Source organism: Sphingomonas flavalba, from assembly GCF_047553045.1.
GTDB lineage: Bacteria > Pseudomonadota > Alphaproteobacteria > Sphingomonadales > Sphingomonadaceae > Sphingomonas_L > Sphingomonas_L flavalba_A.
In genome coordinates, this window is record NZ_CP180208.1 from 2,031,013 (window position 1) to 2,087,092 (window position 56,080).

Below are 56,080 nucleotides of genomic sequence, written 5' to 3' on the forward strand. Positions count from 1 at the left end.
TCCGCATATTTTGCTATTTTCAATAATTACAATGTCTTGAAGTCTATTTTTCTTCTTGTGTTTTAAGATATTCGGCCACTGCGTCGATCTGTTCGGCAGTCATCCCGGCGGCCAGCGGCTGCATCGTTCCGGTGGTCATCGCCGTGATCAGATAGGGCTTGGGCAGGCTGGCGATCGCGGCCTTGGGCGGCGCTTCCGATGCATTGGATTCGTGGCATGCCGCGCAGCGCCCGGCGAACAGCGCCTTGCCCTGCGGTACCTTGCCGACCGGCAGCACCGGCGCCGCCGTGGCGGTCGCCGTCGGCCGTGGCCGCGGCTTGGCCGATTTCGGCAACAGGCCGAACGCCTGGACACGATCGGTGCCGACCAGAACCAGGCCGTTGACCACCGCCGGTTCGTTATACTTCCCGCTCGGGTACAATTCGCCCGGCGCTGTCTTCCACAGCAGCTTCAGTGTCGCCGCGTCGAAAGCGTAGAGCGTCGGGCGCGGCGCATCGGCGGTGTCCAGCTTGGTCAGCCGCGGCGCGTTCGGGTCCATTACCCAGACGATCGCGTCCCGGCCGCCATTGCTGCTCACCGTCGGCGAACCGGGGTTGAAGAAGGTCTGGGTCATCTCCCGCGCGGCGATACGGGGAAAGGCCGGCTTGCCCGGCGCGGTCATGATCCGCACCTTCACCAGCCCCGGCGGCACCGGCGTCGAATAGTCCTGCCCCGCCTTGCTGCTGCCGGTGGCAAAGATGAAATGCTGCTTGCCGTCGGAAAAATAAGCGGCGGTCGACCGGCTCTTTGCCGAATTCATCATGCCGATATCGTCGGAATAGGGGCCGAACAGGTTGATCGGTCCGCGCGTGCCGAACTGCGGCTGCGGTTCCGGGTCGACCAGCGACTTGTCGGTTTCCGGGTCCGTGCTGCACGGATGGCGCTTGACCAGATCGCCGGGCATATGGTCCCGGTCCAGCATGTAGAAATTGCCCTGCTTGCCGCCGCCAAGCGCCATCAACCGCGGCGTCGCGGTTTCCGATTCTGGCAGGTCGACAACGATGGTGCCGCTGCTGCCGAGGTCGATGTCGTTGGCTGCTACCTGGCAATAGTTGAACGGGGTGTAGGTGCCGGTCAGGGTAAAACCCTTGTCCGGGTCGTCGCTGAGCTGGATGATCGACTGGCCCCAGCTGTGCGGGCTGTCGGGATAGACGCCGGGAATGCCAGCCTTCAGCCGTACCGCCATCAGATAGCTGGCACCGGTCGCGATATGTACCCGCCCCTGCTTGTCGATCGACGGGCCGCCGGACGCCCACATGCCGCCCTGCAACTGGTCGCTGACCGGCGTCGTCGAAAAGGCGGAGGCCACCCTCGCATTGCGGGTGTCGATGCTCACCACCCAGCCGCTCTGCCCGTCCTTGCCAAATGCCATGTACACGCGGCTTTTGTCGGGGCTCAGGTTCAATGCGCCGCGCTGCCAGTGCTTCAGCGTCGACGGAAACTGGTTGGTGCCATTGCGGGTCACGCCCGGCCGGTTGACGGTAACGGCGTCGACGGTCAGCGGCCAGCCGCGCACGTCCTCGCCGGTCCTGACGTCAAGCGCATGCATCTGCCACTGGCGATCCAGGTCGCAGGAACTGACGTAGATGCGGTTCTGGTCGCGGTCGATGACCGGGGTGCTGAGCACCCCGATCAGCTCCAGCGTCCCCTCGCACGGCTTCAGCGCCAGCCGCTTGCGCCACAGGATCGTGCCGGGCGCGACATCCTTATGCGCTGCGGTGCTGATCGCGTAGGCGTATCCATTGGTCGTCGCGACATAGGCGACGGAGAAACGGCCGCGATACTGCCCCGCGTTAATTTTCACTGAATCCAGGTAGAGCGGCGATGCCTGCAAGCGGGGCGGCCGCCCTTCGAAACTATCCAGTTCGGGCGATTCCCACAGCAGACCGAAACGGTCGCCAGCCACCGCCGCCGGGGTCAGCACCGTCTCGCGGGGGTTCCAGCCGCTTCGCTGCGCGTCATAATGATAGGTCAGCTTGTCGACACGGCCGGGCGCGTCCCCGTCACCGAGCATCGAACATGCCGGCAACAGGGCGATCGCGGCGAAAAGCGGCAGTTTCTTCATCATCCCCTCCAGGGTCTGCCGGGCAGCCCATGACCCGACACCTGCAACAGCGGGCCAGGCGTTGATCGTCTTGTTGAAGCGAGGAAGCAGCACCCGCATATCCCGATGACAGACACCATGCCCGCACTGTCGGCCGCGCAGCCCGGCACCTGAGAGCACAGCCGCACCCTCAGGAATCCGCGGGTCCGCTTCTTCCTCGCCCTGTTCCAATCCAACACAGCAAATTATGTGCCAAATCCGAAATCGCGCATTTCGGCGGCGGCGGCGTGCCGCGCGGCTTGCACCGGCGCACTATTGTTACCCAATGGTGACATCCGCCGCCAAACTATACACAGGCACTTATTCGGGCAGCGGCGTGTCCGGCGTCTTGACCCGCGTCGACTCCTTGTAGGTCCGGCGAGGCTCTGGCGCCGGCACCGGGTTGGAGATGAAGCGGCCGGTAATGTCCGGGAAGCTGTCGATCGGCTTGATGACAACGTCCTTGAACTGCACGTAGCTCGGCTTGGATATATGAAGCTGGAGGCCGATCAGCCCGTCTCTGGGGCTGAGCGGGTCGTTGATCGTCGCGTCGATCGCCAGATACCCGTTGACCGCCTGAACGACGCGGTTGCCGTGAACGATCACCACGCCTTCGTTCCATGCCTCACCCGTCGGCTTCACCGCCTTCAGGATCACCTCGCGCGGATTGACCATCTCGATCACGTTGCGGACGATCCGGCCGGTGCCGCCGCCGCCCGACTGGATGCGGGTGACCTCCGCCCGCTGACCGAGCAGCACCATCTCCTGCCGGTCGCCCAGCTCGTCATACAGCATCGCGAACCGGTCGATGTCCTTGGTGATCGGCGTCACATTGGCCTGCATCCCGGCCATCGCGAAATTGCCGGGAACCTGGCCGCTGCGGAACTGAATGCCCGAATTGCCGAAATCATTGGCGAAACGGTATTTGAACCGCAGTTCGAAGTTGGGAAACTCCCGCTCCAGGATCAGATAGGTGTTCTTGTCGATCAGCTGTTCGGAACCGCCGGTGATCGCGCCGTCGCGCACCGACCACAACGTCATGTCGCCGCGCCACCCGTTCAGCGTCTTACCGTCGAACAGCGAGATGAAACCTTCCGGCACCGGTGCCGGCGCTTTCGCCACCGCGGGCGCCGCGAAGGCGATAAGAGCCGCGCCGATCGCGGTGGCTGCACCCATTCGTTTCATGATACGCTCCCTTTCAGACTGGCATGTACTTCTGGTGTTTGCGGTTGCGCTGGTGCGCGGCGTCATTCGCCGATCGCGACGCGGTCGGCGGAATTGAATGACACCATCAACACCGCGTCCTCGGTGCCGATGTTGCGGGCGTTGTGAACGGTTCCCTCCGGGATCATCACCGTGTCGCCGGCGCGCATCTCATACTCCTTGTCACCAACCCGGTGCATGATCCGCCCCTGCGCGACATAGAGCACTTCGTCGCAGTTCGGGTGCCAGTGCGGCGGGTTGGCGTCGCCGGGGCGGATGGTCGCCCGGCCGGTCGTCAGGTGAGACGCATTGCCCAGCGAGCGATGGGCAAACCATTCCAGCTGGCCCCACGGCGTCTTCTCGACGGTAACCTCGCTGCCGGCGCGGACGATCAGCTGCGGCTCCGGCGGCGGCGCGACGCCGGGGGCCGGCGCCTCCGGCAGGGTGGCGGAGACCCCGCCCTCCGGCACCGGATGGCCGCTGCTCCACAGGATGGCGTTCAGCACCATCCGCCGCACCTGCGGCTGGTCGAGGAAGGAAAGAAAATGCCCCCCCGCATAGCCGAACGAACGGCCGCCGCCCGGCCGCTCATAGGCCCATGCGGCGACGCCGGGTCGCGCATCCTCGTATACCGGTGCGCCGCTCCGGTACTGGACATGGGCGCGGGCGCTCAGGATCGGGGTCACCCCGGCGGAGCGGAAATCGATCGCCGCGTAATACTCATCGAGATGGTTGAAATCGCCGATCCCTTTCGCGACCGGGTGCGCCTTGCCGACGACGGCGACCGGGGCGATCTCGATCGACCAGCCGCTACCGGCTGCGCGCGATGCGCCCAGCCAGTTCTGCGTGGCGGTCGCCTGCCCGGCATCGGCGACGGTCATCGCCTGGTGCAGGGCGACCAGTCCGACACCGCGCGCAGCCAGTCGATCCATCTGCCCGCGCGCGGCGGGGCTGAACAGCGAACCGCCATCGCGGTTCTCACCCTGCGGCGCCTGATAGAGGACGACGACGCTGGCATCATCGATCTCGGCCGGGTCGCGCGGAAAGCCGCCGGGATAAGTGCGGATCACCGGGTTCAGCCTCGCGAAATCGGGCGACGCCCTGATCAGCCGCTCCAGCTTGATCACCCCGTTGGGAAAGTCATGCTGCCCCTGGTCGGCCCCTTGCCGCTCGCCACCGATCAGCACGATCGTCGGCGCCGTCGCCGGCCGGGCCACCGCCGGCACTGCCAGCAGAACGACCGCCGCCGGCACCAGGATGTTGCGAAGTCTGGCCATGACGTTTCTCTCCTTCCCGATCACCGCGCTCACCGTGCTACGGCTGTCCGGGCGGCACCCGCGCCCGCGCGGTTGAGCGCCAGGCTGGTGAACCGCCCGACCTGCTCGGTGATCGCGATCTCTGCTGGCAGCCGCTCCATCGACGTCGCGCCGAAGAAGCCGTCGACCTCGGGACAAGCGTCGAGGACGAAGGCAACATCCTCCGGCGACGAAATCGGTCCGCCATGACACAAGGCGATGATGTCGGGCCGCTCGCTGCGCGCCGCGTCGACAATGGTCCGCACTGTCCGCGCCGCCACGTCCAGCGTCATCGCGGTCTTGGCCCCGATCCGCCCGCCGGTGGTCAGCCCCATATGGGCGACGACGATATCGGCGCCTGCCCGCGCCATCTGCCGCGCCTGCTCGGCGTCGAACACATAAGGGGTGGTCAGCAGCCCGGCTTCATGGGCACGGGCGATCAGTGCCACTTCCTTGTCGAAGCTCATCCCCGTCTCTTCCAGGTTCAGCCGGAACGATCCGTCGATCAGCCCCACGGTCGGGAAGTTCTGGACACCAGCGAAGCCCATGCCGATGATCTCGCGCAGGAACTGGTCGGTCAGCAGGAACGGGTCGGTGCCGTTGACCCCGGCGAGAACCGGCGTCCGCTCGACGATGGTCAGCACCTCGCGCCCCATATCAAGCACGATCTCGTTGGCGTTGCCGTAGGCAAGCAGCCCGCTCAGCGAACCGCGCCCGGCCATGCGAAACCGGCCGGAATTATAGATGATCAGCAGGTCGGCACCGCCGTCCTCGGCGCATTTCGCGGAAATGCCGGTGCCGGCGCCGCTGCCGATGATCGGCTTGCCGGCGGCGATCTTTTCGCGGAATCCGGTGACAATATCTTCGCGCTTCCAGTTCATGTGACCTCCGGGTGGAAATGGTGTGATGTCAGCGCGCCAGCCGCCGATAGGCATCGACGACGGCCTGCGCGAAAGCGGCGTCGTTGATGTGCAGCGGGTGGCGGGTGATCGTGCGGTTCGGCCCCTGCGCAACGCTCGCCTCCAATGTGGCGAACAGCGCAGCATCGGCCTCGGGATCGTGGAACGGGTTGCCGGGCCGGTCCAGCTCGGACACCCCGCCTTCGGGGATCAGCAGCGCGAAACCGGCGTCCGGGTACGCATTCAGCTTGGCGGCAATCCACCGCGCGCAGGCGACATTCTCTTCGACGCTGGTGCGCATCAGCGTAATGCTGGCGTTATGGACATGCAGCCGGCGCGCGCGCAACCGTTCGGGAACGGTGTCGAGCGGCCCGAAATTGACCATATCGAGCGCGCCGACGGACAGCACATAGGGCACCCCCCGCGCCAGTATGCTGTCGAACCGGTCCGGCCCGCAGGGAAAGATGCCGCCGACAATCTCGTCCGCGACTTCGGTCGTCGTGATGTCGAGCACCCCATCGAGCAGGCGGCTCGCGACCAGGTCCTCCATCGCCCGCCCACCAGCGCCGGTGGCATGGAACGTCAGGACATCCTGCCCGTCCTCCTCCAGCATCGCGCGCACCGCCGTCACACATGGCGTGGTCACACCGAACATGGTGACACCGACCGCGGCCGCACCACCGTCGTCGACCCTTTCCGGCAGCGCCCGCGCCGCACCCGCAATCGCCGCGGCGGCGTTACGGAACACCTGCCGCGACACCCGGTTCAGCCCGGCGACGTCAACCACCGAATTCACCATGATGATGTCGCTGGTGCCGATGTAACTGCTGGTGTCGCCACTCGCGACGGTCGAAACCATCAGCTTGGGAAAACCTACCGGCAACGCCTGCATCGCCCGCGCGATCATCGATGTGCCTCCAGTGCCGCCCAGCCCGATCACCCCGGCGCAGCGCCCGGCCGCCACCGCGTCGACCAGGAAGCCGCGCAGCGCCAGGCTCATCGCGGTAACCGCACTGCCGCGGTCGGTGTGCGTCAGCACGGTCGGCGCACCGTCCGGGTGGTGGCCGGCAACGGCGGCGCGATCAATGTCGGCCTCCCCGCCCGGCGGCGCCAGCGTACCGACGTCAACCAGCAGCGCCGGGACACCGCACGCCTCGATCGCGTCGGCCACAAAGCGCGCCTCGCCGAACTTCGTGTCCAGCGTCGCTACCACATAGACCGGCCGCGGCCTCGCCATCATGCCTCCTCCCTTTCGCCTTTGCTCAGGGAACCAGCAATAAGCGTGCCACCCTCCGGAACGCCGCAGCTCAAGGCGTTACGGCACCCGTCACCGCCGGCGCGCGCGTTACCTTGTTACCGATGTCGGAGACAGGGTTACAGCCACGCACCCGGCGCGCCGGGCGAGGATCATGCTCCGTCACCGCGCGTCAGCTTGGCGTACAGGGTCTTGCGGCTGATCCCCAGCGCTGCCGCCGCGACGCTCTTGTTGCCGTTGGCCCGCTCCAGCGCCACCTCGATGTCACGCACACTGACCCGCCGGGCATTGGCAATCGGCGACAGCTCGGCGCCGCCGCTGTCCGGGTGGAAATGAACGCCGCGCAGCACCGGCCCATCCTCAAGGATCGCGGCACGGGCGATCACCTGCATCAATTCACGGATATTGCCGGGCCAGCTGTGCCGCGCCAGCTTGCGCTCGAACCGCTCGTCGATCGACAGCGCCGGAATACCCAACTCAGCCGCCGTCTTGCGCAGGAATGCGCTGACCAGATCGGGAATATCATCGGTCCGCTCACGCAGCGGCGGAACCGCGAGGGTGACGGTGCTCAGCCGGTAATACAGGTCGGACCGGAACTTGCCCTCCTGCACCAGCCGGGCAAGCGACTGGTTCGTCGCGGCGATCACCCGCACGTTCAGCGGGATCGGGTTGTCGCCACCGACACGCACCACCTCGCGCTGCTGGAGCACGCGGAGCAGCGCCACCTGCGCCGCCGGGCTGAGGTCGGCAATCTCATCAAGCAGCAGGGTGCCGCGATTGGCCAGCTCGAACTTGCCGATGCGCCGCCGGTCGGCGCCGGTGAACGACCCGCGTTCATGGCCGAACAATTCACTCTCCAGCAACCCGGCCGGGATCGCGCCGCAATTCAGGGTGATGAACGCCTGCTTGGAACGCGGGCTGATCTGGTGGATCAGCGCCGCCGCCATTTCCTTGCCGACGCCGGTTTCCCCTTCGATGACGACGTTGACGTCGAACGGCGCGACCCGCTCGATTGTCGCCATCATCTCGCGGCACGCGTCGGAGCGACCGACGATCTCGTGGCGCTTGGGGTGTTCCAGGTCTGGCCCGGTCGCCCGCAACGCCTTGCAGCGCCGGACGAAGTTGGACGTGATCGCCTGCACCGGCAACCGTTCAAACACCGACCCGCCGGCAATGCCGTCGATCCGCGCCTGCTGGAAAAGCGCACTGAAATCATCGACGTCGGTGAACGGCCCGCCATAGACCAGGCAAAGCGGCCGGGACGGCAGCGCCCGCAGCACCTCGATCATTTCGTTGATATAGCCGATCGCGCTCTGCAGCGCGTCGCGCCGGTCGCCAAGCGCGAAGCGCACCGGGGTCAGGCCGGCATTGACGATATAGGCGTCGACCTCGACCTCGGCGAACCGCTGCAAGTCCGTTTCGCTCAGCACGAAGGCAAATGTCGCCAGCCCCTTTTCCCCGGCGCGGCGCAGCAGTTCTACCTCGCTGGCGATGCCCAGCCCTTCCTCCTCCAGCGCCAGCCGGATCTGCCCGTCGATGAAGCCGGCGGTTGGCCAGTTGGTCACCCCCTGCACGCCGATCGCACGCAGGTGGTCGAGCTGGCGGTCGAGGTCGATCGCCGGATCGCTCGCCATCACCCCGGCGACAACCGGCAGGCCGCAGGCATTTGGCAGGATGTGGCGCCGCAGCAGATCCTCGGTCTGTTCGTTCGCGTTGCCATAGGCGAGCATCGACGCCAGTGATCCGCAGCCGACACTGCGATACAACCCGGCGTTCAGCGCCAGCAGCAGGTCGGCGCCCGCGTCGACCGCATATTGCGAAATCTGGCCGGTCCCGGCGGAAACCGCGACGATCGGTGACGCATTGCCGTCCCGCTGCCGCGCCAGGCGCTTGACCATCTCATGCATGGAACGAACCGGGCATTGCGTATGACACTGATACTCTTTCGCTTGCCGATCGCCGCCGCTGGCAGGCCCGGCGGCGCGCGGGCGGCCAGTCTGCGCCGCGCGGGTCATGTTCGATCGATGCGGTTTTCCCCGCACCTTGAATGCCCGGCCACTACGGGCGCACCGAACCTAGGCTGGCCCGTGCCGCGAAATCAACCCGCCGCCGTCTCGACCATTCGCATGGCCGGTGTCGCTCCCCCCTAGCCCGGCCGGCCGTCGCTGCGCGGGGTGGCATAGATGTGCGCGGCCCACAGCACCCACGGCAGAAACGCGATCAGCCAGCCGAAGGCTGCCGCGCTTTGCCAGGCCAGCCAGTCTTCGGCCAGTTCCCCGCCCACCCGCAGCAGACAGACAATCTGCACCGCCACGAACGCGTAAAGCGCGACAGGCGGCAGCACCAGCGGCCGTCCGGCATGGCCCTGCGTCACCCGGGTGACCATTCCGATCAGGATGCTGCCGAAAAAGCCGATAAACAGCGCATGCGCCGGCGCGCGGCCAAGGATCATCTCGCCATTGAGCGCCAGCGCAAGGTCCTGCGCGGCGTACAGCGCAAAGGCGATCGGCAGCCAGGCAAGGCCCGCGAACAGCACCAGCAGCAGCGGCGGCATCCGCCGGCGCGGAACCCAGCGCCACAGCAGATACAGGCTGAGCAGGAAAAGCGGCAGATCGGCTATCCACAGCCGCCCGGCTGGCAGCGCGATGTGCAGGGCCATCAACGCCCAGCCCGCACCCAGCACCCAGGTCGGCCGCCATGGCTGGTAACCGGGTACGACATTGCCGGCAAAAAACGGAAACATGCGGTGGGCAACGGTGAAATAGACCGGGGTCAGCAAACCGAACGTGCCGATACTGATGGCCAGATCGCCCATCTCCGCGTCCTGGCCGATCAGGTAGATCAGCCATAGCACCAGCCCGGCGGCGCCGGCGCACAGCGCGCCGTAACAGCCGACCAGATGCCATGTCCGCCCCCGATCGCGCCAGGCCAGCCGGCCCAGCGGCACCAACGCCACCAGCCACCCGGCCAGTGTCACCGCCGCCCCCAGAACCGCGCCCGCCTGCCAGCCAAGCGCCCCGGCCAGCGTCAGCAACTGGCCGCCAAACAGCCCGGCCGCCACCGGCACCGCATAGCCGCGGCCGATCTCCGGCTGGCCAATCCAGCGCGGGAACACGGTCAATAGAAACCCGAAGAAAAAGCTGGGCAGCACCTGATACTGCATCAAAAAGGCATGCAGTCGCCCGGCATAGGGGTCCGGCTGCGGCATCGGCAGCAACGGCCACCGCGCTGCAGCCAGCCATAGCCCCCACCACGCCATGGCCAGCAGCAGGTTCACCCCGCCGACGAAAAACATCATCCGATGCGGCGCCCGGCCAAGATTGGCGATCGACGGCGACGAAGACATGGCGCGACACCTCCTTGCTGCGCGATTTCCCCCTGACGACGCAACACACCGGCCCGGCCCGCTCTCTGTAGCGCGAAATTTACACTTGTGCCGCTTTTTCCGTGCCTTACACCAATAATCGGTGGCGCAAGAAAGGGCAATCACCCCAGCCTGCCGCGCCACCGACCGCTCACCGTCTTTCCCCGCACCCTCGTTTGCTCAGGCGACGACCGGGTAGGTCACCGTGCCGTCCGCCGCCACCCGCGCGCCCGTCGTCAGCGTCGCCGCCACCGCCCGGCCGGGGTCCATCAGGTGAAACACCGCCTCGCCCCCCGCCAGTAAATAGTCGGCGACAATCCGCCGATGGCATCGCCACCACACCGCTTCCGAACACATGATCGCGCAACGTCGCGCCCGGCCCAGCGCAATCAGGTCCGCCAGCCCGGCGCGAAACGGCGGGGTCTGCGCATAGTCGGCATAGTTGTGAAAGCTGCGATTGTCCCAGAACCCGTTGATATCCGGCTCCGCCCCCTTCACCCGGCCACGCAATCCGCCCAGTTCCGCGATATGGGCATAGCCGATCTGGAATGGTGCCAGCGCATCGCCCAGCACATCGCTGTTATATTGCGGATTGGTCCGCGATCGCGGCACCGAACGGATGTCGACGACCAGATCGACTGCACCGACCCGCAGCAAGGTGCAAAACGCCTCGATCGTCCGGGTCGAATGGCCGACGGTATGGAATGGCGCCGCCGTCATCGCCCGCCGCGCGAAAAACACGTCACCGCCATCGCCTCATCCGGCACTCGACACCCGCGCCCCCTTCCGCCACAGGCCCAGGATCACCACCTGCCAGGCAACAGCGATTGCCCCGGCGATGAACACCACGTCGCCAAAGGTGCGGATCCAGCGCAGCGTCTCCAGGAAATCCTGCTGCAGGAAGGTGTCGCTGCGTGCGTACCACATGCCGGTGGTCACGCTCGCCTCGAACTGAAACAGGCCGACCGGCAGCAGGCTGGTGAAGATCATCAGCACCAGCCCGGCGTTCAGCCCCCAGAACCCGGTCGCCATCAAGCGTTCGTTGAACGCTATCTCCGGCCGGATATAGCGCAGCACCAGCAGGGTGAAGCCCAGCGCGAGGAAGCCATAGACGCCGAACAGAGCGGCATGGGCGTGGACGGCGGTGGTGTTCAGCCCCTGCAGGTAGAACAGCGCGACCGGCGTATTGATCATGAAGCCGAAAACCCCGGCGCCCAGCATGTTCCAGAACGCCACCGACACGAAGCACATCAGCGGCCAGCGGACGGCCCGCATCCACGGCGCCCGCTCGCGCAGGCTCCAATGCTCCCACGCTTCATAACCAAGGACGATCAGCGGCACGACTTCCAGCGCGCTGAACGCCGCGCCCACCGCCATGATCGGCGTCGTCGTGCCGGAAAAATACATGTGGTGGAATGTCCCCGGCACACCGCCAACCATGAACAGCGATGCCGACGCCAGGCTTGCGGCGGTGGCGATCCGCCGCGACACCAACCCCATCGTCGCGAAGATGAACGCCAGCGCGGCGGTCGCGAATACCTCGAATATCCCCTCCACCCACAGGTGGACGACCCACCAGCGCCAGTATTCCATGATGCTGATGTTGGTCCGCTCGCCGTAAAACAGGCCGGAACCGTAAAACAGGCCGATCGCGATGGTGAACACGGTGAGCAGCCACAGCAGGCTGTTGTCGCCGTCCTTGCGGCGCAACGCCGGCATCATCGCCCGCAGCATCAGCGCCAGCCACAGCAGCAGGCCGACGAACAGCGCGATCTGCCAGAACCGGCCAAGGTCGAGATACTCGTACCCCTGATGCCCCAGCCAGAAATTCAGCTTCGGCGGCATGATATGGGCCAGCGCAAAGTAATTGCCGGCAAAGGACCCGACGACGACGACGATCAGCGCCCAGAACAATATGTCGACGCCCAGCTTCTGGTATTTCGGGTCGCCGCCATGGATGATCGGCGCCAGGAACAGCCCCGCCGCCAGAAAGGCGGTGGCAATCCACAATACCGCGCTCTGCACATGCCAGGTCCGGGTCAGCGCGTAGGGGAACCATTGCGACACGTCGACGCCGTAAAAGCTCTGCCCCTCGATCGTGTAGTGGGCGGTGAAGCCGCCGATGAACACCTGGAACACGAACAGGGTGAGGACGACGAACAGGTATTTGCCGACCGCCTTCTGCGACGGAGTCAACGGCGCCAACGTCAGCGGGTCGCTTGCCGCCGCGACCGGCGGGTCCTCGTGCTTCCGCAGGAACGCCCAACCCCAGATCAGCGCGCCGATGCCGGCGATCAGGATGATCACGCAGGCCAGCGACCACAGGATATTCTCCGGCGTCGGATGGTTGCCGATCAGCGGCTCCGGCGGCCAGTTGTTGGTGTAGGTGGCAACCGTCCCCGGCCGCTCGGTCGAGGCCGCCCACGCCGTCCAGAAGAAGAAATCGGCCAGCTTCGCCCGTCGCTCGGCATCGGGCAGCGTGCCTTCCTTCATCGCGTAATTGTCGCGCGTCTGGCGCAGCGCCGGGTCGGCGCCGTACAGCCGGTCGTAATAGGCGGCGGTCTCCACCATCGCCGCGGCGCGGCGGTCGGACACCGTGACCGTGCCGGTCGCCGCATCATAGCTGTTGGGGCGGTAATCCTGCTGCAGGCGATAGGTCAGCGCCGCCTTCTTCTCCGGGTCGAGCGCGTCGAACGGCTTGCCCTCGCTGTCGCGCGCGGCATTGTCGAGCCAGGCGACCAGTTCGCGGTGCAGCCAGTCCGCGGTCCAGTCCGGCGCCTGATAAGCGCCGTGGCCCCAGATCGAACCGAGCTGCATGCCGCCGGTGCTTTGCCATGCGGTCTGCCCGTCGAGGATGTCCTCGCGGGTCATCAAAACCTCGCCGGACGCGGAAACCACCTGGGTCGGGATCGGCGGCGCCTTGCGATAAACCTCGACGCCGGACAGGCCCAATATACCAAACGTCACCGCCAGAACGGCGATCAACGTCCACCACAGATACCGGTAGTTCCCCATAGCGCCCCCCAGGTGCCGGAAGATGGGCGCACTATGTCATATGAAAGGATGATCTCCAAGGTCGATTCGACAGGGAATCGATCCGGCTCACCGGCCGCTTCGGCTCAGTGCAGCAGCTTCAACCCGGCAATGCAGCCAACCAGACCGGCGATCAGCAGCAGCCGGGCGGCGTTGATCGGTTCGCCGAACCAGATCATGCCGACAATAACGGTGCCGAGTGCGCCGATCCCGCCCCAAACCGCGTAAGCGGTGCCCATCGGGATCGACCTCGACGCGACTTCCAGCAGCCCCATCGACAGGCTGACAGAGCCGAGAAAAGCAAGCGTCCACGATAGGTTGCGAAATCCGTCGACGAACCGCAGGCAGGTGGTGAAGCCAACTTCGAAGAAGCCGCCGAGGAGGAGCAGGACCCACGCCATTACGCGGTCTCGATCCCCGGCGCCGGGCGCCGCGCGACAACAAGGCATCCCGCCACGATCAATCCCGCACCCACCATCGTCAATACTCCCAGCGTTTCGCCGAACACCCAATAGCCAAGCAGGCTGCCCCAGATGAAGGCGGTATATTCCACCGCCGACAGATAACTCGCTTCCGCCCGGGCATAGGCCCAGGACAGCAGCATAAGCGATATGAACGACAGCAGCGCCGCAACCCCGATCAGCGGCAACGAACCGGTCGGCGGCAGCCGCTCGAAGAACAGCGGCGCGGCCAGCAGCAGACCGGCGCCCAGCGTCAGGTTGAGGAAGAACGCCACCTCCACCGGCGGCGCCAGCTGCGCCTGCCGCCGCATCAGGATCAGGTTATAGGCGTAAAGCGCCGCCGCGCCGAGGATGGCGATCGCCGCCCATAACACCTCCGGCCCGACCGCGACCCGCAACTCACCGGCGACGATGGTCAGTACCCCGCCAAACGCGATCAGAGACCCGACCACCGCGCCGGCACCCACCGCCTCGCCCAGCAGCAGTGCTGCCAGAAACAGGGTCATCAGCGGCGCGATGAAGGTCAGCGCGATGCCCGGCGCCAGCGGCATCCGCACGATGCCCCAGAAGAACAGCAGCACCGACAGACCCGAAACCAGCCCGCGCAGGCCGTGCAGGCGCAGCAGCTTTGGCGCCGGCCAGCCGCGCTTTGATGCCAGGAACGGTCCGATGCCGATGGCGACCCCCGCCAGGCTGCGCCACAGCACGGCGCTATAGACGCCGATGTCGATCGAAAGCTGCTTCATCGCCGCGTCCATCGCCGCGAAACAGGCGACGCCGGTCGCGGCGACGGCGAAGGCGATGACCGGCGGAGTTGGGCGCGGCGGCGACATGGCCGGCCGCATAGCCGAGCCGCTACGGCTTGTCCTGCTCTTAAGCGCCCCCGTCCGCTAGCGCAGCGTCATCCGGTCGCCGTCGATCGCCACCGAGCCGAGCCGGGACAGGAAGGACTGGCCGAGCAACGACACGTCAAGCCCGTCGCCGACGATCGCCGCCCGCACCTGTCGCGCTTCGCCACCGGCCACCACCATCCGGTCGATTACCACCGGCTTCCCCCGCACCGCGCCGGACGCGCCGCGCCCGATCACGGCGAATTCCGCCGGAGAGAAATTGAGACCGATCCGCCGCGCATCGTCCACGGTCAGCGCGACCAGCGACGCGCCGGTATCGACCAGAAATCGTACCGGCTGGCCGTCGACACGGGCGTCCACGTAGAAATGGCCGTCGGGCGCGCGGGTGATCGCCGCATCCAGCGGCGAAAGTGTCGGCGCCGCCATGCCCGCGGCAACCGACACGGGCGGCGGCGCGGCCAACGGGCTGGCCGGCTGGCTGTCGGGCAGGATCAGCCCCAGCGACAGCCCAAGCGCGATCGCAAGCAGCAGCAGTCTGATGGCCATCATCCCCCGCTAACGGCAAAACGCTGCCGAACGATGGGGCATAGTGGTGAACGCCGCTTTAGGCAGCCGCAGTCCAGTCCGTTCCGGACGCGATATGACGCACTCAGGCCGCCCGCTTCGCCTCGGCCGCCTCGATCTCCGCCGCCTTCGCCTCGACGAGCTTGACGATATGGTCGACCATGTCGGCATCGTTGACATGGTGGTCGGTCACGCCGGACAGGTAGACCATATGCTTGCCGGCGCCGCCGCCGGTGATGCCGATGTCGGTCTCGCGCGCCTCACCGGGGCCGTTGACCACGCAGCCGAGCACCGACAGCGACAGCGGGGTGCGGATGTGCTGCAGCCGCTCCTCCAATATCTGCACGGTGCGTATCACGTCGAATCCTTGCCGCGCGCAGGACGGGCAGGACACGACGCGTACGCCCCGGTTGCGGATGCCCAGCGCCTTCAAAATCTCGAATCCGACGCGCACTTCCTCTTCGGGCGCGGCAGACAGCGACACGCGGATCGTGTCGCCGATGCCGAACCACAGCAGTGATCCAATGCCGACCGCCGACTTGACCGTGCCGCCGATCAGCCCGCCCGCTTCGGTAATACCCAGGTGCAACGGACAATCGACCGCTTCGGCCAGTTGCTGATACGCCGCCACCGCCAGGAACACGTCGGATGCCTTGACCGCCACCTTATAGTCGCGAAAGCCGTGGTCCTCCAGAATACGGATATGGTCGAGCGCACTTTCGACCAGCGCCTCCGGGCACGGCTCGCCATATTTTTCCAGCAGGTCCTTTTCCAGCGACCCGGCGTTGACGCCGATGCGGATCGCGCAGCCATTGGCGCGCGCGGCGGCGATCACCTCGCGCACCCGGTCGGCGGAGCCGATATTGCCGGGGTTGATCCGCAGGCAGGCGGCCCCGGCATCGGCCGCCTCCAGCGCCCGCTTGTAGTGGAAATGGATGTCGGCGACGATCGGCACCCGCACCGCGCGGACGATCTGCTTCAGCGCCGCCGTGCTCTCCGCATCCGGGCAGGATACACGGATAATATCGACACCCGCCTCCTCGCAGCGGCGGATCTGGTCGATCGTCGCGCGCGCATCGGATGTCGGCGTATTGGTCATCGTCTGGACGGTAACCGGGGCATCGCCGCCGACGGGGACGGTGCCAACCATGATCTGGCGGGACTGACGGCGCGTAATGTCGCGCCACGGACGGATGGACATGGACCTTGCTCGAACCTTTCGATGCCGCGGCTATAGCGCGGTCCGCCCGGGGAAGCGAGGACAGTCGGGCGGGCGCGCGCCACGCACGGACAGCCGCTTGTCCTTCCCCCATCATTTGCCGCCGCGCGTCCGGCGCCCCTATCCTGCTCGCGACACAACAAAAAGGGGACGACATGGGTCAGCGGTGGGGTCAGCGGTGGGGACAATGGACGAGCGTGGCCGCCATGCTGGCGCTGCTTGCCGGCTGCGCCGGGCACAAAGGCCGGCCAGCCGCGCCAACGCCAACGCCCGCACCGGCGCCAGCCCCCTCACCCACACCAACGCCCGCCCCTGCCCCGGCGGCGATCAACCGCGGCATCAGCGGGGCGGAGGCAGCCTGGCACCTGCGCGCCGCGCTCAACGTCGCCGCGCTCAGTTGCAACGACCGCGCGCTCGCCGATCGCTACAACCGGCTTCTGCAGGATCGGCGGGCACCGCTCGCCGCCGCCTATGCGGCCGAAACCGCCCGCTTCGCCAGCGCCGGCGGGCAGGCCGCGCTCGATAGCCACATGACGCAGGTTTACAATCATTTCGCCCTGCCCGCCGATCGCGCCGCCTTCTGCGCGGCGGCGGCCGAGGCGCTGGCCGGCGCCGCCGGGGCGGACCTGCCCGGCTACGCCCCGGCCGCGCTCGCCCGGCTCGATGCCCCGCCGCCAGTCCGTGCCACGGCCGCGATCGCCACCGCCAGAGCCGCCCCGGTCGGCGCCTGGCAGATTCAGCTCGGCGCCTATGGCAAGCGCGCCAATGCGGAGGCGGCGTGGCGTCAGGTCAGCAGCCGCCTTGCCGGCGCCGCCCTGGCGCCGCGCTACGAACCGGTGCCCGGCAAGCCGCTGACCCGCCTGCGCGTCGGCCCGGTCGCCGATCGCGCCGACGCCGTCCGCCTGTGCGCCGCGGCCGCCGGCGCCGGGCTGGACTGCATGCCGCTCGCCTACTGAATCAGAGCATTTCCTTCAGCGGCACCGCCACGTCGGCCAGCCTCTCCGGGGCAATGGTCGCACCTTCCAGCACCAGCTTGCGGCCCTGGACATAGTCCTTGGTCGCATTGACGCAGTCGAGGGCGACCACACGGCCGCCCTTCAGGTAAACGACCGAAAAACTGCGCGTCGCCGGATCGCCACGCATCACCGCCTGATCATGGCCGGTCGACAGGCCCACCGTCTGCAAACGCAGGTCGTACTGGTTGGACCAGAACCACGGCACCGCGTCGTAAGGCGCTGCTTCGCCGACGATCGCCTTGGCGGCGGCGGTCGCCTGATCCGTGGCGTTCTGCACCGATTCAAGCCGGATCGTCGCGCCGTCGGCGAAACGGTTGGCATGGGCGGCGCAATCGCCGACCGCATAGACGTCGGCCAGGCTGGTCCGCCCCTGTGCGTCGACGGCCACACCGTTCCCGCCTTCGGCGCCGGCCGCGATCAGCGGCTCGACCGCCGGGATCACGCCGATGCCGACAATCACCATCTCCGCCGGCAACACCGTGCCGTCGGCCAGCCTGACGCCGGTCGCGCGGCCGTCCGCTCCCTCGATGCAGTCGACGCCGACACCGGTGCGCAGATCGACACCGTGCGCGCGGTGCTCCGCCTCGTAGAAGCGCGACAGCGACTCCCCGGCGACGCGGGCAAGCACGCGGTCCTGCGCCTCCAGTACGGTCACCTGCTTGCCCAGCTTGGTCAGCACCGCCGCCGCTTCCAGTCCGATATAGCCGCCACCAATCACCACCACCCGGGTGACGCCGGGCATTTCGGCCATCATCCGATCGACATCGGCGCGATTGCGCACGGCATGGACGCCGCTCAGGTCCTTGCCGGCGCAGCCCAGCCGGCGCGGGTTGCCGCCGGTCGCCCAGACCAGCGCGCCATAGCCCAGCGTGGTCCCGTCCGCGAAGGTCACCGCCTTCGCCGCCGGGTCGACGGCAACGACGCGCGCGCCGAGCCGCATCGTCACCCGCCGCTCCTCCCAGAACGCGGCGGGGCGAATCAGGATACGTTCAAACGGCTTGTCGCCGGACAGATAGTCCTTGGACAGCGGCGGCCGTTCATAGGGCAGCTCCGGCTCGTCGCCGACAATGACGATGCTGCCTTCGAACTTCGCCTGCCGCAGCGCGATCGCCGCCTGCGCGCCGCCATGCCCGGCGCCAACGATCACCACATCCGCCCGCTCGCTCATCCGTTCAATCTCCCCGCATGCCAGCGGAGGTGATCCGCCATGAATGTCGAAATGAAATAATAGCTGTGGTCGTAGCCCTGCCGGATGCCGAGGCTGAGCGCGATGCCAGCGTCGGCGCAGGCGCGCTCCAGCAATTCGGGGCGCAATTGCTCCGCCAGAAAGGCATCGCCGCTGCCCTGGTCGACCTTCAGTGCGTCGACCCGCGCGCCATCCTCGATCAGCGCCACCGCGTCATGGCGCCGCCACGCCGCCCGGTCGGGGCCAAGATAGCCGCTCAACGCCTTCTCTCCCCACGGCACCTGCGACGGGGCAACGATCGGCGCGAAGGCGGAAATCGCCCGGAACCGTTCAGGATGGCACAGGCCGATGGTCAGCGCCCCGTGCCCGCCCATCGAATGGCCCATGATCCCCTGCCGCGCCATATCGGCCGGGAAATGCGCGGCGACCAGTTCCGGCAATTCCTCCGTCACATAGCTCCACATCCGGAAATGCCGGTCGAACGGCGCAACCGTTGCGTCGACGTAGAATCCCGCGCCCTGCCCGAAATCATAGGCATCGTCGTCGGGCACTTCTGTGCCGCGCGGGCTGGTGTCCGGCGCGACGAATATCAGGCCCAGCTCAGCGCAGGCGCGGCGATACTCGCCCTTCTCGGTAACGTTCGCATGGGTGCAGGTCAGGCCCGACAGATACCAGACGACCGGCAGCCGCGCGCCCGGCGCATGCGGCGGGACATAAACGGAAAGGGTCATGTCGGTGCCGGTCGAACGCGCGGCATGCCGGCAGACATGCTGCACCCCGCCGAACGCCATGTTGGTCGAAACCGTCTCGATCATCGCCTCCTCTTGCGCCCGTCAGCGAAACACCACAGTCCGTAGCCCGTTCAGCAACACCCGCCGCTCCGCCACCCAGCCGACCGCGCGGGCCAGCACCTGCGCCTCGACATCGCGGCCGATACGGATCAGTTCGTCGACCCCACGCCGATGATCGACGCGCTCGACCGCCTGCTCGATGATCGGCCCTTCGTCGAGGTCGGCGGTGACGAAATGCGCTGTCGCGCCAATCAGCTTCACGCCGCGCTCATGGGCACGGTGATACGGTCGCGCGCCCTTGAAACCGGGCAGGAAGCTGTGGTGGATGTTGATGCAGCGCCCGGCCAGCCGCTCCGCCAGCCCGGCGGACAGGATGCGCATGTAGCGGGCGAGCACCAGATATTCCGCCCCGGTCTCGCCGACCAGCGCCTCCAGCGCCGCCTCCTGCGCCGCCAGCCCGTCCGGCTCGACCGGCAGATGGTGGTAGGGAATGCCATGCCATTCGGTCAGGGCGCGCATCGTGTCATGGTTGGACACGACGCCAACGATGGCGATCGGCAAAGCCCCGGTCCGCCAGCGATGGAGCAGGTCATTCAGGCAATGCGACGCCTTCGACACCGCGATCAACATGCGCGGCCGCTCGCCGCTGTCGGTCAGCGTCCAGGCGAAGCCGTATCGTTCCGCCACCGGCGCCAGCGCCGCGCGCAGCTCCGCCCCGTCCCCCGGAAAGCGCGGTCCACCGGCGCGGAAGGCCACACGCATGAAGAACCGGCCGGTCTCCAGATCGGCATATTGCTGGCTGTCGAGGATGAATCCGTCTCGCTCCGCAAGCGCGCCCGCCACCGCGGCGACAATGCCCACGCGGTCGGCGCAGGTGAAGGTCAAGATCCAGGACAGGGCCGCCACCGCGTCAGTAGAGGACGACGCTGCGGATGCTTTCTCCCGCGTGCATCAGCTCGAACCCCTTGTTGATCTCGTCCAGGCTCAGCACATGGGTGATCATCGGGTCGATCTCGATCCGGCCGTTCATGTACCAGTCGACGATCTTCGGCACGTCGGTGCGCCCCTTGGCGCCGCCGAACGCGGTGCCACGCCAGTTGCGGCCGGTAACCAGCTGGAACGGGCGGGTGGCAATCTCCCTGCCCGCCTCGGCGACGCCGATGATGATGCTGGTGCCCCAGCCGCGGTGGCACGCCTCCAGCGCGGTCCGCATCACCTCGGTGTTGCCGGTCGCGTCGAAGGTGAAGTCGGCACCGCCATCGGTCAGCGCCAGCACCTCGGCGATCACCTCCTCGCGCGTTTTGCCCTTGCCGTTGATGAAATCGGTCATGCCGAAGCGGCGGCCCCATTCCTCGCGATCGGCGTTGATGTCGACGCCGATGATCTTGCCGGCCCCGGCCAGCCGCGCTCCCTGCAACACGTTCAGACCGATGCCGCCCAGGCCGAACACGACGACATTGTCGCCGACCTGCACCTTCGCGGTGTTCACCACCGCACCGACACCGGTGGTCACGCCGCAGCCGATATAGCAACTGGTCTTGAACGGCGCGTCCTCACGGATTTTCGCAACCGCGATCTCCGGCAGCACGGTGAAATTGGCGAAGGTGGAACAACCCATATAGTGATAAATCGGTTGCCCCTTGTAGCTGAACCGCGTCGTCCCGTCAGGCATCAGCCCCTTGCCCTGGGTGGCGCGGATCGCGGTGCACAGGTTGGTCTTGCCGGACAGGCACGACTTACACTGGCGGCATTCCGGCGTGTAGAGCGGGATGACATGGTCGCCCGGCACCACGCTGGTCACCCCGGCGCCAACCTCGCGGACGATACCGGCGCCTTCATGGCCAAGAACGCTGGGAAAGATGCCTTCCGAATCCAGCCCGTCCAGCGTGTAGGCGTCGGTATGGCAAATCCCGGTCGCCATGATCTCGACCAGAACCTCGCCCGCTTTCGGGCCTTCCAGGTCAAGCTCGACGATCTCAAGCGGCTTCTTCGCCTCGAATGCCACCGCCGCGCGCGTTTTCATGCCAGTCTCCCTGCCTCGGTCGCGCCCCTCTAACCGGTCCCGCCATGGCGATAAACCGTTAACGTGCGTCGGCGACGGACGGGTGCTATTCGTCCATCACGGCGCGGACGGCGGTCGCCGCGCCGTCCAGCGCGGCGATCAGCGCCTCGGCGTCGGCGGGCGTCGAATCCGACCGCATCACCCGTCGCGCCGCCGCCTCCAGCCGCCGGGCGCAGGCGGCGCTCGCTCCCCCGGCCAGCGCATGCGCCTCGCGGCGAATCGTCTCCCGGTCGCCCGCCGCGATCGCCGCCTTCAGCACCCCGGCCCGCCCGGCGCCGTCCGCCAGGAAAAGCTGGAGCAGCCGCCGCATCCCGTCGCCGCCGACCAGCGTCGCCGCGTCAGCCAGCGCCACCCGGTCGATATCGGGCGGCTCGGTATCGAAACTGGCGATCTTCGCCAGCGTCTCGGCAAGCTGCATCCGGTCAATCGGTTTGCCGATCACCGCGTGGAACCCAGCTTCGGCAAAACCGTCCAGCGCCTCGACCTGCGGGTCGGCGGTGATCGCGATGATCGGCACCGTGCCATGGGCGCCCGGCATCTGGCGGATGGCCAGCGCCGCCTCGATCCCGTCCATCAGCGGCATCTGCAGGTCCATCAGCACCGCGTCATAGCCGCCCTGCCGCGCCGCGGTCAGCGCGGCATGGCCGTCGTCGACGGTCACCGCCCGGTGCCCCATCCGCTTCAGCAGGGTCGCGATCAGCAGCCGGTTGACCGGGTTGTCCTCGGCGACCAGCAACGACAGCGGCCGCTCGTGCAGCGGCTCGGGCAGAGGCGGCGGCACCGTCGCCGGCAGTCTATCCGCCGCCGGCAACGGGATGGCGAAACGGAAACAGGAACCGACGCCGACACCGCTCTCCGCGCTCAGCCTGCCGCCCATCGCCTCGACCAGCCGCCGCGCGATAGTCAGACCCAGGCCGGTGCCGCCAAACCGCCCCGAAATCGCGGTGTTGGCTTGGGCGAACGGCTCGAAGATCATCTCCATCGCCGCCTTCGATATGCCGATGCCCTGATCCTGCACGGCAAAATGCCAGCGGCCGCACCCATCCGGGTGGACCCGGACCTCGATCTGCCCTTCCGGGGTGAATTTCACCGCATTGCCAACCAGATTGCCAAGCACCTGTCGGATGCGTGTCGAATCGCCGATCACCCCGGCCGGCTCCGGGCCGTCGATCCGGGTTATGATCGACACGCCGCGCAGCGCCGCGCTGCTCTGGAACAGAGCGACCACCTCCTGCACCATCGCGCGCAGGTCGAACGCTGCCGCCTCGATCCGCACCGCGCCCGCTTCCAGCTTGGCAACGTCCAGCACATCGTCCAGCATTCGCATCAGCGTGCGCGAAGACCCTTCCAGCGCTTCGATGAACCGGCCGCGCTCGGCCGCGGAACGGGTGTCGCGCAGCAACCCGATCATGCCGAGAATGCCGGTCATCGGCGTGCGGATCTCATGGCTGATCATCGCGAGGAAATCACTGCGCGTCCGCGCCGTCGCCTCGGCTGCGTCGCGCGCGGCGACCAGCGCCTGCTCCAGCCGCAGATGCCGCTCGACGTCGCGCAGAACCGACAGCACGCGCGGCCCGCCCGGCTCTATGTCGATCAGCCGGGATTTCGCCTCCATCCACAGCCAGCTGCCGTCGCTGCGGCGGACCCGCATCCGGTGCGTCGCGTCATGGCCGGGGTTGCGCAGGATCGTCTCGCGGATCAGGCGGCGCGCCTCGGTGTCATCGGGGTGGATCAGCCCGGCAAGCGGCCGGCCGACAATATCCTCGGGCCGATAGCCGAGCGCCTCGCGGATCGACGGCGACGCATAATAGCACACCGTGTCGGCGTCGGTCTTCAGGATCACGTCGGTGACATATTCAGCGATGGTACGAAACCGCTGCTCGCTGTCGGCCAGCGCCATTTCGCTGACCTTGCGCGCGGTGATGTCGCGGATCGCGCCGGCGGTGCCGAGCAGCGCGCCGTCGGGGTCGCGCTCGTTCTCGGCGGTTACCTCGCACCAGCGGATCGCGCCGTCGCGGCGGCGGCAACGCAATTCGAACCGGCACTGGCCGGCGCGGCCCGCGAACAGCGGCCACAGCCCCTCGCGCACCGCGGCGCGGTCACTCGCCGCGACGAAACGCAAGAAGGACCGGCCATAGCTCGCCTCGACGCCATAGCCGGTCAACCGCTCCCAGGCCGGATTGAGCAGGGTCATCCGCCCTTTCAGGTCGGTACGGAAGATGACCTCGCCCAGATTGTCGACCAGCGAACTGAACTGTTCGCGGCTCGCCTCCAGGTCGCGCGAAATGCGGCGGATCTGCGCCAGGCTACCGGCCACCGGTGCCGAAGACAGGATCAGCACCACGCAATAGAGTTCCAGGAACTGCAACTGCCGCGGCCAGCTGTCGTAAAGGAATGCCGCCGGGCCGTAGCCCATGTGGGTCAGGGGCAGCGCCGCCGCCGCCGACGCCGCCACCGCGAGCGCCGCGCCCAGCGGCCCGAGCACCAGCGTCGCCACCACCACCGCCGGCGGCAGCAGATACAGCGTTGGCCCGGCGCCGATGCTGAACACGCCAACCGCCACCGCCAGCACCAGCGCGGTCACCCAGACGACGGTGAACAGCCGCGGACGCTCGGTCGGCGGCGCGGCCCGATAATCGGCAATCTGCACGATCAGCGGCACGAACAGCATCATCGCCAGTCCGTCGGACGCCAGCCAGCGGCCGAATTGGGTCAGCAGCACCTCGTCGTGATAATAAGCGATCGTCGGCGCGCCGATCAGCGCCGAGGCCACCCCGCCAAGCAACGCCGCCAGCGCGATGCGCAGAATGTAACTCGGCCGCGCAAAGGACGGACCGTGGGGAAACAGCCGCCGCAACACCGCCAGGTTGACGCCGACGCTGGCGATATTGGCCACCGTCATCAGCAGCGCCGGCGCCAGCATTTCGCCCCGCGCCATATTGGCAAGCGCGGTCGCCAGGCAGCCGACCAGAATGATCGGCACCGGCTTCAGGTCGGGGCGGATGACCAGCAAAGCGACCAGAAACGCGTTGGGCAGCCACAATACCGCCAGATGGCTCTGGGTGGTCGGCAGCAGGCTCAGCAGGCCGCCCGCCATGCCGATGCCGGCGGCTACGACCAGCCCGACGCCGGGCGTGCGGGCCACCGGTTGGGGGTCGGGAGGACGGGCGGTGCCCATGTCCCGCCGCCGGTCAGTCCGGCTGGACGTCGAGGGAGCGGTAGAGCAGCACCGCCTGGGTGCGATTGCTGACTTCCAGCTTACGGAAAATCGCGGCGAGATGCGACTTCACCGTCGGCTCGGCGATACCCAGATCATAGGCGATCTGCTTGTTCTGCCGCCCGCCGGCAATCGCCCGCAACACGCGCAGCTGCGCCGCCGACAGGCTGGACAGCTTGTCGAGTACCGGGTCCGGCGTGTCGTCGTCCAGAACGGCGCCCGGAAAGGCCGCCTCGCCGCCGACCAGCTGGCGCAGCGATTCGATCATGTCGCTCATCGCCGCCGATTTGGGGATGAAGCCTTTCGCACCGTAATGCGCCGCCCGCCGGATCACCGCCGGGTCTTCGCGGCTCGACACCACCGCCACCGTCGCCTTGGGCAGAACATGGCGGACCAGCATCAGCCCTCCCATCCCGGCGACATCGGGCAACATCAGGTCAAGCAGCACCAGATCAAATGGTTGCGCCTTCGCCTTGGCCTCCGCCTCACCCAAAGTCCCGACCTGCTCGACAACGGCCGAAGGGTCGACCGCGCGGGTCGCCATGGCCAGCGCCGCGCCGCACATCGGATGATCGTCTACTATCAGGACCTTATATGCCAAGCTCGTCTCATTTCCCGGTCAGCAGGAACACTCCCGTTACACGGGGGTCGCATGTGAAGCGTCGCGCGACGAATACGTCAAGCCCCTGTTCCACGGTATCCTTTTACGGAACAGTCCGCGCGGCTCACCGCGCGCCGATTGTCCGCCAGCTGTCGGCGATCTCGGCAACATTGGCCGCGACCCGGCGCAACTGCTCCGCGTCAAGGGCAAGGCTCGCCTCCATCACCGTCTCACGGGCGCCGCGATAAAAGCGGGACAGGGTTTCCGCAACCGCGCCACCGCGCTCGAAATCCAGCCCGGATTCCAGCGCGAACAACAACGCCAGCGCCTTGGTCAGGTTGGCGCTTTTCGCCGGGTGGTCGCGCTGCTCGGTCGCCAGCGCGCCCAGCCGCAGGCTGCGCAGCAGGTCGTCGAACAGCAGGCAGATCAGCCCGTGCGGCGACGCGCCGTTGATCCGGCTGTTGATATCGACCTGACGATAGGTTTCGCCGGGGTCGGCGAGCAGGCGTGTCGCGTACATCTCAGTTGCCGTTCGCGTTGGTCCAGATCTTCACCTGTTGCTCAAGGAAGCTCTGGGTCGCCTTGTAGGCGGCAACGCGCGCGTCCATCGACGCGAACTGGCGTGTCATCTGTTCGCGGGCCTTGTCCTGCCGGGTCTGCAAGTCTTCCTGCCGGTCGGCCAGCGCCGCGCGCTGGCGGGAATAACGGTCGGTGCTGGCGCCCAGCCCGTCGGTCTTGCTGGTGATCTGCGCCGCCAGTTGCTCCATCAGCGCGCCAAGGCCCAGGTCTATCGACACCGTCGTCGCGGTCACGTTGCCGGACACTTTCAGCACCAGCCCGGCCGCGGCCGAATCCGCCGCCGCATAGAGCAGGTCGCCGATCGCAGTCGCCGGTTTGCCGGCGATCATGCCGGACGCCGGCTGGCCGCCCGACGCCGCGACCACGTCGGTCACCGCATAGGTGCCAAGCGCCGTCTTGCCCGGCGCCGAGGTGACGGACAGCAGCGGGCTGGCGCTGGTTTGTGACGGATTGAACATCGCCTCCACCACGTCCGGCCAGTTCGCCAGCGCCTTGCCCAGCGCCGCGCTGTCAACGCTCAGCGTCCCGTCGCGGTTGGTCTTTACGCCGATCTCGGCCAGCGTCTTGGGCGCGCCCGCAGGTACGTTGGCAAGCAGCTGGGTGGAGGTCAGCGTCGCCAGCCGCTGCGCCATCGCCCGCACCGCCGGGTCGCCGTTCAGCATCCCGGTCTTCGGGTCGGTGTCGGTCTTCAGCAGGCTCTTCAGCTCGTTATAGGCATTGGCGAAATCGTTGACCGCCTGGCCGATCGCGTCGGTCGGGCGCTTGGCGGTCAGCGACACCGCCGTCCCCACCGCCGCCTTCAACAGGTTGAGCTGCACGCCGGGGATGAGATCGTCGATGCTGTTGCTCGCACGCTGGGCGACGATGCCGTCGACCGCGACGATGCTGTCGACCGCCTTGCGGCCCAGCGTCATGCCCGCCGCGCCAGGGTTATACGCCAGCGCCGCCAGCCCCTCGTCCCCCGGCGTCTCGGTGACATCGACGGTGAACGCCATCGCCGCTCCCGTCGGCCCCTTCAGCGACAACGACGCGCCGCCCTCGCCGGCAACAATCGTCGCGGTCACGCCAATGTTGGCGGCGTTGATCGCCTGGGCGATGCCGGCCAGGCTGCTGTTGTCGCCGCCGATCGCGATGGTCACCGGCGCCCGGTTCGGGTCCGCGGCAAAACCGGTCATCGCGGTATCCGCCCAGCTGGCGGTGCCAAAGGTAAAGGTCAGCGACCCGGTGCCAACCGGCGCGGTGCGCCCGGCGGCAACCGGGGCGGAGGTCAGCAACTGCCCGGCGGCAAGCTGACGCACCTCGACCTCGGCGGCAAAGTTGCCGAGATGGGCGCCGGTCAGCGCGGAACTGGTGACGATACCGGTGTCGGAACTGACCGGCTGGGTCATCAGCGTACCGCTGGCGAGCAGGCTGTTCAGCGATGTCGAGAAGCTGCTGATCCCGCTTTTCAGGGCGCTCACGGCGGAAATCCGGGCGGTCAGCGCACTGTCCTGATCGGCCAGCGCCTTGGTCTTGCTGTCGAACTGGGCGGCAATCAGGTCCGACACCAGCTTGGCGGTGTCGATGCCGGCGCCAACGCCCAGCGCGGAGGTGATCGAAGTGGTGGTCATGCTTCTCGCCCTGTTCTCCCACGCAATTCGGCCGCGCGGCGCGAATCTTTAGGAATTTTGCTGAAGCACGCCGTTTTCGTCGAAGCGGGCGGTGTCCGGCACCAGCACGCTCGGCGGCATCCCTCCGGCCCGCTGGTTCAGGCCGAAGACGAAAGCAAGGACGGTGGCGATCGCGACATACAGGTCGTCGCGGATCTGCTGCCCCTCGCGGCTGGTATAATAGACAGCACGCGCCAGCGCCGGATATTCCAGCACCGGCTTGCCCATCTCCGCCGCCAGTTCGCGGATGGCGAAGGCGGTTGCGCCGCGCCCCTTGGCAACGACCACCGGCACCTCGTCGCGCCCGCGCTCATAGCGCAGAGCGACCGCAAAATGGGTCGGGTTGGTCAGCACGACATGCGCGCCCTCCACCGCCTTGCGCGCGCCGCCCTTCAACAGCTCGTGCTGCCGTCGGCGCAGCGCCGCCTTCATTTCGGGGGAGCCTTCGGCCTCCTTGTGCTCGTCGCGGATTTCCTTCTTGCTCATCTTCAGCTTGGTGAACAGGCGGATCATCTGGATCGGCACGTCGACGCCGGCGATCAGCATCAAACCACCCGCCATGGTCAGCAGCACGACGACCAGCATGTTCCCCAATGCCGCGACCGAACCGTCGACATTGCCGGCGACCAGCCCCAGCGCATCGTTGCGTACCGACCACAGCAGCCAGGCGCCGATCGCGCCAAGCAGCAGCACCTTCAGCAGCGATTTGCCCAGTTCGATCAGCCCCTGCATGCCGAACATGCGTTTCAACCCGTTGCCCGGGTTGATCCGCGATCCCTTGAACGCCAGCAGCGACGCGTTGAACCGCGCCGCGCCCAGCCCCGCCTGGCTCAGCACCGCGGCCGCCATCGTCAGCCCGAACAGCGCGGCCAGCGACGGCGCCAGTTTCAACCCCGTCGCCAGCAGCGGGCGCAAGGGCTGGAAATCGTCGATGTCGCCGCGCCCGAAGCGCAGGCTCTCGACCATCACCGCCTTCAGCGCGGCGATCAGCGACGGCCCGGCCAGCGCCAGCCAGGCACAGCCGATCAGCACGACGGCGGCGGTCGCGAACTCCTTGGAACGCAGCACCTCGCCCTTTTCGAGGGCATCCTTGCGCCGCTTCGGTGTCGGTGCTTCCGTCTTTTCGCCGAAATCCTCCGCCATCAGCCCAGCACCAGCGTTTGCGCGGCCTGCAACCCTTCGCGGACAATGGTGCCCATGTAATCGCCGATAACCGGGAAGGCGATCGCCAGCGCGACGATGCCGATGACCAGGCTGGCCGGCAGGCCGATCGCGAAGAGGTTCAGCGCGGGGGCGGACCGGGACAGCATCCCGACGATCAGGTTAAGACACAGCAGGATGAAACCGACCGGCAGCGCCAGCAGCAGCCCGGCGGTAAAGGCGTAACCGCCGAACAGCGCGATGCCCTGCAACCGCCCCGCCTCCAGCCAGGCGCCGCCCGGCGGCAACACGCCATAGCTGCGCACCAGCAGGTCGACGAGGACGAGGTGCCCATCGGCGGCGAGGAACAGCAGGGTCAGTACGATCGCCATGAACTGGCCAAGCGCCGGGGTCGCCTGCCCGTTCTGGGGGTCGACGGCGCTGGCGAAACCGATGCCCATCGTCGTGCCGATCGCCTCGCTGGCGATCAGCGGCCCGGCAAAGGCGATCTGGATGATAAAGCCCAGCGCCAGGCCGATCAGCGCCTCCTGCGCCACCGCGAGGATGGTCGCGAGCGCGAACACCTCCCCCGGCGGCGTCAGTTGAACATTGTTGACCACCAGCACGCCGATCCCGGCAGCGAGCAGGATGCGGACCTGCACCGGCACCGCGACCGCGCCGAACACCGGCGCCGCGACGAATGCCGCGCCGATCCGTACCATGACGAACAGCAGCGCCCACAGGCCCGGTTCGACCGAAGGCAGGCCGAGGCCAAGCATCGCTAGCGCACAAGATCCGGTATGCGGTCGAAGATCGACACGGTGAAATCGGTCAGCAGCCCGATGATCATCCCGCCGAAAATGACGAGCGAGAAAGCGACGACCGCCAGCTTCGGCACGAAGCTCAGCGTCTGCTCGTTGATCGACGTCGCCGCCTGCACCATGCCGAGCAGCAGGCCGGCGAGCAGCGCCGGGATCAGCACCGGCGCCGTCGCCAGTGCCAGCACCCACAGCGCTTCGCGCGCCACGGTCAGGAAATAGCTCGCGTCCATCGCCGGGCTAACTTACGAAACTGCCGGCGAGCGATCCCATCGTCAGCGCCCAGCCGTCGACAAGAACGAACAGCAGCAGCTTGAACGGCAAGGATATGATCGTCGGCGACAACATCATCATGCCCAGCGCCATCAGGATCGACGCGACCGCCAGGTCGATGACCAGGAACGGCAGGAAAATGAGGAAGCCGATCTGAAACGCCGTCTTCAACTCTGACGTGACGAACGCCGGCAGCAGCACGGAAAACGGCACGTCCTGCGGCTTGGCGAACGGTCCGACCTTGGCGATGTTGGCAAACATCGTCACGTCCTTGACCCGCGTCTGCTTCAGCATGAAGCCGTGCAGCACGTCGCCGCTGCGCTCAATCATCTCGGTCGCGCCGATCCGGTCGGCGGCGTAGGGTTCGATCGCTGCCTTGTTCACCTGGCTCAGCGTCGGCGCCATCACGAACAGGGTCAGGAACAGCGCCAGCCCGGCCAGCACCTGGTTCGGCGGCGTCTGCTGCAGGCCAAGCGCCTGACGCAGGATCGACAGGACAATGATGATCCGGGTGAAACTGGTCATCATCAGCAGCAGCGACGGCAACACCGTCAGCAGCGACATCAGGATCAGGATCTGCAGCGACAGCGCCATCGGCGCTTCCTTGCCGCCCAATTGCCCCATCGCCCGATCAAGCGCGTCCGCCACCCCCGGCGCCGCCGGCGCGACCGGCGCCACCGGCGCCGCCTGGGCAAAGGCCGGCCCCGCGATCACCAGCGCCGCCAGCATCAGAACCAGCACCACGCCCCACCGCAGCCAGGCTCCCCCCGAAGCCCTCAACCCGTCCATCCCGAGCGAAGTCGAGGGACGCACCGCGCCCACCCCGCTCCCCCGTACAGGGGCGGAACGGACGGAGCCGGGAAGGCTGGCAAAAGCAGGCACCTCACCGGGCACCATTATTCTGTGTGACATCGCCTCACTCGGCCTTGTCGATCAGGGTCACGCCACCGCGCCCGACGGCGACCAGCAGCTTGCGCCCCTCGAACTCGATCACCGCCAGGCGCAGGCCCGGCGACACCATCATCGTTTCCCTGACCGCCATCATCCGGTCGCCGCTCGCGCCCGGCAGCCGGGTCTCCAGCTTGCGCCAGACCCACAGGCAGCCGAACAGCAGCCCGCAGACCAGCGGCAGCAGCAGCGCCAGTTTCAGCAGATAGGTCCAGATCACGGCTGGATCGTCGCCGCCTGCGGATCGGCCAGCTCGGTGATGCGAATGCCGAACCGGTCGCCAACCGTCACCACCTCGCCCCGGCCGATCAGCGTGCCGTTGACTAGCACGTCAAGCAGCTCGTTGGCGTGGCGGTCCAGCTCGACAACGCTCGACTCGCCGATCGCCAGCAATTCGCGCAGCTTCAGGTTGGTTGCCCCGACCTCCACCGACAGGCGAACGTCGACGTCCTGCAGCAGGCGGAAATTGGCCGCAACCCCGGTATCGACCGGGAAAGCACCGCTCATGTCACTCATGCTATGTCCTCATCTGGCAAGGTTTCGATCCGCGCGATGCGCAGCGCGGCGCGGCCGTTGGCGGCGCCGACGGAACCGCGCGCAAAGCGGTTTTCGGCAACGAACAGCGGAATTTCAGGCCCGAAGCTGATCGGGATGATGTCGCCGGGCTTCAGCGCAACCAGCCGCGACAGCTGGATCACCGGCTCGGCCAGCACCGACCGCACCGGCAGCTTCACTTCCATCACCGCGCGGGTCAGGCCGGAAAACCACGCCGGGTCGCCGCCGCGCTTGCCCTTGACCCTGGCGCCAAGCGCCCCGGCCACCGGCTTCAGCGCCGCGGCGGAATACAGGATGTCGATCGCCGCCGACCGGCTGTCGGACAGCGCGATGGCGAAGCGGGTGACGACAACCCGGTCCTCGCCCTCGATATCGGGGATCATCGCCGGGTTGGTCTCGAACCGCTCGAAAGCGAAGGCGATCTGGGCGACTTCGCCCCAGGTCGCGGCCAGCCGTTCGGCGATACCCTTGCCGATCCGGCGGATGATCGCCTCGGCGCTCGCCGGCAATTCGGCGGGCAGCGGCGCCGGCACCTGCCCGGTGCCGCCGTAGAACAGGTCGAGCAGCTCGAACACCATCGGCCCGTCGATGACGGCTACCGCATGGCCGGCGAGCGGCGGCATGCTGATCAGGGCATAGGCGACCGGCGCATCGCCGCGCGCGTCGAGATAGGCATCGAAACGGACGACGCTCAGCGGCTCGGCGGCGATCCGCACCGGCCGGCGCAGCATCGGCTCCAGCAGGTGGCGCAGCGAACGGGCAAAATGCCCGCCAAGCGTCTGCAGCGCATGCAGGTCGCCCAGCGCATTACGCGGCCCGGCGCCGCCAAGCACCGCGGCGTGGCGCGGCGTCTTGGCGTCATCGCCGGGCGCAATCTCTTCCTTCAGCATTGGCTATCGTTCGCCCCCACTCGTTATGGTTACTGAACGATAAAATTGGTAAAATAGACGTTACCAATTCCGCCGAATCCTTCTTTTTCACGCAAAACCTGGTTGATTGCCGCGACCAGCCTGCTCTGCAGCTGGCGTTTCCCTTCCGGCGTGAACACCTGTGTCTCGTCGGTATCGCTCAGCGTCATCAGCACGGCGGATCGCACCGCCAGCTCGTTGGACTCGACATTCTTGATGACCCGGCCGTCGTAATTCGTCGAAACCGCCAGCCCGACCTGAATGAAATGGGCGCTGTTGCGCAGGTTGGAGGTAAACTCCTTCTCCAGCTGGTAATAGGTCGACGCATATTTCGACCCGCTTTCACCGCCCTCGCCCTTGGCCGGGGCGGCGCCGCCTTCGCCGCCTTCCGCGCCCGCCGCCTGCTTCTGCTCGCCTTTCAGCACCAGTTGCGGCTGGTCCGGCTTTGCCATCGCCCCGCCTTGGGCCAGTCCGCCATTGGCGAAATAGAGCCCGGCGGCGGCGCCGCCACCGACCAGCGCGACCACGCCGACACCGGCGAGCAGCAGCTTCAGCATCTTGCCCTTCTTCTTCGCGGGCACTTCGGTCTTGGCGTCTTCACTCACGGTTCTGGTCCTCGATCATCGTTTGCGGTTCAGGCGATTCGGCCGCTCGGTGCCGTCGCGTCGGTATCGGTCAGCGCCACGGCGGGCGCCGGCGCATCGGGCAGGCGTTCGTCGACGGGCCTGCGCTGGTCCGGGGCCTGCCGGTCCTGCTGCTGCACGCCGGTGTCGCCCAGCTTCAGCCCGCGCGCGTCGGCCAGTTCGGCCAGTCGCGGCGCGGCATCGGCAAGCAGCGCGCGCGCCTGCGCCGTCTCGGTGGCGAAGGCGACGTGGATGCGGTCGCCATCTTGCCGAATGCGGACCTCGACGCCGCCCAGCGCATCGGGCCGCAGCTTCAGATGGGCGATCCGACTGCCCTCGGCACGCTGCGCGTCGATGCGGTCGACCAGCGCCGCGATCCATTCGGCCCGCCCGGTGTCGAGCGGCGGCGCGCGCAGCACAGCAACCGGCGGCTCGACGCGCGGCGGGGCACCGGCCAGCCCGGCGCGGATACCGCCCAGCGCCTGGGCAAAGGCTTCGGTCGTCCGTTCGGTCTCGGCGCGGTCGCCGCTGTGGCCTATGACCATCGCGGCCAGCGCCTGCGCGGCGGCGGCATCGCTGCGCGGCGGTATCGCGGTCGGCGGCACCGGTGCCGCCGACTGGCCGCTCGACTGCACCACAGCCGCCTGACTCTGCACCGACCCGGCATTCGGCGCATTGGACACTTGCCCGGTCGCCCCGGCCTTGACCGGCATATCCGGCATCGTCGGCAACGCATTCGGAACATCGATGTCCGGCTCCGCCCCATCCGCGGCGTCCACGATGATCGCCGTAACCGGCGGCGCCGCGCCGGCAATCGGCGCGTCCGGCTGGACACTTTGGAAGGGAACGATCGGTACGATTACCGCAATCGGCACCGCCACCGGCACGGCCGGATCAATCAAAATCTCCGTTCCTGCGTCGATCTCGGTCTCGGTCTTGGTCATTGCTTCCGCCGGCGCATCGACCACAATGGCGGGCACCGCCGGCAGCGTGGCGGCGACTGGCGACGGCCCGGCCACCGCCACTGGCGCGGTGTCCCGGTTGGCAACCGACGGCGGCGGCGCCACCGGCATCAACGGCTTTCTCGGCGCCCAGCCGCAGGCGGCGGGCTGCGGCATCTCCACCATCGGCGCCTTCGCGCCCGGTCGGTCCTCGGGCATATCGGCAATCAGCGGCGCGCGCGTGTCCGGCATCGGATCGACCGGTGCCTCATCGGGCGCGCCGGCCATCTCCACCAGCAATGCCGCGGCGTCGGGCATCGGCGCATCGGCCGCCACCGGATCGGCAGCATCTTGCCGGTCCGGCGGCAATGCCTTGCCGGGCACCCTCCCCTCTGGAACCGGCTCGGCCGCAACCAAGCCGGCGACCAGCGCAGCGAAATCGCCGCCGCCGCCCGCCAGAGCCGGGATGGCGGCGGGTTGGTGCGGCGGCGATCCGGCGGTCTGGATGGTCAGCAGGGACACGTGCGCTCCGTAAGGAAAGGGTTCACCCCGATTTCAGCAAGGAGCGTGCCAACGCGCGCGCCGGGTGCGGCGTATTCTCCAGCGCACGCCGCGCGTCGACGGTCTGCGCATCCAGTTCGCGGGCGATCAGCTTCTCGATCGCGCCGTGATTGCGCTTGGCGGCGCCGGTCTGGGCGCGGGCGGCATCCAACTGCGCGGTGGCGGCGGCGATCCGGCGCTGCGCTTCCTGCTGCGACTGGGCAAGGCGGTGGCGGTAATGCGCCGCCGCGAACAGATTGATGCCGACGGCGGCCTCCTCGCGCGGCGCCACCGCTTCGGAAAGCGATTCGATCCGGCGGGCCAGCGCATGGGCGCTGCTCTGCCGGTCGACGGCGGCCATTTCCTCGGCCCGCGCCTGATCGAGCTGGAAGGCACGCACCCGCAGCAGCCGTTGCAACCGGGCGGGGTCGCGCCGCTGCATCACGCGTCGCCGAACAGGCCGGTCAGCTCGGCGACCGCCTCGGCAAGGCCGATGCTTTCGTCGGCGCCCTGGCGGATATACTCCAGAATCGCGGGATAGCAGGCGATCGCCTGGTCCAGCGCCGGTTCGGACCCGGGGCGATACGCGCCCATCAGGATCAGGTCGCGGTTTTCCTCGTATGTGGCAAGGTGGCGGCGCAGCACCCGCGCGGCGTTCAGGTGGTCGGGCGCACCGATGTCGCTCATCACCCGGCTGACCGAAGGGCCAAGGTCGACGGCGGGGTAGACGCCGCGCTCGGCCAGCGCCCGCGACAACACGATGTGCCCGTCAAGGATGGCGCGCGCCGAATCGACCACCGGGTCGCTGCCGTCATCGCCATCGGCCAGCACGGTGTAGATCGCGGTGATCGATCCACCGCTGTTCACGTCGGCGCCCGCCCGCTCGATCAGGTTGGGCAGCATCGCGATGGCGGACGGCGGATAGCCGCGTGCCGATGCCGGCTCGCCCAGCGCCAGGCCGATCTCGCGGCCGGCATGGGCGACGCGGGTCAGGCTATCCATGATCAGCAGCACCCGCTTGCCTTCGGCGCGAAACGCCTCGGCAATCGCCGTCGCCCGCATCGCGCCGCGAATGCGCAGCACCGGCGAATGATTGGCCGGCACCGCGACGACAACGCTGCGGCCCCGCGCCTCGCCGGCAATCTTGGTTTCCAGAAAATCGGTGACCTCGCGGCTGCGCTCGCCGATCAGCCCGACGACGACGACATCCGCCTTGACCGAACGGACGATCATGCCGAGCAGCACCGACTTGCCGACACCGGACCCGGCCATGATGCCGATCCGCTGGCCCTGGCCGATGGTCAGCAGCCCGTTCAACGCCCGCACCCCGACATCGAGCGGCTCGGTCACCCGGCCCCGGTCGAGCGGATTCTGCAACTTGCCGGCCAGCGGCCAGTTCGTCGCGCCACGGATCGGGCCAAGCCCGTCGATCGGACGCCCCGCGCCGTCGACGACGCGGCCAAGCAGCGCCGTCCCGACCTGTGCCTCGCCCGGCGGGCCGATCGGCCTGACCGGGGCGTCGGGCAGCAGCGCCGCCGGCCCGCCCAGATTCATCATCAGCGTGCGGCCGGCGCGAAAGCCGATCACCTCCGCCTCGATCGCTCCCGCTCCGGCGCCGACCCGGCACATCGTGCCGACCGGCACCGACAGGCCGACCGCTTCCATCAGCAATCCGTCATAGGAGGCGAGCCGCCCGATCACCTCCGCGCGCGGCGCGACCGGCAATTGCAGCCGGTCGAGATAGGTTTCGGCGAAACGCTTCAGCATCATTCGGTTTCGGGCAGGGCGACGCGGTCGATCGCCGCGGCGAGCTGGGCCAGCCAGGTCGCCGGCCCGTCCTCGATCGCGGTCGTCTTGGTCTCGATCAGCAACCCGCCGCGCTCGACGCCCTTGTCGGCAATCGCGAACACCCGGTCGGGCAACCGCCCCTCGACCAGCGGCAGGTCGTCCGGGTGCAGGCGCAGCAGCGCCGGCTCGGTGCTTTCGGCCAGCAGGTCCGCCGCCGCCGCCACCCGCTCGGCCAGCAGGTCCGGCGCAACGCCGATCTCGCCGACCAGCCGGGCGACAAGGAACAGCACGGTCTGGCGCAGCCGGGCGGCCAGTTCCTCACGGTCGAATGTCTCGATCGCGGCGATCGCCCGGGCCAGCTTCTCGATCGCGGCGACCTGGTGCTCGGACGATTGCTGCGCGGCAACCAGTCCGGCGGCATAGCCCTCCGCGCGGGCGGCGGCGCGCAGCGCTTCCTCCCCCGCCGGCGCCGCCCCTGCCTCCGCCTCCGCCTCTGCCGGCGTCTGGGCCTGGCGCTCGCCCATCGGGTCGAACGGGTCCCAGCCGGCGGTCGGGTTGTGGCCGGGGTCGGCTGGGCTGAAATGCCGTGGTGCCGGCGCCGGCGAAAAATGCACCGGGCCGCCTTCGGTGCCGGGCGCACCGGGGCCGGCGGCGGCGAAGCCGGCGCGCATCTGCGCCATATAATCGCCCAGCGCGCCGGAATCGACGGTACGGGCGCCCTCGCCCGGCAGGAATCCGCCGCGCGGATCAGACATAGTCGTCGTCCCGCCCGCCAAGCATCAATGTTCCTTCCGCCGCCATCCGGCGGGCAATGCCAAGGATCGCCTTCTGCGCCTCCAGCACTTCGGACAGGCGCATCGGCCCGCGCGCCTCCATCTCGTCGCGGATGCCGTCGGCGGCACGCGCCGACATGCACCCCAGGAAGCGCGCCCGCGCCTCCTCGTCGACGCCCTTCAGCGCCACGGTCAGGATATCGGCCTCGATGCTGCGCAGCAGCGCGCCCATATTCTTGTCGTCCAGCGCCAGCAGATGGTCGAAGACGAACATCTCTTCCTCGATCCGCCGCGCGACCTCTCGGTCCATCTTGGCAAGACGCGGCATCACCTTCTGCTCGGTGGCGCGCCGGGTGTTGTTCATGATCGCCGCCGCTTCGCGGGCGCCGCCCAGCGCCACCGTCGCCGGCGCCTTGGCCTGGGCCATCCGCGTCGACAGCATCTCGCGCAGCATGTCGAGCGCGTCGGGCGAAACCGGGCCGAGCGTCGCGACGCGGTGGACCACGTCGGGCTGGATCGCCTCCGGCAACAACTGCAGCACCTCGGCGGCAACCGCCGGATCGAGATTCGCGATCAGCACCGCCGCGAGCTGCGGGTGCTCGCCCTCGATCAGCCGGGCAATTTCGGGCGCATCGAGCCAGTCGAGCATGTCCATCGCCCGCGCCTCCTCGCGCGGGGTGATCCGGGCCAGCACGTTGTCGGCCTTGTCGGGGCCAAGCGCGCGGGTCATCGTCCGCTCGATCTGCGGGCGCGGGTCAAAACCAATGGCGGTGCGCTCGCGCGCCTTGCCGACGAAATCGTCAAGGACGGCGGCGACCTGCGGTTCGGCGACATCGGCGACGGCGAACATCGCCTTGCCCAGCATCCGCACCTCGTCCGGCTCCAGCTTCTGGAGGATGGCCGCCGCCTCCTCCTCGCCAACCAGCATCATCAGCACGGCGGCGCGCTCGACACCGCTCAGCGACCGTGTCGCGTTCTGGACAGCAGCGTCCATCGTCATGCCCCCGCCTTGGCGTCGGTCTGGATCATGTCGCGCACCGCCAACGCGGCGCGAGCCGGGTTGTCGCGGGTGAAATCGCGGACCAGATTGACCTTGTCGTCATAGCTGCGCGCACTGTCGAGCATCTCGATGCTGACCGGCTCGCGGGTGATTCCGGCAATCGCCGGCGCGCCCTCGGCGGCAAACGGCGCCGTCCCGGCGTCCTTCTTCTTCAGCACCGCCTTGACCAGCGGCCGCACGCCAAACAGCAGGACCAGCAACGCAATGACCAGCGCGGTCAGGTTGCGCGCGACGACCGGCACCCAGCCGGCCTCGTACCAGGGCGCCGCGTCGGCATCGGCGCCGCCAGTCGCGAATTTGCGGCTGAGGACGGTGATCTGGTCGTTGCGCGCGGCATCGAAGCCGACGGCGGCGCGGACCAGACTGTCGATCTGCCGGATCTCCTGGGCGCTCCGCGGCTTGCCGCCTTCCGGCTCACGCAGCACGACGGCAACCGACAGGCGCCGGACCGTTCCCGGCGTCGCGCGGGTGACGGACACTTCCTTGCCCAGTTCATAAGAGCGGGCATACTGGTCGGACTGCTTCAGATTGTCGGGCATCCGAACGGCCCCGGCCTGCGCGGGTGCGGCCACCCCCGGCGCGCCGGGGGTGCCGACGACTGGCGGCTGCGGCGCCTTCTCGGCCGATTTGACCTCGCTCGCCGGCGGCGCGGTGTTGGACAGCGCGCCGGGAATGCCCTGCGGCACCGCCGGTTCGGCCTGATTGCCGGTCCAGTTGCCCTGCTCGGCGCGCAAAACCCCGTCCTTGTCGTAGGTCTCACGCGTCGCCTGCGTTTCGTCCAGGTTCAGTTCGGCCTGCACCTCGGCGCTGAAATTGCCGGCGCCGACCAGCGGGGTCAGCAGCTGGACCAGCTGGGTGCGATACTTGCCCTCGACCCGGCGCTCCATGTCGATGCGCTGGTCGCCAGCGGTCGCGGCGTCAACGCCGCCGCCGGGCTTGCTCAGCAACTGGCCGGTGCCGTCGACGATGGTCACCGCCTCCGGCTTCATTCCCGGCACCGAAGAGGCGACAAGATTGACGATCGACCGCACCTGCGCGTCGCCCAGCGACCGGCCGGCGGCAAGGCGGACAATCACCGAAGCCGAAGGCGCGGCGTTGTCACGGACGAACACGCTCGATTCCGGCATCGCCAGATGGACGCGCGCGTCTGTGACCGATTCGATCTCCTGGATCGACCTGGCCAGTTCCGTCTCACGGGCCTGACGCAGCCTTTCGCCCTCAACGGCGCGGCTGACCCCCATCGGCAACTGGTCGAGTATGGCATAGCCGCCCGGCGCCGCCTTCGGCAGATCCTGCGCCGCCAGCAGCATGCGCGCGCGGTAGTAATCGTCCTCCGCCACGGTCAGCGTGCCGGTCGCGGCGTCGATGCGGTTGGCGATATTGCCCTTGCTCAGCGCCTCGGCCACCGCCCCCTTGTCGGCATCGGGCAGGCCGGAAAACAACACCTTCTGCGGCGGTGTCGACAGCATCGCCCAAGCGAGCGCGGCAACGGCGGCAAGCAGCAGCGCGGTCACGGCCGGAATGCTCTTGCGGACCGCCGGCTGGGCGAGGAAATCCTGCGCCATCGCCATCGGGTTGCGGGGCGCCTTGCCCGGCAATGCGGGCTCGGCGGCGGGCAGGATTTCGCCTGCCGGGGAAAGTGCGTTGGTCGCCATGGGTTAGACCGGCATGCTCATGATGTCCTTGTAGGCGGACAGAAGCTTGTTCCTGACCTGAAGCGTCGCTTCGAAGCTGATCGACGCCTGCTGTCGGGCCAGCATCACCTTGGCGACGTCGACGGTGTCGCCGCGCTCATAGGCGTCGGTGGCGGCGCGCGCCGCCGACTGCTGCTGGTTGACGCTCTTCAGCGCCGCATCGAGCGTCGCGCCGAAACTGCCGGGGGCTGCACTGCCGCCAGCCGGCGCCGCAGAACCCGTCTGTCCGGCATTCTTCAGCGCCTCGTTGCGTTCCAGGATCTGGGCGCGCAGCGCCATCACCCGGTCGGCGCCCATCGGTCCGGTCACGTTCATGCCCATACACTCCGGCTGGGCGCGGCAATCGCGCCGCCTTCATCACGGATCTTGGCCAGGCGGTAGCGCAGCGTGCGCTCGGAAATGCCCAGCCGCTTCGCGGTCTCGGTCCGGCTGCCGCCACATTGCGCCAGCGTCTCGCGGATCGCCTGATATTCGCTCAGCTTGACGATGTTGCCCAGCGTCGGCTCGGCCGCCGCCGGTGCCGGCGCGGCGACCATCGCGATGCGCGGCGTCGCGTCGAAGATGATATGCTCGGCGTCTATCCGGTCGCCCGGCGCCATCAGCAGCGCGCGCTGGATCACATTCTCCAGCTCGCGGACATTGCCGGGCCAGTCATGGGCAAGCAGCACGTCGAGCGCGGCCAGCGTCGGCCAGGGAATCGTCGGCCGCCCGGCGGCATGGCGCAGGATCATCGTCGCAGCCAGCGCCGCCACGTCCTGCCGCCGGTCGGCAAGCGGGGTGGTGGTCAGCGGAAACACGCTCAGCCGGTAGTAAAGGTCGGCACGAAACCGGCCGCCGGCCACTTCCCCACCCAGATCGCGGTTGGCGCAGGCGATGACGCGCACGTCGACGGGTTCGGGCGTCGTCGCGCCCAGCGGCACGACCTCGCGCTCCTGCAACGCGCGCAGCAGCTTGGCCTGCAGGGTCAGCGGCATCTCCGCCACCTCGTCCAGCAGCAGCGTGCCGCCGTTCGCGGCGCGGAAGAAGCCTTGCGCCGCACCCGCCGCGCCGGTGAACGCGCCCTTGGTGTGGCCGAACAGCAGCGCTTCCAGCATCGTTTCGGGCAGCGCCGCGCAGTTGACCGCCACGAACGGACCGTCGCGCCGTTCCGACGTCGTGTGGATATGGCGGGCCAGCACTTCCTTGCCGGTGCCGGTCGGGCCGTTGATCAGCACGGTGATGTCGCTGGCGGCAACCCGCTCGGCCAGCGCGTACAGCGCCAGGCTGTGCGGGTCGGCAGCGGTCGGCGTATCCGGCCCACGCAGCAGCGCGGCGGCAAAAGCGTGGCCGAACACCATGTCATCGCGGCCGTAGGACAACCGTGCCGGGGCGCCGTCGGCGGCCGGGATCACCAGCCGCTCATCGCCTTCGCCCAGCACCAGCGTATTGCACGGCGCGGGCAGCCCCTCGCCCTCGACAACCAGATGGGCATCGCCGGCCCTGGGCCGGGCGCTGTCATGGGCGCGCACATCGAAACCCAGCCCGCGCATCCACGACATCAACAGCGGGTTGGCCCGAGCACATGTCTCGCTCGGATAGATGGCACGCATTTGCGGATCCCCCCAGAAATTCGGACCGTGATCTTGGGACCCGCTATCGGCGCAGATTGGTAAACGCGAAGTTAAGCTAAACTCATCTCCCTGAAAATTAGATCGCGCGCGATACGCGGGAATCCCTGTCTGGCCGCGGGGCGTTGCGGCACCGGCACGAAAATTCCGCTTAAGCCCCGGCGCGCACGGCCGTTCTGTGCTTCGGCGGCTCCCGCTTCGCTCCGGGCATAGGGGGGAAGGAGCGCGGCCGGGACCAACTTTGGAGATCAGGACCATGACTGTCATTTCGACGAACACCGCGGCGCTCCGTGCCCAGAACGGTTCGCGTGTCGCCCAGGACCAGCTGACCACCGCGATGGAGCGGCTGTCGACGGGTAAGCGCATCAACAGCGCGAAGGACGATGCCGCCGGCCTCGCCATCGCCACCTCGATGACCTCCCAGATCCGCGGCATGAGCCAAGCGATCCGCAACGCCAACGACGGCATCTCGCTCGCCCAGACGGCCGAAGGCTCGCTGGACGAAGTCACCAACATGCTCCAGCGCGTTCGCGAGCTGGCGGTACAGTCGGCTTCGGGCACCTACAGCGCCGCCGACCGCACCAACCTGCAGGCTGAAGTCACCGAGCTGACGTCGCAGATCGCCGACGTTCTGAAGGCGAAGTTCAACGGCGTCACCCTGTTCAGCACCACGTCCGGCACCGACACGTCGCTGGTCATCCAGACCGGCTCGGAAAAGACCGACACCGTCACGCTGACGATCAGCGGCATCGACGGCACCAAGATCGACGCCACCGCGCTCGACGTGACCGACGTCGCCAAGGCCGGTACGACCCTGGACAATGTCGATGCGGCGCTCGCGTCGGTCGCGACGACCCGCGCCAGCCTCGGCGCCGGGCAGAGCCGCCTGTCGTCGGTGGTCAACAACCTGACCAGCAACGTCAACAACCTGTCGGACGCGCGCAGCCGCATTCAGGATACGGACTTCTCCGCCGAAACGACCAACCTCGCCAAGGCGCAGATCCTGTCGCAGGCGTCGACCGCGATGCTCGCCCAGGCGAACCAGAGCCAGTCGAACGTGCTGACCCTGCTGCGTTAATTTCGTTTCCAGTAGCGTAGCGTAGCGTAAGCGCACATCAGGCCCCCGGACGCACCCGCGTCCGGGGGCCTTCCCATGCGCGCATTACAGGCTGAGGTCGGCCAGCCGCACCCGGCAACACCATTCGACGCCGCGCATGTCGAACCGCAGGTCGATCTGCGCGTTCAGCGACCGGGCAACCATCCGCTCGATCACCTTGCGGCCGAAGCCCGACCGGCTCGGCGCCACCACCGGCGGCCCGTCGCGCTCCGTCCAGCGGATGATCGCCGCCGGGTCCGGCCCGTCCTCCAGCTCGCAATCGATCACCAGCCCGCCGCCGGCGGAGGTCAGCGCGCCATATTTGCAGGCGTTGGTCGCCAGTTCGTGCAGCGCCATGCCCAGCACGCGGGTCGCGTTGCGCCCCAGCACCGGCGATCGGCCGGCATAGCGGACGCGCGGGTCGGTCGGCTCGACGAAGGCGCGCAATTGCTGGCGCGCCAGATCGTGCAGCGAACTGATATGCCCCGCATTGCCCAGCATCAGGTCCTGGGACACCGCCAGGCCGCGGATGCGCTGTTCCAGCTCCCACTGAAATTCGGACACGGTGCGCGCGCTGCCGCCGATCTGGTTGATCACGCTCAGCACCACGGCGAACAGGTTCTTGGACCGGTGGGCCAGCTCACCGATCAGGAAATTCATCCGTTCCTCGGCAATCTTGAACGCGCCGATATCGGCGACGATCGAGATCATCTCGAACGGCCGCCCCTGCGCGTCGCGCTCCAGCGTCGCGGTCAGGTCGGCCCACAATATCTCGCCATTCGCCTTGATGTAGCGCTTCTCGAAGCGATAGCTGTCCAACTCGCCGCTCAGCACCTTGGTCAGGTAATCCTCGTTACGGCCAAGGTCCTCGGGGTGGGTAATATCCTGGAACCGGCTGCCGAGCAGGTCCTCCCGCGCATAGCCGATCATGTCGCACAGCCGCTGGTTGACGTCGACAAACGCACCGTCCAGCCCGACGCGCGCCAGGCCGACGCCGGCGAAGGTGAAGGTCGTCTGGTAATGTGTGGGGATACCGGCCGATCCGCTTGCCACGCTGGCCTCGTTGCGTGATGCCGCTGGCGAACCCGGTTCCGGTGATACCATACGCAAACCCCCAGAGGGCTTTGGCTAACACGCGCGATACCGAATGAACAGCCTCTGCGCGCCGGTCGCCAGCGCGGCGTTACTCGATCCGCGCCTTCAACGCCCGGCGCAGCTTGTCGTGCGCGGCCTTCTTGATCTGGCAGACCCGCGCCGCGCCGACGCCCAGCACCGCGCCGATCTCCTCCAGATTCAGCTCCTCGACATAATAGAGCTGGATCACCTGCGCCTCGCGCTGCGCCAGCCCCTCGATCGCGGCGATCAGCGCGCGGCGCAGGTCCTCGCTCTCCAGTAGCTCGAACGGGTTCGGCTCGTCGCTCATGAACCAGGGGTTGTCGTCGGTGTAGACGCCGTCGATCGGCTCGAACCGCACCGGCTGCGCGTTGCTGTAATCCAGCCGCAACCGCTCCGTCGAAACGCCGAGCGCCTCGGCCAGCTCCTCGTCTGTCGCCGGCCGGCCCAGCCGCTGGTGCAGCGTCGCTTCCGTTTCGGCCAGCGCCCGGCGACGGCGCATCGCGCCACGGGTCAGCGTCGCCTGTCGCCGTAGTTCGTCGATCATCGCGCCGCGCAGCCGCATCGCCAGATATTGGGCAAAGGTCACCTGCCCGCGGTCCTCGAAGGTCGCCGCCGCCTCGACCAGCGCGACCAGCCCGATCTGGATCAGGTCCTCGATCTCGACCGCGCTCGATACGCTGCCATGAATGTGCCAGGCGATGCGCCGGACCAGCGGCATATGGTCACGGACCAGCTGCGCATGGGCAACGGCCGGTTCCGGGCCGGAACGGGTGTAGATCTGGGCGGCGGACAGGGGTGCGTTCATCTGCTCTTGCTCTTATGCGGCGATCTGTTCGGGGGCGCCGACGACGGCGACGACCTCGACCGCCTTGTCATCGGGAACTTCGGTGAAACTCATGACCGGGGTATCGGGCAGGCATGTCCTGACCAGCTTGCGTATCGCCGGGCGGATCATCGGCTGGACGACCAGCGCGAACGGCTTGCCCTGGGCGATCAGCGGCTGTGCGGCATGTTGCAGCGCGTCGACGATCCGCCGGCCAAGATCCGGTTCGATCGCATGGCGGTTGGACGGGTCCGACCGGATCGTCTGGCCAAGCAGCGCCTCCAGCCCGCCTTCCAGCGTCATCACGCGCAGCGGCTCGCGCGGGCCGCACAGCCGCTGGATGATCAGCGCGCCCAGCTCCGGCCGGATCAGTTCGACGATCTCGTCTGGGTCGTTGGTCCGCTGGGCGACGACAGCGATCGCGGCGACGATACGGCGGAACTCCTTCAGCGGAATATTCTCGGCCAGCAGCGCGCGCAGCACCTGGGTCAGCGCGGTCAGCGACAGCGGCGCCGGGGTCAGCGCGGCGACCAGCGCCGCCGCCTTCTCCTTCAACCCGTCGAGCAGGCTCTGTACCTCGTCCGGCCCCAGCAGGTCGGCGGCGTTCTGGCCCAGCACATGGTTCAGGTGGGTGGCGATAACGGTGCCGGAATCGACGACCATGTAACCGGCGGCGGTGGCTGCGTCGGCGTCGCCGGCGGCAATCCACACCGCGTCCAGCCCGAATGTCGGGTCGCGCGCCTGCTTGCCCTGAAATGTGCCGACGGCCTGGCCGGTGTCGAGCGCCAGCATCTCGTCGGGCGACACCTGATCCTCGCCGGCAATCACGCCGCCGATGACGATGCGATAGGTATAGGGGGCGATACCGATATTGTCGCGCACCCGCACCTGCGGCACGACGAAGCCCAGTTCCTTGGACAACTGGCGACGAACACCGGTGATCCGCTGCATCAGCGGCGCACCGACCCGCTCGTCGACCAATGGCACCAGCCCATAGCCGATTTCCAGATTGACCTGCATATGGTCGCTGACCTCGCTCCAGTCGATGCGGCTGGGGTCGACCGGCGGCGCGTCGTCATTGGCAGCTTCGGGCACCGGCGCGGCGGCGCGCTTCGCCAGCCGCCAGGCGGCGAAGCCGGCACCGGCGGCGGCGGGCAACATCACCATGTGCGGCATCCCCGGCAGCACGCCCAGCACCGTCAGGATCGCCGCCACCGGCACCCAGGTGCGCGGCGACGAAAATTGCGAGCCGATCTGGCCGGCCAGGTCGAAGCTGGACGATACGCGGGTGACGATCGCCGCCGCCGCGATCGACAGCAACAGCGCCGGCACCTGCGCGACCAGCGCGTCGCCGACCGCCAGCATCACATAAGTCCGCCCGGCATCGCCCGCGGCCATACCGTGGCTGACCATGCCCAGGATCAGACCGCCGATGATGTTGATGCCAAGGATCAGCAGCGCGGCGATCGCGTCGCCCTTCACGAATTTCGACGCACCGTCCATCGATCCGTAGAAATCCGCCTCGGTCGACACCTCGACCCGACGCGCCTTCGCCTGGTCCGGGGTGATCAGCCCGGCGTTCAGGTCGGCGTCGATCGCCATCTGCTTGCCGGGCAACGCATCGAGGGTGAAGCGCGCCGACACTTCGGACACACGGCCGGCGCCCTTGGTGACGACGACGATGTTGATGATGACCAGGATCGAGAAGACGAGCAGGCCGACAACATAGTCGCCGCCGATGATGAAGGTGCCGAACGCCTCGATGACATGCCCGGCCGCCGCTTCGCCCTCATGGCCATGAACCAGCACGACGCGGGTCGATGCGACGTTCAGCGCCAGCCGGAACAGGGTGGCAAGCAGCAGCACCGTCGGAAAGCTGGAAAAGTCGAGTGGCTTCTCGGCATTCAGCGCGACCATCAGGATCGCGATCGACGCGGTGATGTTGGCGATGAAGAAAATGTCGAGCATCGCCGCCGGGATCGGCACGACCATCAGCATGACGAGCATCAGGATGCCGACCGGCAGCGCCGCCAGCCGGGCGCCGTTGCCGATCCGCAGACTGTTCAGGGCAAGGGTGGTCATCGGCTCAGCCCCCCAGCGCCGCAAGCATCAGATAGGCGAGCTTCGCCGTCTCGGGCGTCGGCCGCAGCATCGTCGCCCGGTCGCCGGCGCTGGCGGCACGCAGCCGATCCAGCGTCGACAGGTCGCCCCCGGCGCCGCCGTCGCGTTCGCCAAGCGCCGCCATGTCGACGGCCAGCATCGGCCGGCCGGCATTTGCCGCGGGCGGCAAGCTTTTGCCGGTGGCGGCAATGCGGGTGCCTTCGTCGATCTTGGCGGCAAAGCGGTCGTATATCTCGGACAGCGAACGCGCCCGGCCGTCGGCGGCATAGAATATCCCGCGATTGGCCGCCGCCGCCGCCGGGAACAGCCCGGCGGCGCTGCGCTCTGGGTTACGCGCCATCGTCGACAGGAATTTTCCGGCGCCGGCCGCGCCCAGGAAATGCGCCATATACAGGTCGGTGCCGCCAACCGTGCGGCCCAGCGACGCCTCCAGCGTCGCCTTGTTGTCGGCGGCATGTTCTGCCGCCATCAGCGACGCGGCCTCGCTATTGGTCCGCAGGTCGAGGATCGCCGCGCGCTGGCGGCTGTCGGCGACATAATACCGCCCGCCCGGCCCACGCTGGATCGCGTCGGCGGCCCAGCCCAGCCCATGTTCCTCGCCATGGCGCTTGACCACGGACAGCCAGCTCTGGTCGATGAATTGATAGAGGCCGGTCGCGCTGCTCGTCCGGGCGCGGGCGTCCGGGCGCAGGCTGGATTCGACCTGGGCCTGGCCCAGCAGGTAGGAAAAATCGACGCCGGTCTTCGCGCTGGCGCGGGCAATGGCCGACTGGACCTGCCCTGCCCCCGTCATTCCCGCCAAACTGCCGATGGTCATTCCAGAACAGCCTTCGTGATCAAACCCGTTTCAGGGTCCGATCAGCAAGAGCCGTGCCAGAATGGTTAAGGGCGAATTAGAACCCGATGCGGCTGACAATTGAGCGGCACCGGCCATCACGCCGGCGTCACGCCGCGGCGCTGCTCCGCGTATAAACCTGCGCGCCCAGCCCGGTCAGCGCGTCCAGCCGGGCGCGAACATTGGCGGCCATCAGGTTGACGTAGATGCGGCTGGTCTCGTTCAGGCGCTGTGCCTCCTCGGCCAGCGCACGGACCTCGTCATCGACTTCGTCCTGCCGCCATGTCCCGGCCAGCGCGCCGATGCCCGCTTCCTTGGCGCCGGTTGCGACGGCCAGCGCGGCAACGTCGAAGCGCTTCAGCGCGGCGATCTCGGCGTGGAGCGCGTCGACAACCGCGCGCAGCTGCTCGACCCTGCTCATTTCTGTGACACCCAGTTGAAGCTGGCGGCAATCAGCCGATCGGCGATCCGCGCCGGGACGATCGGGAACTGCCCCTGCTCGATCGCCCGCTTGATCTGCTGAACGCGCTCGCGGTCCACCGGCGGCGCCTCCGCCATCTGCGCGGCAAGCGCGCGCACGTCGGATTCAACCTGCGGCGCGGTGCGGCTGTCGGCCGGCCGGCGGGCGGCCTGCGCCGCGTCGACCTTCTCGACATTGACCTTGCTCTGCCCGGAAACGGTGCCGGGCTTGAAGCCGATCGGATCAATCATAGTCCTCGCCCTTTCCCCGTTCGATGGACGTTACGAAACAGTGAACGGCAGGGCGTGCGCAAACTTTACATAAATTCCGTCACCAGCCCGGCAACGTCGCCTTTCCGGGCTCGACGGCGATAGCCTGCACTGGCGTTCTGGCCCCGGCAATGCGGATGCCGACGCGCGCACCCGGCGCCGCATCCGCGATCGCTATGCCGTCGCTACTCACTGAAAACCCGGCACTTTCGGCGACGATCGTCACCGGGTCTCCGCGCCGGATCACCGGCTCCGTCCGGGCCGCGATGGTCGCGACGGCGCCCGCCGCCATCGGCTGCGCCTTGATCGGCACGAACAGGCGCCAGCCGCCGGGGCACTGGACAACGACGGCGTCCTGCCGTTCGCTGCGCCAGGACAGCACCGGCTCGACCGAACAATCGGCCAGTTTCAGGCGCCGGTCGATCGGTGCCAGCGGCCCGCCTTCGGCACCGACCGGCGCACCGGAAAACTGCACCACCGCGCGCTCCAGCGCACCAAGGTCGGTCGCTGCGGCAGCCGGAGTGGCAAGCGCGGCAAGCAGGACAAAACGGATCATCGGGTTCCTCCAGCGGATGGGGTCGAAGCAGGTGGGGCAAAGGCGATGGTGACGGTCACCCGCCGCCCGGCGGCGCGGCCGCGGGCCGGTTCCGGCGCCAGCGCGGCGGCAATGGTCAGGCGTTCCGGGGCAATCGCCCCTTCCAGCGCCGCCGCCACCGCCGCCGCCCGGGCGGATGCCAGTGCCAGCGCGCTGCCGTCCCGCCGGTCGGCGGTACTGCCGTCGGCATGGCCGGTTATCAGCAGCACCGTGCGCGGGTCGGCGGCCGCCTCGGCGGCCCAGCGGCGCAGTGGGCCGGTCGCCCCCGGCTCCGCCGATCCGGACGCGAAGCCATCGACGATATTGGCGTCCACCGCCATGCCGGCATGGGCAACGGCGATACCGGGGCCATCCTGTTCCTCCGCCGCCGCGCCGCCGAACGCGTCGCGAATACCGGCGGCCAGCGCGGCGCGGGTCGGCGCGTCCTGTCGCTGCGTCGCCTGCACAAGCACGAAAAAGCCAAGCAGCAGCAGCGCCAGGTCAGCCAGCGTAATCAGCCATAGCGGGCGGGACAGCTGACGGGTCATGCCGCCGGCTCCGCCGCTTTGACCGCGCGCCCGCGTGGGGTCTGGCGCCGGGCCAGCGCGCCAAGCGGCGCGGCCAGCCGACACCGGGCAACCAGCTCACGCGCGGACTGCCGCCGCAACCGCGCCGCGATCGGCGCCGCGACCAGATTGGCGATCAGCGCGCCATACAATGTGGCGAGCAGCGCGGTCGCCATCGCCCCGCCGATCGTCGCCGGGTCGTCCATCGCCCGGAACATCCTGACCAGGCCGAACAGCGTGCCGATCATGCCCATCGCCGGCGCGGTCTCCGCCGCCGCCGCCCAGAATTCATGAACAATGCCATGGCGCGCGGCCCGCGCGCTGCGCTGCGCGTCGAGCATCGCCTCCACCGCCTCCGGCCCGGCCCCGTCGCCGATCGCGGCGATCGCCTCGGCCAGATCGGGGTCAGCCAGCAATTCGGCATCGACCGCGACCAGATTGCCGCGCGACACCCGCTCCGCCTTCACCACCCGTGCGCGCGCGGCGTCGGTGTCGAACGGCCGGCCGAACATGCGCGGCAGCGCGCGGAACGCCGCCAGCGTGTCAGCCAGCGGCCCGCGCGCCGCGGTCGCGGCCAGCGTCCCGCCGATCACGATCGCCAGCGCGGTCGGGTCGACAAAGGCGGCTAGGGGTATCGGATTCATCATCGCCCCGCGCAATGCAAGGGGCGGGCCAACCGCATTCCCGGCGGCGGCCGCCCGACGCCCGCCGCCTCGGCTTGCCGCCCACCGGCAAAATCTTGCCGCCCTTTGCCGGTTGCTTGCCGTCGCGGGCGGCTCATGCCGCTTTTCGGGCAATTGGCACGGGCATTGCTTGGAGGCGGGCGAACGATTGCGAGGACCCGAAGGCCATGGCTTTCAACGACGACCTGTTTGGAGTGAGCGGAAAGGCGCTGGCGCTCAGATCGCAGCGGCTGGGCCTGCTCGCGTCCAACATCGCCAATGCCTCAACCCCCGGCTTCAAGGCGAAGGACATCGACTTCGCGGAAGCGCTGCGCGCGGCGGAACGGCCGGGCGCATCGCTCGGCACGGCCACCGCCTCCGCCACCAAGTTCCGCATCCCGATGCAGCCTTCGCTCGACGGCAATACGGTCGAACTGAACACGGAACAGACCGCCTTCGCCGAAAACGCGGTGGCCTATCAGACCACCCTCTCCTTCCTCACCGGGCGGATCGGCACGATCACCCGCGCGCTCAGGGGCGAATAACCATGGCGCAACCGCTTTCCATCTTCGACGTCGCCGGCCGCGCCATGTCGGCGCAGCTGACCCGGCTCAACACCACCGCGTCCAATCTGGCGAATGCCGGCGGCGTAGCGGGCAGCGAGGCGGAAGCCTACCGCACGATGAAGCCGGTGTTCCGCACCAGCTTCGACAAGGCGAGCGGCCTGTCCACCGTCGATGTCGCGGGGCTGGTCACCGCCGGCCCGGCGCCGACCAGACGGCACGATCCGACCCATCCGATGGCCAATGCCGACGGCGACGTGTTCGACGCCGCCGTCGACGAGACAAGGGAATTCATCGACATGCTCGAAACCGCCCGCAACTATCAGAACAATGTCGAGGTGATGCAGACCGCCAAGGGCCTGATCCTCGATACGCTGAAGCTCGGCCGATGAGCACGGTCGACAGCAACGCGGCGTTCGATCAGGCGCTCGCCGGCCTCGGCATCAACCGCTACGGCGTCGCCGGAGAGGCGGAGGTCAAGACGGCGGCGCAGGCGCAAACGCTGGGGCAGAAGGATTTCCTCGCCCTGCTCACCGCCCAGCTCAACAACCAGGACCCGTTCGATCCGGTGAAGAACGAAGACATGGTCGCACAGATGGCGACCTTCTCGACCAACGCCGGCATCTCGGAAATGAACACCACGCTGAAAAATCTGGCGTCCCAGATGCAGGCGCAGGCCGCCGGTCAGGCGCTCGGCTATGTCGGCAAGACTGTGCTGGTGAAGGGCGACACCGCCTATCCCCAGACCGGCGGCGGCTTCGCCGCGTCGCTCGATCTCGGCACGGATGCGAGCGCGGTCGAGGTGTCGATCAGCGGCGCTGACGGCAATGTGCTGCGAACCCTTTCGCTCGGCCCACAGGATGCCGGCCAGGTCGATTTCGACTGGGACGGCAAGGACGAGGCCGGCAACGCGGTCGACGGCGGCCCGTTCAAGGTCGCCGCCCGCGCGGTCACCGCCGACGGTGGCCTTGCCGTGCCGGTGCTCGTCTGGGCGCCGGTCACCTCGGTCACCATGGGCAGCGACGGCCAGGCGCCGATGCTCAACATCGTCGGCCTCGGCCAGCAACCCCTCACCGCCGTCCGCGAAGTCGGCTGAACCCCATTCCTCAAGGAGTAATTCCCGATGTCCTTCTACACCTCGCTTTCGGGCCTGCAGGGCGCCCAGACCGAATTGTCGGCCATCTCGCACAACCTGGCGAATGTCGGCACCAACGGCTTCAAGCGCAGCCGCGTCGAATTCGGCGACGTCATCGCCTCGTCGGTCACGCGCAGCCCGACGCAGATCGTCGGCTCCGGCACCTTCGTCAAATCGGTCACCCAGCAGTTCGGCCAGGGCGGGCTGCAACAGTCGCAGTCGTCGCTCGACATCGCGATCAGCGGTGAAGGCTTCTTCGTAATCAAGCCCAACGCCAACACCGCCCAGGTCGCCTTCACCCGCAACGGCGCCTTCTCGGTTTCGGCCGACCGCTACGTCGTCGACGCGCAGGGTTCCGCGCTTCAGGTCTATCCGGTCGACGGCAGCGGCACGGTCGTCGCCACCGGCATCGGCTCGACCGAAAGCCTGCGCCTGCCGTTGACCAGCGGCACCCCGCAGGCCACGCAGGACGTCCAGCTGTCGGTCAACCTGTCGGCCAACGGCAAGGTGCCGTCCGCCGACCCGGCCTACAGCGCGACCAACCCCTATCAGTTCGACCGCTTCGACCCGGATACCTACAATTATTCGGCGGCGACGGTGATCTACGATTCGGTCGGCAACCCGATGACGCTGACCAGCTACTATGTCCGCGAAACCACGCCGACCTCGACCGATCCGTCGAGCAGCTGGACGGTCTACAACTATGTCGGCGACCGTCAGCTGTCGGCGGACCCGGCCGATCCGGATGCCGGCGTGCCGGTCACCCTCACCTTCGACAATAACGGCGTGCTGACCAACCAGAGCGGCCCGGTCCAGTTCGGGACGATCACCCCCGCCGGCGCCGCGCCGCAGGATCTGACGATCGATTTCTCGATCTCGACGACCCAGCGCGCCGCCGCCTACTCGATCACCGCACAGAACCAGGACGGCGAACCGGTCGGTCAGCTGGAAGGCGTTACCGTCGATCCGAACGGCATCGTCCGGGCCAGCTTCTCGAACGGCCAGACGCAGGCGCTCGGCAAGATCGCCCTCGCCCAGTTCTCGAACCCGCAGGGCCTGCGCCAGCTCGGCAACAGCTACTGGTCGGCAACCGGCATCTCCGGCGAAGCCCGGCTCGGCGAACCCGGCCTCGGCGGCTTCGGCAACCTGATGTCGGGCGCGATCGAGCGGTCGAACGTCGACATCACCGAAGAACTGGTCGGTCTGATCGCCGCCCAGCGCAACTTCCAGGCGAATGCGAAGGCGATCGATACCGCCAACACGCTCAGCCAGACGATCATCAACATCCGCGGGTAACTGACGGAGCGGATGGAGCGGCACGATGGATAAGCTGATCTACACGGCCTATTCGGGACTGCGCGGGCACATGGCCGCGCAGGCCGCGATCGCCAACAACATCGCCAACGGCTCGACCACCGGCTTCAAGGCCGACAAGGTCGATTTCGAACGGCTGACGCTGACCGGCCCGACCTTCGAATCGCGCGCGCCCACCTCGGAAGAGGTGATCGACGCGGATCGGCAGGCCGGCGCCGTCACCCATACCGGCCGCGACCTCGACGTCGCCGTCAACGGCGACGCATGGCTGGCGGTGCAGGCGGCGGACGGGACGGAAGCCTATACCAGGCGCGGCGATCTGGCGATCGCGCCGTCGGGCGTACTCCAGACCGGAGACGGCTTCCCGGTCATCGGCCAGAGCGGCCCGATCACCATCCCCCCCGCCGCAAAGGTGACGATCGCCGGCGACGGCTCGATCCTGGTCGTGCCGCCCGGCGGCGACCTCGACAAGCCGCAGATCCTCGACCGGCTGAAACTGGCCAGCCCGAAGGGCACGGACACGTTGAAGGGCCTGGACAACCTGCTGCGCGTCAAGGGCGGCGGCGCCCTGCCGGCCGATCTGGATGCGTCGGTCACCGCCCAGTCGCTGGAAGGATCGAACGTCAACATGATGGAATCGCTGGTTGCGATGATCGAGAACCAGCGCAGCTACGAAGTCCACGCGAAGCTGCTCTCCACCACCAAGGACATGGACGAAAGCGGCGCATCGCTGATGCGCATGCCGGGCTAAGGAAGGACTGAACGATGACCTCTGCCGCGATGCACATCGCCCGCACCGGGCTCGATGCCCAGAACGAGCGGATGCGGGTGATCTCGAACAACCTCGCCAACGTCAACACGACGGGGTTCAAGCGCGACCGCGCCAATTTCGAGACCCTCGCCTACCAGACGATCACCCAGAGCGGGGCGCCGTCCACGGCCGAGACCAAATACGCGATCGGCCTCAACCTCGGCACCGGTGTCCGGCTCGCCGGCACCTCGCGGATCGAAACGCAAGGCTCGCTGCAACAGACCGGCAACGCGCTCGACATGGCGCTGGACGGCGACGGCTATTTTCAGGTGCAGCTCCCCAACAGCCAGTTGGGCTACACTCGCGCCGGCAATTTCGGCCGGTCGCCGGAAGGGCTGCTGGTCACCGCCGAGGGCTATCAGGTGATGCCCGGCATCACGATACCGGAAGGCGCAACCGCGATCGCGGTCGGCAATGACGGCACCGTCTCGGCGGTCGTCCCCGGCCAGGCGGAACCGGCTCAGCTCGGCCAGATTCAGGTCGCCAGCTTCCCCAACCCGGCTGGCCTCACGCCGACCGGCGACAACTACCTGCTCGAAACCGCCGGCAGCGGCCCCGCCAATATCGGCATCGCCGGGCAGGACGGCCGCGGCCGCATCCGCCAGAACATGCTGGAAGGCTCGAACGTCAATGTCGTCGAGGAACTCGTCGACATGATCGAGACCCAGCGCGCCTACGAGGTCAACTCGAAGATGATCTCCGCCACCGACCAGATGCTGCAATATGTCAACCAGACCCTTTAAGCTCGCTCGCCGCGCCGCCGTCGCCGGCGTGCTGGTCGCACTGGTCGCCACCGCTCCGGCGCTGGCGAAGAAGCGGCCGGCCGCCGACTATACGCCGACGCTGGCGCCGCCCCCCGCCGCCGCCCCGGTCGCCAACGGCGCGATCTATCAGGCGTCCTCCGGCTATTCGGCGCTGTATGAAGGGACGCGCGCGCGCCGTGTTGGCGACATGATCACCATCCTGCTCGTCGAACAGACAGTGGCGCAGAAAGTCGCCGGCTCGACGACGGCGCGGCAGGGCGGCATCGGCCTCACTCCGCCGAAGGTCGGTCCGCTGTCCTTCGTGCCGGACGGCTCGCTGCAGGCGTCGGGCGACCAGAAATTCAACGGCAAGGGCACCGCCGAACAGTCGAACAAGCTGCAGGGCGAAGTCAGCGTCACCGTCGCCGACGTACTACCCAACGGCATCATGCGCGTGCGCGGGCAGAAACAGGTCACCCTCAACCGCGGCGACGAATATATTCAGATCTCCGGCCTGATCCGCCCGGCCGACGTCGACGCCTATAACCGGGTGCTATCGACCCGCGTCGCCGACGCCCGCATCACCTACACGGGCAAGGGCGATGTCCAGCGCGCCAGCCGGCAGGGCTGGCTCCAGCGCTTCTTCTCCGCCGTCAGCCCCTTCTAGGAACCGCCATGCGCCCGATCCTCATTCTCCTCGCCGCGCTTGCCGCGCTTGCCGCCCCGGCTCAGGCCCAGCGGGTCAAGGACCTTGGCGCCTTCGCCGGCGTCCGCGCCAACCAGCTGGTCGGCTACGGCATCGTCGTCGGCCTCGCCGGCACCGGCGACGACAATCTGGAATACACGATCCAGGGGATGAAGGGCGCCGCCGAACGCTTCGGTCTCGTGCTGCCGCCCAACGTCAACCCGACGCTTAAGAACGCGGCGGCGGTGATGGTGACGGCGGAACTGCCGCCCTTCGCCAAGCCGGGCCAACGCATCGACATCACGGTCGGCGCGATCGGCAAGGCGAAAAGCCTGCGCGGCGGCAGCCTGCTGATGACCCCGCTGCGCGGCGCCGACGGCCAGGTCTACGCCATGGGACAGGGCACGCTCGCGGTCGGCGGCCTCGGCGTCGAGGGCAGCGACGGGTCGAAGGTGACGGTCAACGTCCCCTCGTCCGGCCGCATCCCCGACGGCGCCTCGGTCGAACGCGAAGTCGCGACCGGCTTCGCCGACAGCGCCCATCTGGTGTTCAATCTCGCCAAGGCGGATTTCACCACCGCCGAACGCGTCGCCGCGGCGATCAACGCCCGGCTCGGCGCCGGCACCGCCCGCGCCATCGATGCGGTCTCGGTGACCGTCGCCGCCGCGCCCGGCGCCAGCGTCCGCACCGCGCTGATGAGCGACATCGAGAATATCCAGGTCGTCGCGGCGGAACCGCCGGCCAGGGTCATCGTCAACGCCCGCACCGGCACCGTGGTCATCAACTCGGCGGTCCGCGTCGGCCCGGCGGCGGTCAGCCACGGCCGGCTGACGGTCAAGATCGACGAAAAGCCGCGGATCAGCCAGCCAATGCCGTTCAGCCGCGGCGAAACCGCGGTCGAACCGTCGAGCCGGATCGCGATCGAGGAAGAACGCCGCCCGATGTTCCTGCTCGACCCCGGCCCGCAGCTCGGCGACATCGTCAAGGCGGTCAACGGCGTCGGCGCCTCGCCGGCCGATCTCGTCGCCATCCTCGAAGCGTTGAAGGAAGCCGGCGCGCTGCGTGCCGAGCTGGTCGTGCTGTGACGGCGCCGGTCTCCGGCGTCCGCGCCGCCGCGCCCGACAGCAGCCGCCTCGCCACCGCCGACAATCTGAAGGCGGCCGGCGAAAAGTTCGAATCGCTGTTCATCGGCATGATGCTGAAATCGATGCGGCAGGCGAAACTCGCCGACGGCCTGTTCGAAAACGACGCCCAGAACCAGTTCCGCGACAT

57 protein-coding genes (1 of these 57 cut by a window edge) are annotated in these 56,080 nt (G+C 68.1%); 11 read left to right on the forward strand and 46 right to left on the reverse strand.

Annotated features, from left to right (window positions below):
• Window positions 1-43: 43 nt before the first annotated feature.
• From ACMT1E_RS09685 to ispG, 13 genes are all read right to left on the reverse strand, one after another.
• The gene (locus ACMT1E_RS09685; RefSeq protein WP_414899937.1) at window positions 44-2,197 is read right to left on the reverse strand and encodes a c-type cytochrome; all 2,154 of its coding nucleotides are present in this window, start codon (window positions 2,195-2,197) and stop codon (window positions 44-46) included.
• 246 nt (window positions 2,198-2,443) lie between these two features.
• Window positions 2,444-3,307, reverse strand: coding sequence for a DUF1080 domain-containing protein (locus tag ACMT1E_RS09690; RefSeq protein WP_414899939.1), 864 nt, complete (start codon window positions 3,305-3,307; stop codon window positions 2,444-2,446).
• Window positions 3,308-3,369: 62 nt separating this feature from the next.
• Window positions 3,370-4,602, reverse strand: coding sequence for a cupin domain-containing protein (locus tag ACMT1E_RS09695; RefSeq protein ID WP_414899940.1), 1,233 nt, complete (start codon window positions 4,600-4,602; stop codon window positions 3,370-3,372).
• Between the two features lie 29 nt (window positions 4,603-4,631).
• Window positions 4,632-5,501 (reverse strand): phosphoenolpyruvate hydrolase family protein, encoded by an 870-nt coding sequence (locus tag ACMT1E_RS09700; protein ID WP_414899941.1) that lies wholly within the window; start codon window positions 5,499-5,501, stop codon window positions 4,632-4,634.
• 28 nt (window positions 5,502-5,529) lie between these two features.
• Window positions 5,530-6,759 carry a Tm-1-like ATP-binding domain-containing protein gene (locus ACMT1E_RS09705; protein ID WP_414899942.1) on the reverse strand — a complete coding sequence of 410 codons (1,230 nt, stop codon included), beginning with the start codon at window positions 6,757-6,759 and terminating at the stop codon, window positions 5,530-5,532.
• A 167-nt stretch (window positions 6,760-6,926) separates the two neighbouring features.
• Complete coding sequence (locus ACMT1E_RS09710; RefSeq protein WP_414899943.1) at window positions 6,927-8,672, reverse strand: phosphoenolpyruvate hydrolase family protein; 1,746 nt, start codon at window positions 8,670-8,672, stop codon at window positions 6,927-6,929.
• Window positions 8,673-8,920: 248 nt separating this feature from the next.
• Window positions 8,921-10,120 carry an NnrS family protein gene (locus ACMT1E_RS09715; RefSeq protein ID WP_414899945.1) on the reverse strand — a complete coding sequence of 400 codons (1,200 nt, stop codon included), beginning with the start codon at window positions 10,118-10,120 and terminating at the stop codon, window positions 8,921-8,923.
• Between the two features lie 198 nt (window positions 10,121-10,318).
• Window positions 10,319-10,879, reverse strand: coding sequence for a DUF488 family protein (locus tag ACMT1E_RS09720; RefSeq protein ID WP_414899946.1), 561 nt, complete (start codon window positions 10,877-10,879; stop codon window positions 10,319-10,321).
• Between the two features lie 15 nt (window positions 10,880-10,894).
• The gene (locus ACMT1E_RS09725; RefSeq protein WP_414899947.1) at window positions 10,895-13,153 is read right to left on the reverse strand and encodes a nitric-oxide reductase large subunit; all 2,259 of its coding nucleotides are present in this window, start codon (window positions 13,151-13,153) and stop codon (window positions 10,895-10,897) included.
• 104 nt (window positions 13,154-13,257) lie between these two features.
• Entirely contained in the window at window positions 13,258-13,572 is a 315-nt protein-coding gene (locus ACMT1E_RS09730; RefSeq protein WP_414899948.1) for a DMT family transporter, read from the reverse strand.
• A complete protein-coding gene (locus ACMT1E_RS09735; RefSeq protein WP_414899949.1) occupies window positions 13,572-14,465 on the reverse strand; it encodes a DMT family transporter in 894 nt (297 codons plus the stop codon). The genes ACMT1E_RS09730 and ACMT1E_RS09735 overlap by 1 nt, the downstream gene beginning before the upstream one ends.
• 57 nt (window positions 14,466-14,522) lie before the next feature.
• Complete coding sequence (locus tag ACMT1E_RS09740) at window positions 14,523-15,029, reverse strand: TIGR02281 family clan AA aspartic protease (RefSeq protein WP_414899950.1); 507 nt, start codon at window positions 15,027-15,029, stop codon at window positions 14,523-14,525.
• A gap of 103 nt (window positions 15,030-15,132) precedes the next feature.
• Window positions 15,133-16,248 carry a flavodoxin-dependent (E)-4-hydroxy-3-methylbut-2-enyl-diphosphate synthase gene (ispG, locus tag ACMT1E_RS09745; protein WP_414899951.1) on the reverse strand — a complete coding sequence of 372 codons (1,116 nt, stop codon included), beginning with the start codon at window positions 16,246-16,248 and terminating at the stop codon, window positions 15,133-15,135.
• Between the two features lie 224 nt (window positions 16,249-16,472).
• Here ispG and ACMT1E_RS09750 point away from each other — a divergent pair, with 224 nt between their 5' ends.
• Window positions 16,473-17,222 carry an SPOR domain-containing protein gene (locus ACMT1E_RS09750; protein ID WP_414903372.1) on the forward strand — a complete coding sequence of 250 codons (750 nt, stop codon included), beginning with the start codon at window positions 16,473-16,475 and terminating at the stop codon, window positions 17,220-17,222.
• 1 nt (window position 17,223) lies between these two features.
• Here the strand turns inward: ACMT1E_RS09750 and ACMT1E_RS09755 are convergent, their stop codons facing one another.
• From ACMT1E_RS09755 to ACMT1E_RS09870, 24 genes are all read right to left on the reverse strand, one after another.
• Window positions 17,224-18,450, reverse strand: a complete 1,227-nt coding sequence (locus ACMT1E_RS09755) for an NAD(P)/FAD-dependent oxidoreductase (protein ID WP_414899953.1) — start codon at window positions 18,448-18,450, stop codon at window positions 17,224-17,226.
• Window positions 18,447-19,280 carry an S-formylglutathione hydrolase gene (gene fghA / locus ACMT1E_RS09760; protein ID WP_414903374.1) on the reverse strand — a complete coding sequence of 278 codons (834 nt, stop codon included), beginning with the start codon at window positions 19,278-19,280 and terminating at the stop codon, window positions 18,447-18,449. The genes ACMT1E_RS09755 and fghA overlap by 4 nt, the downstream gene beginning before the upstream one ends.
• Before the next feature lie 21 nt (window positions 19,281-19,301).
• Window positions 19,302-20,147, reverse strand: coding sequence for a formyltetrahydrofolate deformylase (gene purU / locus ACMT1E_RS09765; protein ID WP_414903376.1), 846 nt, complete (start codon window positions 20,145-20,147; stop codon window positions 19,302-19,304).
• Window positions 20,148-20,169: 22 nt separating this feature from the next.
• Complete coding sequence (locus tag ACMT1E_RS09770; RefSeq protein WP_414899954.1) at window positions 20,170-21,282, reverse strand: S-(hydroxymethyl)glutathione dehydrogenase/class III alcohol dehydrogenase; 1,113 nt, start codon at window positions 21,280-21,282, stop codon at window positions 20,170-20,172.
• An 85-nt stretch (window positions 21,283-21,367) separates the two neighbouring features.
• The gene (locus tag ACMT1E_RS09775) at window positions 21,368-24,499 is read right to left on the reverse strand and encodes a PAS domain S-box protein (RefSeq protein ID WP_414899955.1); all 3,132 of its coding nucleotides are present in this window, start codon (window positions 24,497-24,499) and stop codon (window positions 21,368-21,370) included.
• Window positions 24,500-24,512: 13 nt separating this feature from the next.
• Window positions 24,513-25,139 (reverse strand): response regulator transcription factor, encoded by a 627-nt coding sequence (locus ACMT1E_RS09780; protein WP_414899956.1) that lies wholly within the window; start codon window positions 25,137-25,139, stop codon window positions 24,513-24,515.
• 124 nt (window positions 25,140-25,263) lie between these two features.
• Window positions 25,264-25,659, reverse strand: coding sequence for a flagellar export chaperone FliS (gene fliS, locus ACMT1E_RS09785; protein ID WP_414899958.1), 396 nt, complete (start codon window positions 25,657-25,659; stop codon window positions 25,264-25,266).
• 1 nt (window position 25,660) lies between these two features.
• Window positions 25,661-27,328 carry a flagellar filament capping protein FliD gene (gene fliD / locus ACMT1E_RS09790; RefSeq protein WP_414899959.1) on the reverse strand — a complete coding sequence of 556 codons (1,668 nt, stop codon included), beginning with the start codon at window positions 27,326-27,328 and terminating at the stop codon, window positions 25,661-25,663.
• A 48-nt stretch (window positions 27,329-27,376) separates the two neighbouring features.
• Window positions 27,377-28,510, reverse strand: coding sequence for a flagellar biosynthesis protein FlhB (locus ACMT1E_RS09795; protein WP_414899961.1), 1,134 nt, complete (start codon window positions 28,508-28,510; stop codon window positions 27,377-27,379).
• Entirely contained in the window at window positions 28,510-29,286 is a 777-nt protein-coding gene (fliR, locus tag ACMT1E_RS09800; protein ID WP_414899962.1) for a flagellar biosynthetic protein FliR, read from the reverse strand. Before fliR ends, ACMT1E_RS09795 begins: the two co-directional genes overlap by 1 nt.
• Before the next feature lie 2 nt (window positions 29,287-29,288).
• Window positions 29,289-29,558 (reverse strand): flagellar biosynthesis protein FliQ, encoded by a 270-nt coding sequence (fliQ, locus tag ACMT1E_RS09805; protein ID WP_414899963.1) that lies wholly within the window; start codon window positions 29,556-29,558, stop codon window positions 29,289-29,291.
• A 7-nt stretch (window positions 29,559-29,565) separates the two neighbouring features.
• Window positions 29,566-30,327: a flagellar type III secretion system pore protein FliP gene (gene fliP / locus ACMT1E_RS09810; RefSeq protein WP_414903378.1), complete on the reverse strand. Its 762-nt coding sequence runs from the start codon at window positions 30,325-30,327 to the stop codon at window positions 29,566-29,568.
• 187 nt (window positions 30,328-30,514) lie between these two features.
• Window positions 30,515-30,766 carry a flagellar biosynthetic protein FliO gene (locus tag ACMT1E_RS09815; protein ID WP_414899964.1) on the reverse strand — a complete coding sequence of 84 codons (252 nt, stop codon included), beginning with the start codon at window positions 30,764-30,766 and terminating at the stop codon, window positions 30,515-30,517.
• Window positions 30,763-31,062, reverse strand: coding sequence for a flagellar motor switch protein FliN (gene fliN / locus ACMT1E_RS09820; protein WP_414899965.1), 300 nt, complete (start codon window positions 31,060-31,062; stop codon window positions 30,763-30,765). Before fliN ends, ACMT1E_RS09815 begins: the two co-directional genes overlap by 4 nt.
• A complete protein-coding gene (locus ACMT1E_RS09825) occupies window positions 31,059-31,991 on the reverse strand; it encodes a flagellar motor switch protein FliM (protein WP_414899966.1) in 933 nt (310 codons plus the stop codon). The genes fliN and ACMT1E_RS09825 overlap by 4 nt, the downstream gene beginning before the upstream one ends.
• Before the next feature lie 29 nt (window positions 31,992-32,020).
• On the reverse strand, window positions 32,021-32,614 hold the full coding sequence (gene fliL / locus ACMT1E_RS09830; RefSeq protein WP_414899967.1) for a flagellar basal body-associated protein FliL: 594 nt from the start codon (window positions 32,612-32,614) through the stop codon (window positions 32,021-32,023).
• Window positions 32,615-32,643: 29 nt separating this feature from the next.
• Complete coding sequence (locus ACMT1E_RS09835) at window positions 32,644-34,095, reverse strand: flagellar hook-length control protein FliK (protein ID WP_414899969.1); 1,452 nt, start codon at window positions 34,093-34,095, stop codon at window positions 32,644-32,646.
• Window positions 34,096-34,117: 22 nt separating this feature from the next.
• Window positions 34,118-34,555: a hypothetical protein gene (locus tag ACMT1E_RS09840; protein ID WP_414899970.1), complete on the reverse strand. Its 438-nt coding sequence runs from the start codon at window positions 34,553-34,555 to the stop codon at window positions 34,118-34,120.
• Window positions 34,555-35,880: a FliI/YscN family ATPase gene (locus ACMT1E_RS09845; RefSeq protein ID WP_414903380.1), complete on the reverse strand. Its 1,326-nt coding sequence runs from the start codon at window positions 35,878-35,880 to the stop codon at window positions 34,555-34,557. The genes ACMT1E_RS09840 and ACMT1E_RS09845 overlap by 1 nt, the downstream gene beginning before the upstream one ends.
• Complete coding sequence (locus ACMT1E_RS09850; RefSeq protein ID WP_414899972.1) at window positions 35,880-36,656, reverse strand: FliH/SctL family protein; 777 nt, start codon at window positions 36,654-36,656, stop codon at window positions 35,880-35,882. Before ACMT1E_RS09850 ends, ACMT1E_RS09845 begins: the two co-directional genes overlap by 1 nt.
• On the reverse strand, window positions 36,649-37,668 hold the full coding sequence (fliG, locus tag ACMT1E_RS09855) for a flagellar motor switch protein FliG (protein ID WP_414903382.1): 1,020 nt from the start codon (window positions 37,666-37,668) through the stop codon (window positions 36,649-36,651). Before fliG ends, ACMT1E_RS09850 begins: the two co-directional genes overlap by 8 nt.
• A 2-nt stretch (window positions 37,669-37,670) precedes the next feature.
• Window positions 37,671-39,389 carry a flagellar basal-body MS-ring/collar protein FliF gene (gene fliF, locus ACMT1E_RS09860; RefSeq protein WP_414899973.1) on the reverse strand — a complete coding sequence of 573 codons (1,719 nt, stop codon included), beginning with the start codon at window positions 39,387-39,389 and terminating at the stop codon, window positions 37,671-37,673.
• Between the two features lie 3 nt (window positions 39,390-39,392).
• On the reverse strand, window positions 39,393-39,743 hold the full coding sequence (gene fliE / locus ACMT1E_RS09865) for a flagellar hook-basal body complex protein FliE (RefSeq protein WP_414899975.1): 351 nt from the start codon (window positions 39,741-39,743) through the stop codon (window positions 39,393-39,395).
• A complete protein-coding gene (locus ACMT1E_RS09870) occupies window positions 39,740-41,017 on the reverse strand; it encodes a sigma-54 interaction domain-containing protein (RefSeq protein ID WP_414899977.1) in 1,278 nt (425 codons plus the stop codon). Before ACMT1E_RS09870 ends, fliE begins: the two co-directional genes overlap by 4 nt.
• Before the next feature lie 274 nt (window positions 41,018-41,291).
• Here ACMT1E_RS09870 and ACMT1E_RS09875 point away from each other — a divergent pair, with 274 nt between their 5' ends.
• A complete protein-coding gene (locus tag ACMT1E_RS09875; protein ID WP_414899978.1) occupies window positions 41,292-42,113 on the forward strand; it encodes a flagellin in 822 nt (273 codons plus the stop codon).
• An 84-nt stretch (window positions 42,114-42,197) separates the two neighbouring features.
• Here ACMT1E_RS09875 and ACMT1E_RS09880 read toward each other — a convergent pair whose 3' ends face one another.
• The 9 genes from ACMT1E_RS09880 to ACMT1E_RS09920 form a co-directional block, all read right to left on the reverse strand.
• Window positions 42,198-43,184 (reverse strand): PAS domain S-box protein, encoded by a 987-nt coding sequence (locus ACMT1E_RS09880; RefSeq protein WP_414899979.1) that lies wholly within the window; start codon window positions 43,182-43,184, stop codon window positions 42,198-42,200.
• A 130-nt stretch (window positions 43,185-43,314) separates the two neighbouring features.
• Window positions 43,315-44,052 carry a FliA/WhiG family RNA polymerase sigma factor gene (locus ACMT1E_RS09885; RefSeq protein ID WP_414899980.1) on the reverse strand — a complete coding sequence of 246 codons (738 nt, stop codon included), beginning with the start codon at window positions 44,050-44,052 and terminating at the stop codon, window positions 43,315-43,317.
• 12 nt (window positions 44,053-44,064) lie between these two features.
• Window positions 44,065-46,152, reverse strand: a complete 2,088-nt coding sequence (gene flhA / locus ACMT1E_RS09890) for a flagellar biosynthesis protein FlhA (RefSeq protein ID WP_414899981.1) — start codon at window positions 46,150-46,152, stop codon at window positions 44,065-44,067.
• 4 nt (window positions 46,153-46,156) lie between these two features.
• Window positions 46,157-47,008: a lytic transglycosylase domain-containing protein gene (locus tag ACMT1E_RS09895; protein WP_414899982.1), complete on the reverse strand. Its 852-nt coding sequence runs from the start codon at window positions 47,006-47,008 to the stop codon at window positions 46,157-46,159.
• 127 nt (window positions 47,009-47,135) lie between these two features.
• Window positions 47,136-47,447, reverse strand: a complete 312-nt coding sequence (locus ACMT1E_RS09900; RefSeq protein ID WP_414899984.1) for a flagellar protein FlgN — start codon at window positions 47,445-47,447, stop codon at window positions 47,136-47,138.
• On the reverse strand, window positions 47,444-47,737 hold the full coding sequence (gene flgM, locus ACMT1E_RS09905) for a flagellar biosynthesis anti-sigma factor FlgM (RefSeq protein ID WP_414899986.1): 294 nt from the start codon (window positions 47,735-47,737) through the stop codon (window positions 47,444-47,446). The genes ACMT1E_RS09900 and flgM overlap by 4 nt, the downstream gene beginning before the upstream one ends.
• Before the next feature lie 79 nt (window positions 47,738-47,816).
• Window positions 47,817-48,311, reverse strand: coding sequence for a flagella basal body P-ring formation protein FlgA (locus ACMT1E_RS09910; RefSeq protein ID WP_414899987.1), 495 nt, complete (start codon window positions 48,309-48,311; stop codon window positions 47,817-47,819).
• Window positions 48,308-48,877 carry a flagellar motor protein MotB gene (locus ACMT1E_RS09915; protein WP_414899988.1) on the reverse strand — a complete coding sequence of 190 codons (570 nt, stop codon included), beginning with the start codon at window positions 48,875-48,877 and terminating at the stop codon, window positions 48,308-48,310. The genes ACMT1E_RS09910 and ACMT1E_RS09915 overlap by 4 nt, the downstream gene beginning before the upstream one ends.
• The gene (locus ACMT1E_RS09920; protein WP_414899990.1) at window positions 48,874-49,542 is read right to left on the reverse strand and encodes a motility protein A; all 669 of its coding nucleotides are present in this window, start codon (window positions 49,540-49,542) and stop codon (window positions 48,874-48,876) included. Before ACMT1E_RS09920 ends, ACMT1E_RS09915 begins: the two co-directional genes overlap by 4 nt.
• 203 nt (window positions 49,543-49,745) lie before the next feature.
• On the opposite strand from ACMT1E_RS09920, the gene flgB reads away from it, so the two are divergent.
• The 9 genes in view from flgB to ACMT1E_RS09965 are tightly spaced (at most 27 nt apart) and all read left to right on the forward strand, a layout consistent with a single transcriptional unit that may run on beyond the window.
• Window positions 49,746-50,102: a flagellar basal body rod protein FlgB gene (gene flgB / locus ACMT1E_RS09925; RefSeq protein ID WP_136163042.1), complete on the forward strand. Its 357-nt coding sequence runs from the start codon at window positions 49,746-49,748 to the stop codon at window positions 50,100-50,102.
• 2 nt (window positions 50,103-50,104) lie between these two features.
• Window positions 50,105-50,512 carry a flagellar basal body rod protein FlgC gene (gene flgC / locus ACMT1E_RS09930; protein WP_414899992.1) on the forward strand — a complete coding sequence of 136 codons (408 nt, stop codon included), beginning with the start codon at window positions 50,105-50,107 and terminating at the stop codon, window positions 50,510-50,512.
• A complete protein-coding gene (locus ACMT1E_RS09935; protein ID WP_414899994.1) occupies window positions 50,509-51,216 on the forward strand; it encodes a flagellar hook assembly protein FlgD in 708 nt (235 codons plus the stop codon). Before flgC ends, ACMT1E_RS09935 begins: the two co-directional genes overlap by 4 nt.
• Before the next feature lie 27 nt (window positions 51,217-51,243).
• Window positions 51,244-52,551, forward strand: a complete 1,308-nt coding sequence (locus ACMT1E_RS09940; RefSeq protein ID WP_414899995.1) for a flagellar hook protein FlgE — start codon at window positions 51,244-51,246, stop codon at window positions 52,549-52,551.
• Between the two features lie 25 nt (window positions 52,552-52,576).
• Window positions 52,577-53,320, forward strand: coding sequence for a flagellar basal body rod protein FlgF (locus ACMT1E_RS09945; RefSeq protein ID WP_414899997.1), 744 nt, complete (start codon window positions 52,577-52,579; stop codon window positions 53,318-53,320).
• 14 nt (window positions 53,321-53,334) lie between these two features.
• Window positions 53,335-54,123: a flagellar basal-body rod protein FlgG gene (gene flgG, locus ACMT1E_RS09950; RefSeq protein ID WP_414899999.1), complete on the forward strand. Its 789-nt coding sequence runs from the start codon at window positions 53,335-53,337 to the stop codon at window positions 54,121-54,123.
• The gene (locus ACMT1E_RS09955) at window positions 54,104-54,790 is read left to right on the forward strand and encodes a flagellar basal body L-ring protein FlgH (protein WP_414900001.1); all 687 of its coding nucleotides are present in this window, start codon (window positions 54,104-54,106) and stop codon (window positions 54,788-54,790) included. Before flgG ends, ACMT1E_RS09955 begins: the two co-directional genes overlap by 20 nt.
• A gap of 8 nt (window positions 54,791-54,798) precedes the next feature.
• Window positions 54,799-55,893: a flagellar basal body P-ring protein FlgI gene (locus ACMT1E_RS09960; protein WP_414900003.1), complete on the forward strand. Its 1,095-nt coding sequence runs from the start codon at window positions 54,799-54,801 to the stop codon at window positions 55,891-55,893.
• Window positions 55,890-56,080 carry the 5' portion of a rod-binding protein gene (locus tag ACMT1E_RS09965; RefSeq protein ID WP_414900004.1) on the forward strand. It continues 139 nt past the right edge of the window, so the window shows 191 of its 330 coding nt (coding positions 1-191); the start codon lies at window positions 55,890-55,892; its stop codon lies off the right edge, out of view. Before ACMT1E_RS09960 ends, ACMT1E_RS09965 begins: the two co-directional genes overlap by 4 nt.

Bases quoted from the DNA above. Each gene is read 5' to 3' on its own strand.
- ACMT1E_RS09755 (WP_414899953.1), bottom strand. From the start codon at position 18,450: ATGAGCGAGCGGGCGGATGTGGTGATCGTTGGCGCCGGGCATGGCGGC.
- ACMT1E_RS09875 (WP_414899978.1), top strand. From the start codon at position 41,292: ATGACTGTCATTTCGACGAACACCGCGGCGCTCCGTGCCCAGAACGGT.
- ACMT1E_RS09840 (WP_414899970.1), bottom strand. From the start codon at position 34,555: ATGCAGCGGCGCGACCCCGCCCGGTTGCAACGGCTGCTGCGGGTGCGT.
- fliR (WP_414899962.1), bottom strand. From the start codon at position 29,286: ATGCTTGGCCTCGGCCTGCCTTCGGTCGAACCGGGCCTGTGGGCGCTG.
- ACMT1E_RS09795 (WP_414899961.1), bottom strand. From the start codon at position 28,510: ATGGCGGAGGATTTCGGCGAAAAGACGGAAGCACCGACACCGAAGCGG.
- flgB (WP_136163042.1), top strand. From the start codon at position 49,746: ATGGCTTTCAACGACGACCTGTTTGGAGTGAGCGGAAAGGCGCTGGCG.
- ACMT1E_RS09895 (WP_414899982.1), bottom strand. From the start codon at position 47,008: ATGACCATCGGCAGTTTGGCGGGAATGACGGGGGCAGGGCAGGTCCAG.
- fliF (WP_414899973.1), bottom strand. From the start codon at position 39,389: ATGGCGACCAACGCACTTTCCCCGGCAGGCGAAATCCTGCCCGCCGCC.
- fliE (WP_414899975.1), bottom strand. From the start codon at position 39,743: ATGAACGTGACCGGACCGATGGGCGCCGACCGGGTGATGGCGCTGCGC.
- ACMT1E_RS09850 (WP_414899972.1), bottom strand. From the start codon at position 36,656: ATGTCTGATCCGCGCGGCGGATTCCTGCCGGGCGAGGGCGCCCGTACC.
- ACMT1E_RS09945 (WP_414899997.1), top strand. From the start codon at position 52,577: ATGGATAAGCTGATCTACACGGCCTATTCGGGACTGCGCGGGCACATG.
- ACMT1E_RS09715 (WP_414899945.1), bottom strand. From the start codon at position 10,120: ATGTCTTCGTCGCCGTCGATCGCCAATCTTGGCCGGGCGCCGCATCGG.
- ACMT1E_RS09700 (WP_414899941.1), bottom strand. From the start codon at position 5,501: ATGAACTGGAAGCGCGAAGATATTGTCACCGGATTCCGCGAAAAGATC.
- ACMT1E_RS09915 (WP_414899988.1), bottom strand. From the start codon at position 48,877: ATGACCCGTCAGCTGTCCCGCCCGCTATGGCTGATTACGCTGGCTGAC.
- ACMT1E_RS09960 (WP_414900003.1), top strand. From the start codon at position 54,799: ATGCGCCCGATCCTCATTCTCCTCGCCGCGCTTGCCGCGCTTGCCGCC.
- ACMT1E_RS09900 (WP_414899984.1), bottom strand. From the start codon at position 47,447: ATGAGCAGGGTCGAGCAGCTGCGCGCGGTTGTCGACGCGCTCCACGCC.
- fliQ (WP_414899963.1), bottom strand. From the start codon at position 29,558: ATGGACGCGAGCTATTTCCTGACCGTGGCGCGCGAAGCGCTGTGGGTG.
- ACMT1E_RS09940 (WP_414899995.1), top strand. From the start codon at position 51,244: ATGTCCTTCTACACCTCGCTTTCGGGCCTGCAGGGCGCCCAGACCGAA.
- fliN (WP_414899965.1), bottom strand. From the start codon at position 31,062: ATGAGTGACATGAGCGGTGCTTTCCCGGTCGATACCGGGGTTGCGGCC.
- ACMT1E_RS09910 (WP_414899987.1), bottom strand. From the start codon at position 48,311: ATGATCCGTTTTGTCCTGCTTGCCGCGCTTGCCACTCCGGCTGCCGCA.
- fliP (WP_414903378.1), bottom strand. From the start codon at position 30,327: ATGCTGGCGGCGCTGGTGATCGCGGGGCCGGCCTTTGCCCAGGCGGCG.
- ACMT1E_RS09735 (WP_414899949.1), bottom strand. From the start codon at position 14,465: ATGTCGCCGCCGCGCCCAACTCCGCCGGTCATCGCCTTCGCCGTCGCC.
- ACMT1E_RS09885 (WP_414899980.1), bottom strand. From the start codon at position 44,052: ATGAACGCACCCCTGTCCGCCGCCCAGATCTACACCCGTTCCGGCCCG.
- ACMT1E_RS09845 (WP_414903380.1), bottom strand. From the start codon at position 35,880: ATGCTGAAGCGTTTCGCCGAAACCTATCTCGACCGGCTGCAATTGCCG.
- ACMT1E_RS09710 (WP_414899943.1), bottom strand. From the start codon at position 8,672: ATGGTCAAGCGCCTGGCGCGGCAGCGGGACGGCAATGCGTCACCGATC.
- ACMT1E_RS09920 (WP_414899990.1), bottom strand. From the start codon at position 49,542: ATGATGAATCCGATACCCCTAGCCGCCTTTGTCGACCCGACCGCGCTG.
- ACMT1E_RS09690 (WP_414899939.1), bottom strand. From the start codon at position 3,307: ATGAAACGAATGGGTGCAGCCACCGCGATCGGCGCGGCTCTTATCGCC.
- ACMT1E_RS09775 (WP_414899955.1), bottom strand. From the start codon at position 24,499: ATGGGCACCGCCCGTCCTCCCGACCCCCAACCGGTGGCCCGCACGCCC.
- flgC (WP_414899992.1), top strand. From the start codon at position 50,105: ATGGCGCAACCGCTTTCCATCTTCGACGTCGCCGGCCGCGCCATGTCG.
- ACMT1E_RS09935 (WP_414899994.1), top strand. From the start codon at position 50,509: ATGAGCACGGTCGACAGCAACGCGGCGTTCGATCAGGCGCTCGCCGGC.
- fliD (WP_414899959.1), bottom strand. From the start codon at position 27,328: ATGACCACCACTTCGATCACCTCCGCGCTGGGCGTTGGCGCCGGCATC.
- ACMT1E_RS09740 (WP_414899950.1), bottom strand. From the start codon at position 15,029: ATGGCCATCAGACTGCTGCTGCTTGCGATCGCGCTTGGGCTGTCGCTG.
- ACMT1E_RS09870 (WP_414899977.1), bottom strand. From the start codon at position 41,017: ATGCGTGCCATCTATCCGAGCGAGACATGTGCTCGGGCCAACCCGCTG.
- ACMT1E_RS09730 (WP_414899948.1), bottom strand. From the start codon at position 13,572: ATGGCGTGGGTCCTGCTCCTCCTCGGCGGCTTCTTCGAAGTTGGCTTC.
- ACMT1E_RS09825 (WP_414899966.1), bottom strand. From the start codon at position 31,991: ATGCTGAAGGAAGAGATTGCGCCCGGCGATGACGCCAAGACGCCGCGC.
- flgM (WP_414899986.1), bottom strand. From the start codon at position 47,737: ATGATTGATCCGATCGGCTTCAAGCCCGGCACCGTTTCCGGGCAGAGC.
- ACMT1E_RS09695 (WP_414899940.1), bottom strand. From the start codon at position 4,602: ATGGCCAGACTTCGCAACATCCTGGTGCCGGCGGCGGTCGTTCTGCTG.
- fliS (WP_414899958.1), bottom strand. From the start codon at position 25,659: ATGTACGCGACACGCCTGCTCGCCGACCCCGGCGAAACCTATCGTCAG.
- ACMT1E_RS09750 (WP_414903372.1), top strand. From the start codon at position 16,473: ATGCTGGCGCTGCTTGCCGGCTGCGCCGGGCACAAAGGCCGGCCAGCC.
- ispG (WP_414899951.1), bottom strand. From the start codon at position 16,248: ATGTCCATCCGTCCGTGGCGCGACATTACGCGCCGTCAGTCCCGCCAG.
- flgG (WP_414899999.1), top strand. From the start codon at position 53,335: ATGACCTCTGCCGCGATGCACATCGCCCGCACCGGGCTCGATGCCCAG.
- ACMT1E_RS09705 (WP_414899942.1), bottom strand. From the start codon at position 6,759: ATGATGGCGAGGCCGCGGCCGGTCTATGTGGTAGCGACGCTGGACACG.
- ACMT1E_RS09770 (WP_414899954.1), bottom strand. From the start codon at position 21,282: ATGAAAACGCGCGCGGCGGTGGCATTCGAGGCGAAGAAGCCGCTTGAG.
- fliG (WP_414903382.1), bottom strand. From the start codon at position 37,668: ATGGACGCTGCTGTCCAGAACGCGACACGGTCGCTGAGCGGTGTCGAG.
- ACMT1E_RS09955 (WP_414900001.1), top strand. From the start codon at position 54,104: ATGTCAACCAGACCCTTTAAGCTCGCTCGCCGCGCCGCCGTCGCCGGC.
- ACMT1E_RS09725 (WP_414899947.1), bottom strand. From the start codon at position 13,153: ATGGGGAACTACCGGTATCTGTGGTGGACGTTGATCGCCGTTCTGGCG.
- flhA (WP_414899981.1), bottom strand. From the start codon at position 46,152: ATGACCACCCTTGCCCTGAACAGTCTGCGGATCGGCAACGGCGCCCGG.